53 protein-coding genes and 3 tRNA genes (1 of these 56 only partly in view) are annotated in these 53,523 nt (G+C 69.3%); 32 read left to right on the forward strand and 24 right to left on the reverse strand.

Going from position 1 to position 53,523, the window contains the following annotated elements; all coding sequences use genetic code 11:
• Positions 1–134: 134 nt before the first annotated feature.
• Positions 135–563, reverse strand: a complete 429-nt coding sequence (gene gloA2 / locus FEI13_RS14965) for an SMU1112c/YaeR family gloxylase I-like metalloprotein (RefSeq protein ID WP_138182326.1) — start codon at positions 561–563, stop codon at positions 135–137.
• 8 nt (positions 564–571) lie between these two features.
• On the reverse strand, positions 572–1,627 hold the full coding sequence (gene hisC, locus FEI13_RS14970) for a histidinol-phosphate transaminase (protein ID WP_138182327.1): 1,056 nt from the start codon (positions 1,625–1,627) through the stop codon (positions 572–574).
• A gap of 122 nt (positions 1,628–1,749) precedes the next feature.
• On the opposite strand from hisC, the gene FEI13_RS14975 reads away from it, so the two are divergent.
• The 5 genes from FEI13_RS14975 to mnmH all read left to right on the forward strand — a co-directional run bounded on the left by FEI13_RS14975 (position 1,750) and on the right by mnmH (position 6,955).
• A complete protein-coding gene (locus FEI13_RS14975; protein WP_138182328.1) occupies positions 1,750–2,643 on the forward strand; it encodes an AEC family transporter in 894 nt (297 codons plus the stop codon).
• 106 nt (positions 2,644–2,749) lie between these two features.
• A complete protein-coding gene (locus FEI13_RS14980) occupies positions 2,750–3,196 on the forward strand; it encodes a copper resistance protein NlpE N-terminal domain-containing protein (RefSeq protein ID WP_138182329.1) in 447 nt (148 codons plus the stop codon).
• A gap of 164 nt (positions 3,197–3,360) precedes the next feature.
• Positions 3,361–4,749, forward strand: coding sequence for a DNA repair protein RadA (gene radA, locus FEI13_RS14985; protein ID WP_138182330.1), 1,389 nt, complete (start codon positions 3,361–3,363; stop codon positions 4,747–4,749).
• A gap of 50 nt (positions 4,750–4,799) precedes the next feature.
• Positions 4,800–5,837 carry a selenide, water dikinase SelD gene (selD, locus tag FEI13_RS14990; protein ID WP_138182331.1) on the forward strand — a complete coding sequence of 346 codons (1,038 nt, stop codon included), beginning with the start codon at positions 4,800–4,802 and terminating at the stop codon, positions 5,835–5,837.
• Complete coding sequence (mnmH, locus tag FEI13_RS14995) at positions 5,834–6,955, forward strand: tRNA 2-selenouridine(34) synthase MnmH (protein WP_138182332.1); 1,122 nt, start codon at positions 5,834–5,836, stop codon at positions 6,953–6,955. Before selD ends, mnmH begins: the two co-directional genes overlap by 4 nt.
• A 3-nt stretch (positions 6,956–6,958) precedes the next feature.
• Here the strand turns inward: mnmH and FEI13_RS15000 are convergent, their stop codons facing one another.
• Positions 6,959–7,654 (reverse strand): type 1 glutamine amidotransferase, encoded by a 696-nt coding sequence (locus tag FEI13_RS15000; protein ID WP_138182333.1) that lies wholly within the window; start codon positions 7,652–7,654, stop codon positions 6,959–6,961.
• Positions 7,655–7,707: 53 nt separating this feature from the next.
• Here FEI13_RS15000 and FEI13_RS15005 point away from each other — a divergent pair, with 53 nt between their 5' ends.
• Together FEI13_RS15005 and FEI13_RS15010 are read left to right on the forward strand one after the other, a co-directional pair.
• Positions 7,708–8,001, forward strand: a complete 294-nt coding sequence (locus FEI13_RS15005; RefSeq protein ID WP_138182334.1) for an MGMT family protein — start codon at positions 7,708–7,710, stop codon at positions 7,999–8,001.
• 26 nt (positions 8,002–8,027) lie between these two features.
• A complete protein-coding gene (locus FEI13_RS15010; protein WP_138182335.1) occupies positions 8,028–8,612 on the forward strand; it encodes a YjaG family protein in 585 nt (194 codons plus the stop codon).
• A gap of 223 nt (positions 8,613–8,835) precedes the next feature.
• On the opposite strand, the gene hisF is transcribed toward FEI13_RS15010, so the two are convergent.
• The 4 genes from hisF to hisB form a co-directional block, all read right to left on the reverse strand.
• Positions 8,836–9,609 (reverse strand): imidazole glycerol phosphate synthase subunit HisF, encoded by a 774-nt coding sequence (hisF, locus tag FEI13_RS15015; protein WP_138182336.1) that lies wholly within the window; start codon positions 9,607–9,609, stop codon positions 8,836–8,838.
• Positions 9,610–9,611: 2 nt separating this feature from the next.
• Positions 9,612–10,358 carry a 1-(5-phosphoribosyl)-5-[(5-phosphoribosylamino)methylideneamino]imidazole-4-carboxamide isomerase gene (hisA, locus tag FEI13_RS15020; protein ID WP_138182337.1) on the reverse strand — a complete coding sequence of 249 codons (747 nt, stop codon included), beginning with the start codon at positions 10,356–10,358 and terminating at the stop codon, positions 9,612–9,614.
• A gap of 110 nt (positions 10,359–10,468) precedes the next feature.
• Positions 10,469–11,110: an imidazole glycerol phosphate synthase subunit HisH gene (gene hisH / locus FEI13_RS15025; protein WP_138182338.1), complete on the reverse strand. Its 642-nt coding sequence runs from the start codon at positions 11,108–11,110 to the stop codon at positions 10,469–10,471.
• Between the two features lie 31 nt (positions 11,111–11,141).
• Positions 11,142–11,735 (reverse strand): imidazoleglycerol-phosphate dehydratase HisB, encoded by a 594-nt coding sequence (gene hisB / locus FEI13_RS15030; protein WP_138182339.1) that lies wholly within the window; start codon positions 11,733–11,735, stop codon positions 11,142–11,144.
• A gap of 199 nt (positions 11,736–11,934) precedes the next feature.
• On the opposite strand from hisB, the gene FEI13_RS15035 reads away from it, so the two are divergent.
• The 8 genes from FEI13_RS15035 (at position 11,935) to FEI13_RS15070 (ending at position 17,403) form a co-directional block, all read left to right on the forward strand.
• A complete protein-coding gene (locus tag FEI13_RS15035) occupies positions 11,935–12,387 on the forward strand; it encodes an acetyl-CoA sensor PanZ family protein (RefSeq protein ID WP_138182340.1) in 453 nt (150 codons plus the stop codon).
• Positions 12,384–14,696 (forward strand): AsmA family protein, encoded by a 2,313-nt coding sequence (locus FEI13_RS15040; protein ID WP_138182341.1) that lies wholly within the window; start codon positions 12,384–12,386, stop codon positions 14,694–14,696. The genes FEI13_RS15035 and FEI13_RS15040 overlap by 4 nt, the downstream gene beginning before the upstream one ends.
• A gap of 85 nt (positions 14,697–14,781) precedes the next feature.
• Positions 14,782–15,873: an A/G-specific adenine glycosylase gene (mutY, locus tag FEI13_RS15045; RefSeq protein ID WP_138182342.1), complete on the forward strand. Its 1,092-nt coding sequence runs from the start codon at positions 14,782–14,784 to the stop codon at positions 15,871–15,873.
• 22 nt (positions 15,874–15,895) lie between these two features.
• Entirely contained in the window at positions 15,896–16,168 is a 273-nt protein-coding gene (locus FEI13_RS15050; protein WP_138182343.1) for an oxidative damage protection protein, read from the forward strand.
• 94 nt (positions 16,169–16,262) lie between these two features.
• Positions 16,263–16,338, forward strand: a tRNA-Phe gene (locus tag FEI13_RS15055).
• A gap of 6 nt (positions 16,339–16,344) precedes the next feature.
• Positions 16,345–16,419 (forward strand) — tRNA-Gln (locus FEI13_RS15060).
• A gap of 43 nt (positions 16,420–16,462) precedes the next feature.
• Positions 16,463–16,538: transfer RNA gene (locus FEI13_RS15065), tRNA-Thr, on the forward strand.
• Between the two features lie 199 nt (positions 16,539–16,737).
• Positions 16,738–17,403 (forward strand): fumarylacetoacetate hydrolase family protein, encoded by a 666-nt coding sequence (locus FEI13_RS15070; protein ID WP_138182344.1) that lies wholly within the window; start codon positions 16,738–16,740, stop codon positions 17,401–17,403.
• Between the two features lie 92 nt (positions 17,404–17,495).
• Here the strand turns inward: FEI13_RS15070 and speA are convergent, their stop codons facing one another.
• The 3 genes from speA to FEI13_RS15085 all read right to left on the reverse strand — a co-directional run bounded on the left by speA (position 17,496) and on the right by FEI13_RS15085 (position 20,787).
• Positions 17,496–19,415: a biosynthetic arginine decarboxylase gene (gene speA, locus FEI13_RS15075; protein WP_138182345.1), complete on the reverse strand. Its 1,920-nt coding sequence runs from the start codon at positions 19,413–19,415 to the stop codon at positions 17,496–17,498.
• Entirely contained in the window at positions 19,412–20,371 is a 960-nt protein-coding gene (locus FEI13_RS15080; RefSeq protein WP_138182346.1) for a homoserine kinase, read from the reverse strand. The genes speA and FEI13_RS15080 overlap by 4 nt, the downstream gene beginning before the upstream one ends.
• Before the next feature lie 116 nt (positions 20,372–20,487).
• Complete coding sequence (locus tag FEI13_RS15085) at positions 20,488–20,787, reverse strand: DUF2782 domain-containing protein (RefSeq protein WP_138182347.1); 300 nt, start codon at positions 20,785–20,787, stop codon at positions 20,488–20,490.
• A 184-nt stretch (positions 20,788–20,971) separates the two neighbouring features.
• On the opposite strand from FEI13_RS15085, the gene polA reads away from it, so the two are divergent.
• Entirely contained in the window at positions 20,972–23,740 is a 2,769-nt protein-coding gene (polA, locus tag FEI13_RS15090) for a DNA polymerase I (protein ID WP_138182348.1), read from the forward strand.
• Between the two features lie 164 nt (positions 23,741–23,904).
• On the opposite strand, the gene FEI13_RS15095 is transcribed toward polA, so the two are convergent.
• Positions 23,905–24,936, reverse strand: coding sequence for a Fe(3+) ABC transporter substrate-binding protein (locus FEI13_RS15095; RefSeq protein WP_138182349.1), 1,032 nt, complete (start codon positions 24,934–24,936; stop codon positions 23,905–23,907).
• 234 nt (positions 24,937–25,170) lie between these two features.
• Here FEI13_RS15095 and FEI13_RS15100 point away from each other — a divergent pair, with 234 nt between their 5' ends.
• Positions 25,171–26,352: an ABC transporter ATP-binding protein gene (locus FEI13_RS15100; protein WP_138182350.1), complete on the forward strand. Its 1,182-nt coding sequence runs from the start codon at positions 25,171–25,173 to the stop codon at positions 26,350–26,352.
• Here FEI13_RS15100 and FEI13_RS15105 read toward each other — a convergent pair.
• The 4 genes from FEI13_RS15105 to dctP all read right to left on the reverse strand — a co-directional run bounded on the left by FEI13_RS15105 (position 26,272) and on the right by dctP (position 31,147).
• Entirely contained in the window at positions 26,272–27,876 is a 1,605-nt protein-coding gene (locus tag FEI13_RS15105; RefSeq protein WP_193555746.1) for an ABC transporter permease, read from the reverse strand. The two genes, FEI13_RS15100 and FEI13_RS15105, sit on opposite strands and share 81 nt — an antisense overlap.
• Positions 27,877–28,114: 238 nt before the next feature.
• The gene (locus FEI13_RS15110; protein WP_138182352.1) at positions 28,115–29,443 is read right to left on the reverse strand and encodes a TRAP transporter large permease; all 1,329 of its coding nucleotides are present in this window, start codon (positions 29,441–29,443) and stop codon (positions 28,115–28,117) included.
• On the reverse strand, positions 29,440–29,943 hold the full coding sequence (locus FEI13_RS15115) for a TRAP transporter small permease subunit (protein ID WP_138182353.1): 504 nt from the start codon (positions 29,941–29,943) through the stop codon (positions 29,440–29,442). Before FEI13_RS15115 ends, FEI13_RS15110 begins: the two co-directional genes overlap by 4 nt.
• A gap of 94 nt (positions 29,944–30,037) precedes the next feature.
• The gene (dctP, locus tag FEI13_RS15120; RefSeq protein ID WP_138182383.1) at positions 30,038–31,147 is read right to left on the reverse strand and encodes a TRAP transporter substrate-binding protein DctP; all 1,110 of its coding nucleotides are present in this window, start codon (positions 31,145–31,147) and stop codon (positions 30,038–30,040) included.
• Between the two features lie 323 nt (positions 31,148–31,470).
• Here dctP and FEI13_RS15125 point away from each other — a divergent pair, with 323 nt between their 5' ends.
• The 3 genes from FEI13_RS15125 to FEI13_RS15135 are packed head-to-tail and all read left to right on the forward strand — an operon-like array spanning position 31,471 to position 36,718.
• Positions 31,471–33,714, forward strand: a complete 2,244-nt coding sequence (locus FEI13_RS15125; protein ID WP_138182354.1) for a tRNA(Met) cytidine acetyltransferase TmcA — start codon at positions 31,471–31,473, stop codon at positions 33,712–33,714.
• Positions 33,715–33,746: 32 nt separating this feature from the next.
• Entirely contained in the window at positions 33,747–35,249 is a 1,503-nt protein-coding gene (locus FEI13_RS15130) for an aminoacyl-histidine dipeptidase (protein ID WP_138182355.1), read from the forward strand.
• Positions 35,249–36,718, forward strand: coding sequence for a DNA recombination protein RmuC (locus FEI13_RS15135; RefSeq protein WP_138182356.1), 1,470 nt, complete (start codon positions 35,249–35,251; stop codon positions 36,716–36,718). Before FEI13_RS15130 ends, FEI13_RS15135 begins: the two co-directional genes overlap by 1 nt.
• 87 nt (positions 36,719–36,805) lie before the next feature.
• On the opposite strand, the gene FEI13_RS15140 is transcribed toward FEI13_RS15135, so the two are convergent.
• Positions 36,806–37,279 (reverse strand): Dps family protein, encoded by a 474-nt coding sequence (locus FEI13_RS15140; protein ID WP_138182357.1) that lies wholly within the window; start codon positions 37,277–37,279, stop codon positions 36,806–36,808.
• Positions 37,280–37,469: 190 nt separating this feature from the next.
• Between FEI13_RS15140 and FEI13_RS15145 the strand changes: the two genes are divergently transcribed.
• Together FEI13_RS15145 and FEI13_RS15150 are read left to right on the forward strand one after the other, a co-directional pair.
• The gene (locus FEI13_RS15145) at positions 37,470–38,006 is read left to right on the forward strand and encodes a hypothetical protein (protein ID WP_138182358.1); all 537 of its coding nucleotides are present in this window, start codon (positions 37,470–37,472) and stop codon (positions 38,004–38,006) included.
• Entirely contained in the window at positions 38,003–38,362 is a 360-nt protein-coding gene (locus FEI13_RS15150) for a hypothetical protein (protein WP_166462140.1), read from the forward strand. The genes FEI13_RS15145 and FEI13_RS15150 overlap by 4 nt, the downstream gene beginning before the upstream one ends.
• On the opposite strand, the gene FEI13_RS15155 is transcribed toward FEI13_RS15150, so the two are convergent.
• The gene (locus FEI13_RS15155; protein ID WP_138182359.1) at positions 38,351–38,812 is read right to left on the reverse strand and encodes an HIT domain-containing protein; all 462 of its coding nucleotides are present in this window, start codon (positions 38,810–38,812) and stop codon (positions 38,351–38,353) included. The genes FEI13_RS15150 and FEI13_RS15155 overlap by 12 nt on opposite strands.
• 134 nt (positions 38,813–38,946) lie before the next feature.
• Here FEI13_RS15155 and FEI13_RS15160 point away from each other — a divergent pair, with 134 nt between their 5' ends.
• The 3 genes from FEI13_RS15160 to FEI13_RS15170 all read left to right on the forward strand — a co-directional run bounded on the left by FEI13_RS15160 (position 38,947) and on the right by FEI13_RS15170 (position 40,308).
• Positions 38,947–39,693 carry a sulfite exporter TauE/SafE family protein gene (locus tag FEI13_RS15160; protein ID WP_138182360.1) on the forward strand — a complete coding sequence of 249 codons (747 nt, stop codon included), beginning with the start codon at positions 38,947–38,949 and terminating at the stop codon, positions 39,691–39,693.
• Positions 39,694–39,777: 84 nt separating this feature from the next.
• Positions 39,778–39,909 (forward strand): entericidin A/B family lipoprotein, encoded by a 132-nt coding sequence (locus tag FEI13_RS15165; RefSeq protein WP_138182361.1) that lies wholly within the window; start codon positions 39,778–39,780, stop codon positions 39,907–39,909.
• Positions 39,910–39,987: 78 nt separating this feature from the next.
• Entirely contained in the window at positions 39,988–40,308 is a 321-nt protein-coding gene (locus FEI13_RS15170; RefSeq protein ID WP_240036541.1) for an I78 family peptidase inhibitor, read from the forward strand.
• 17 nt (positions 40,309–40,325) lie between these two features.
• Here FEI13_RS15170 and FEI13_RS15175 read toward each other — a convergent pair whose 3' ends face one another.
• From FEI13_RS15175 to FEI13_RS15185, 3 genes are all read right to left on the reverse strand, one after another.
• The gene (locus tag FEI13_RS15175) at positions 40,326–40,829 is read right to left on the reverse strand and encodes an acyl-CoA thioesterase (RefSeq protein ID WP_138182363.1); all 504 of its coding nucleotides are present in this window, start codon (positions 40,827–40,829) and stop codon (positions 40,326–40,328) included.
• Positions 40,830–40,917: 88 nt separating this feature from the next.
• Positions 40,918–42,228: a short-chain fatty acid transporter gene (locus FEI13_RS15180; RefSeq protein WP_138182364.1), complete on the reverse strand. Its 1,311-nt coding sequence runs from the start codon at positions 42,226–42,228 to the stop codon at positions 40,918–40,920.
• A gap of 70 nt (positions 42,229–42,298) precedes the next feature.
• The gene (locus FEI13_RS15185) at positions 42,299–43,672 is read right to left on the reverse strand and encodes an MATE family efflux transporter (RefSeq protein ID WP_138182365.1); all 1,374 of its coding nucleotides are present in this window, start codon (positions 43,670–43,672) and stop codon (positions 42,299–42,301) included.
• Positions 43,673–43,825: 153 nt separating this feature from the next.
• Between FEI13_RS15185 and FEI13_RS15190 the strand changes: the two genes are divergently transcribed.
• Complete coding sequence (locus tag FEI13_RS15190; RefSeq protein ID WP_240036542.1) at positions 43,826–44,146, forward strand: hypothetical protein; 321 nt, start codon at positions 43,826–43,828, stop codon at positions 44,144–44,146.
• A gap of 50 nt (positions 44,147–44,196) precedes the next feature.
• Here the strand turns inward: FEI13_RS15190 and FEI13_RS15195 are convergent, their stop codons facing one another.
• From FEI13_RS15195 to FEI13_RS15205, 3 genes are all read right to left on the reverse strand, one after another.
• A complete protein-coding gene (locus FEI13_RS15195; RefSeq protein WP_138182366.1) occupies positions 44,197–44,445 on the reverse strand; it encodes a YfhL family 4Fe-4S dicluster ferredoxin in 249 nt (82 codons plus the stop codon).
• A 62-nt stretch (positions 44,446–44,507) separates the two neighbouring features.
• On the reverse strand, positions 44,508–44,987 hold the full coding sequence (coaD, locus tag FEI13_RS15200; protein ID WP_138182367.1) for a pantetheine-phosphate adenylyltransferase: 480 nt from the start codon (positions 44,985–44,987) through the stop codon (positions 44,508–44,510).
• A complete protein-coding gene (locus tag FEI13_RS15205) occupies positions 44,984–46,876 on the reverse strand; it encodes a beta-ketoacyl synthase (RefSeq protein ID WP_138182386.1) in 1,893 nt (630 codons plus the stop codon). Before FEI13_RS15205 ends, coaD begins: the two co-directional genes overlap by 4 nt.
• A gap of 203 nt (positions 46,877–47,079) precedes the next feature.
• Here FEI13_RS15205 and trmB point away from each other — a divergent pair, with 203 nt between their 5' ends.
• The gene (trmB, locus tag FEI13_RS15210; RefSeq protein WP_138182368.1) at positions 47,080–47,769 is read left to right on the forward strand and encodes a tRNA (guanine(46)-N(7))-methyltransferase TrmB; all 690 of its coding nucleotides are present in this window, start codon (positions 47,080–47,082) and stop codon (positions 47,767–47,769) included.
• A 5-nt stretch (positions 47,770–47,774) separates the two neighbouring features.
• Here trmB and FEI13_RS15215 read toward each other — a convergent pair whose 3' ends face one another.
• Positions 47,775–48,668, reverse strand: coding sequence for a LysR family transcriptional regulator (locus tag FEI13_RS15215; RefSeq protein ID WP_138182369.1), 894 nt, complete (start codon positions 48,666–48,668; stop codon positions 47,775–47,777).
• A gap of 116 nt (positions 48,669–48,784) precedes the next feature.
• On the opposite strand from FEI13_RS15215, the gene FEI13_RS15220 reads away from it, so the two are divergent.
• From FEI13_RS15220 to glnE, 5 genes are all read left to right on the forward strand, one after another.
• Complete coding sequence (locus tag FEI13_RS15220; protein WP_240036543.1) at positions 48,785–49,207, forward strand: PACE efflux transporter; 423 nt, start codon at positions 48,785–48,787, stop codon at positions 49,205–49,207.
• Positions 49,204–49,533 (forward strand): DMT family transporter, encoded by a 330-nt coding sequence (locus tag FEI13_RS15225; protein WP_138182370.1) that lies wholly within the window; start codon positions 49,204–49,206, stop codon positions 49,531–49,533. Before FEI13_RS15220 ends, FEI13_RS15225 begins: the two co-directional genes overlap by 4 nt.
• A gap of 31 nt (positions 49,534–49,564) precedes the next feature.
• The gene (gene dacB, locus FEI13_RS15230; RefSeq protein ID WP_138182371.1) at positions 49,565–50,998 is read left to right on the forward strand and encodes a D-alanyl-D-alanine carboxypeptidase/D-alanyl-D-alanine endopeptidase; all 1,434 of its coding nucleotides are present in this window, start codon (positions 49,565–49,567) and stop codon (positions 50,996–50,998) included.
• A gap of 19 nt (positions 50,999–51,017) precedes the next feature.
• On the forward strand, positions 51,018–51,389 hold the full coding sequence (locus FEI13_RS15235) for a diacylglycerol kinase (RefSeq protein WP_138182372.1): 372 nt from the start codon (positions 51,018–51,020) through the stop codon (positions 51,387–51,389).
• Between the two features lie 75 nt (positions 51,390–51,464).
• Positions 51,465–53,523: the 5' portion of a bifunctional [glutamate--ammonia ligase]-adenylyl-L-tyrosine phosphorylase/[glutamate--ammonia-ligase] adenylyltransferase gene (glnE, locus tag FEI13_RS15240; RefSeq protein ID WP_138182373.1), read on the forward strand. It continues 935 nt past the right edge of the window; 2,059 of the gene's 2,994 nt are visible here — the first part of the coding sequence; the start codon lies at positions 51,465–51,467; its stop codon lies beyond the right edge, outside the window.

Here is a 53,523-nt window from a genome sequence, read left to right on the forward strand (position 1 = left end):
CTCCCCATGGAGAGTCCCGGAGTGCCGGCCAAGTCATCGTCAGGCACCTATGCCGAGAAAACCCCGAGCTCAGCGAGTTCGGGGTTTTTTCATTCCAGGAACCCCGGCTTCTAACGAAGCTGGGGTTTCCTTGTTTATGGCTGCCCTTCCGGCGCTGGCACTTCGTACAGCTCGATCGGGGTGCCATCGGGGTCGGCCAGGAAGGTGAAGCGTGCGCCGGTCATCTCGTCGACCCGGATGGGTTCCGGTTGTGCACCCCGAGCCCTCAGCAGGTCGATACATGCCTCGAGGTCCGGGGTGGCCAGGGCGATATGCCGAAGGCCGCAGGCCTCGGGGTAGCTGGGACGTGGCGGCGGCGAGGGGAAAGAGAACAGCTCCAGCTGGATGCCCCCCGGCAGGCGCAGGTCCAGCTTGTGACTCTCCCGCTCGGTCCGCCAGGTCTCCTGGAGGATCTCGGCATCCATCACCTCGAGATAGAAGCGCCTGGCGCGGTCAAAGTCGGCGGTGATCAGTGCCACGTGGTGGACCCTGGAAAGGGGCAGTCGAGGACGTTCCTGGGTCATGGGTGACCTTAGCGACACAGGCTCTCGAGGGCCTCGATGAGGCTATCCATCTCATCATCGGTGCCGATGGAGATGCGCAGGTGGTCGCGTAGCGCGTCGGTGTTGAAGTGACGCACCAGCACGCCGCGTTCACGCAGGCCCACGAAGAGCTGGGCGGCGTCGAACGCGGGGTGGCTGACCAGCAGGAAGTTGGTCTGCGAGGGCAGCACCTGGAAGCCCAGGGTCTCGAGCCGCACCCGGGTGCGCTCGCGGGTGGTGATCACCGCCTCGCGACAGGCATCGAAGTGCTCGTGATCGCCAAGCGAGGCGATGCCCAGGGCGCTGGCCAGGCTGTCGACGGGGTAGGAGTTGAAGGAATCCTTGACTCGCTCCAGGCCCTCGATCAACTCCCGCGAGCCCACGGCATAACCCAGGCGCAGGCCGGCGAGGCTGCGCGACTTGGAGAAGGTGCCGGTGACCAGCAGGTTGGGGAAGCGCTCGACCAGGGGAGCCGCGCTCTCGCCACCGAAATCCACGTAGGCCTCGTCGACCAGCACCACCGAGTCGGTGATCCGCTCGAGCAGGCGGGCGATGGCCTCTCGCCCGTGGCCGTGGCCGGTGGGGGCGTTGGGGTTGGCGAAGATGACGCCGCCGGCCTCCTCGGGGAAGGCGTCGAGGTCGACGCGCCACTGGTCATCCAGCGGGTGAGTGCGGCGTTCGACGCCGTAGAGTCGGCAGTAGACCGGATAGAAGCTGTAGGAGATGGTCGGCATCGACAGCGGCCGCGGCTGGCGGAAGAAGGCTTGGAAGGCCAGGGCCAGCACCTCATCGGAGCCGTTGCCGACGAAGACCTGGGCGGTGTCCACCCCGAGCTCCTCGGCCAGGGCCTCACGCAGGGCGAAGGAGGTCGGGTCCGGATAGCGCCGCAGGTGGTCGGCGGAGAAATCGCGCAGGGCCGCCTCGACGGCCGGGGCCGGCGGGTAGGGGTTCTCGTTGGTGTTCAGCTTGATCAGCCGCTCGCGAGGCTGCTCTCCCGGCACATAGGGAGTCAGCTCGCGAACCTCAGGGCTCCAGAACTTGCTCATGATCACTCGCTCGAGGGGTGGGGACTGAACTCATGGTGACCCGAGCGACCCGACCGCGCAAGCCGTGCCCATGCTAGTCTCGGGGCGCGCCTTCTATCATTCGCCGCCTACGGATCCATGCAATGACCGCCCAGATCATCGCCACTCTGCTGCCCGTCTTCCTGATCGCGGGCTGCGGTACCCTCTACGGTCGCTTTCGCACGCCGGACATCCGCGGGCTGAACACCCTCAACATGGAGCTCTTCGTGCCCCTGCTGGTGTTCGCCGTGCTGGCCGACCGCCAGGCACCGCTGGCCGACTATGCCAAGCTGGCTCTGGCGGCGGCCGGGGTGGTGCTGGGTTCGGGGCTGGTGCTCTGGCCGGTGGCGAGGTGGCTGAAGCTCGAGGTGAAGACGTTCCTGCCGCCGATGATGTTCAACAACTCCGGCAACATGGGTCTTCCGCTGCTGGTGCTGGCCTTCGGTGAGCAGGCCCTGCCGGCGGCGGTGGTGCTGTTCATCGTCGAGATGCTGCTGCACTTTTCGGTCGGGCTCTACATGCTCAGCCCGCACACTCCGCTGTGGCGGCTACTGCGCATGCCTATCGCGCTGGCGAGCCTGGCCGGCCTCGCTGTCAACCTGGGCGGTGTGCCGCTGCCGGGCTGGGGGCTGGAGGCGATGCACATGCTGGGGGGCGTCTCGATCCCGCTGATGCTCTTCGCCCTGGGGGTGCGCATGCTGGATATCGACTTCGGTGACTGGCGGACGGGCCTGCTCGGGGCAGTGCTCTGCCCGCTCTCTGGGCTAGTGCTCGCCTGGCCGCTGATCGTGTGGCTAGAGCTGTCGGGGCTGCAGGCGGCGGCCCTGTGGGTGTTCGCGGCTCTGCCACCGGCGGTGTTGAATTACCTGGTGGCCGAGCAGTATCGTCAGGAACCCCACAAGGTGGCTTCCCTGGTGCTGATCGGCAACCTGGGCAGCCTGATGGTCATGCCCCTGGTGCTGATCCTGGTCTTTACCCACGTCTATCCGCCGGGGTGAGGAACGCGGCCCCGGGCGAGGCTGTCCGCTGAGCACACGAGAGGTTATGCTGTGAGGCAGGTTGCCGTGCTTCACGGCGTCATGCCCATTGGTTAGGAGGACATAAATGCAAATCAGGACCTTGCTGGTCGGCTCTGCCCTGGCCGCGCTGTTGGCCGGCTGTGCCACCGGCCCCACCGATCAGGCGGCCACCGAGATGGAAGCGACCACGGTGACCTACCAGGGCACCCTGCCGTGCCGCAACTGCGAGGGCATCGACCTCAACGTGACCCTCAACGGCGAGGAGCAGGGCGCGGCCGCGGAGCGGACCTTCGACCTGGGCGCCTCCTATCGGGCACACCCGCAGAACCCGCCGGACGAGAACTACGCCGGCAACTGGGAGGTCCTCCAGGGGACGGAGCAGGATCCTTCCGCCACCGTCTACGAACTGGTGCCCGACGGCGAGGGGCAGACCTACTACTTCCTGCGCGTCGACCCCCAGACGCTGGAGCTGATCGATCCCAACCTGCGCCGTTTCCAGAACAGCGAGATGCTGCAGCTCAAGCGTCTCTAATCCTGTGAACGAGCACCACCGGGGCGGCCTCAGGGCCGCCCCGCGTCGTTGCGGGCTCGGCGCCCGCGCGGGCGCCGCAGCCGAGGCACCCCGGCTGCTAGAATGGCCCGACGGATATCCGGGCCGTCGTCGAGAGGCCCCGTCATCGAGCGAGAGAGTGCCCCATGGCCAAAGTGAAGAGCGCCTTCGTCTGCACCGAGTGCGGTGCCGAATACCGCAAGTGGCAGGGGCAGTGCACCAGCTGTCAGGAGTGGAATACCCTGAGCGAGGTGCGCCTCGCCCCCGCGCGTCCCGGTGCCGGGCCGGGCAGCGGGGCGAGCGGTGGCGCCGGGCGCGGCGGCTATGCCGGCAGCCTGTCCCGCGAGGTAGTCGACCTCGGCAGCGTCGACCTGAGCGAGGTGCCCAGACTCTCCTCGACCTTCGAGGAGTTCGATCGTGTGTTGGGCGGCGGGCTGGTGCCCGGTTCCGCGGTGCTGCTCGGCGGCCACCCCGGCGCCGGCAAGTCGACCCTGCTGCTGCAGACCGCCTGCAAGCTCGCCCAGGAGCGCTCCTCGATCTACGTCACCGGCGAGGAGTCGCTCTCCCAGGTAGCGATGCGCGCCCACCGTCTGCAGCTACCCACCCAGGGGCTGAAGATGCTCGCCGAGACCAGCGTCGAGACGATCCTCGCCGTGGCCGAGCGCGAGCGTCCCGAGGTGCTGATCATCGACTCCATCCAGACCATGCACCTGGAGGACATCGCCTCGGCACCGGGGGGCGTGGCTCAGGTGCGCGAGTCCGCCGCCGCGCTGACTCGCTTTGCCAAGCAGTCCAATACCGTGCTGCTGCTGGTCGGCCACGTCACCAAGGACGGCAGCCTGGCCGGGCCCAAGGTGCTCGAGCACATGATCGACGCCTCGCTGCTGCTCGAGGGGGGCGCCGACTCACGCTTTCGTACCCTGCGCGGCCAGAAGAACCGCTTCGGTGCGGTCAACGAGCTGGGCGTCTTCGCCATGCTCGAGCATGGCATGAAAGAGGTGAAGAACCCCAGCGCCATCTTCCTCTCGCGCAACGAGGAGCAGAGCGCCGGCAGCCTGGTGATGGTGGTCTGGGAGGGCACCCGGCCGATCCTCGTCGAGGTGCAGGCGCTGCTCGACGAGTCGGCACTGGGCAACCCGCGGCGGGTCGCCGTGGGACTCGATCAGAATCGCCTGGCCATGCTGCTGGCGGTGCTGCACCGTCACGGCGGGCTCTTCACCGGCGACCAGGACGTCTTCCTCAACGTGGTCGGCGGGGTCAAGGTGCTGGAGACCAGTGCCGACCTGGCGGTGCTGGTCGCGGTGGTCTCCAGCCTGCAGAACCGGCCACTGCCCCGCGAGCTGGTGGTGTTCGGTGAGGTGGGCCTCTCCGGTGAGATCCGGCCGGTGCCCAGCGGCCAGGAGCGCATCGTCGAGGCGGCCAAGCATGGCTTCACCCGTGCCATCGTACCCCGGGGCAATGCCCCCAAGCGCAGCCCCGAGGGCATGGAGGTGATAGCCGTGGACAAGCTCGCCGAGGCCCTCGACGCCCTCTAAGCCCGATACACTTGAGGTAGAATGCGATGACACACGCCAAGGAGAATGAGATGAGCGCCATCCGCCTGACTCAGTACAGCCACGGCGCCGGCTGCGGATGCAAGATCGCCCCCGACGTGCTCGACGGGATTCTCGCCAAGGCGGGGCCCGGGGCCAGCCACTCGCGGCTGATCGTCGGCAACCAGGGTCGCGAGGACGCGGCCGTCTACGACCTGGGCGATGGGCGCGGCATGATCGCCACCACGGATTTCTTCATGCCCATCGTCGATGACCCCTTCGACTTCGGCCGCATCGCCGCCACTAACGCCATCAGCGACGTCTACGCCATGGGTGGCAAGCCGGTGATGGCGTTGAGCATCCTCGGCTGGCCGCTCGACAAGCTTGGCCCGGAGGTCGCCGGCGACGTGGTGGGCGGTGCCCAGGCGGTGTGTCGTGAGCAGGGGCTGGCGCTCGCCGGCGGGCACTCCATCGAGTCTCCCGAGCCGATCTTCGGCCTGTCGGTCAACGGGCTGGTCGATCTCGAGCACCTCAAGCTCAACAAGGGCGCCCAGCCCGGCGACCTGCTGTTCCTCACCAAGCCGCTGGGGGTGGGGCTGCTCACCACCGCCGAGAAGCGCGGCCTGCTGGAGGCCGGCCACCAGGAGCTGGCCCGCTCGACCATGCTTAGGTCCAACGCCATCGGCATGGCGCTGGCGAAGGTCAAGGGCGTGCACGCCATGACCGATGTCACCGGCTTCGGCCTGGCCGGCCATCTCGCCGAGATCTGCACGGCCAGTGGCGTCGCCGCCCGGGTCGACTTCCGGCGCCTGCCGCGGCTCGCCGAGGCCGAGGCCTACCGCCGCCAGGGCGCGGTGCCCGGTGGCACCCAGCGCAACCGCGAGGCGCTGGGTGCAAGCCTGCCCGCCATGGACGAGGCGCACTGGCAGTGGCTCTGTGACCCGCAGACCTCCGGCGGCCTGCTGCTCTCGGTGCATCCCTCCTGGGAGGATGACGTGCAGCGCATCGGCCGCGACCACGGCATCGAGCTCACACCCTTCGGCGAGGTGGTCAAGGCCAGCGGGCCGGCGCTGATCGAGGTGCGCGGATGAGTCTGCCGCTGGTCGAGCCGGAACTCGAGCTCCTCAGGCAAGGACGCGTGCTGATCGACGTGCGGGCGCCCGTGGAGTTTGCCCAGGGCGCGCTGCCCGGCGCCGTCAACCTGCCGCTGATGGACGACGAGGAGCGCCACCGCGTCGGCATCGAGTACAAGGAGCGCGGCCAGGACGCGGCCATTGCCCTGGGCGAGCGTCTGGTCCGCGGCGGCCTCAAGGCGGCGCGCGTCGCCGCCTGGCAGCGACTCGTCGAGGCCCATCCCGACGCCATCATCTACTGCTTCCGCGGTGGGTTGCGCTCGTGCACCGCCCAGCAGTGGCTGGCCGATGCCGGCATCACGCGTCCACGCATCCGCGGGGGCTGGAAAGCGATGCGCCAGGCGCTATGCGCGCGCATCGATGCCGCCGCCGAGCAGCCGCAGCTGGTGGTGGGCGGGCTCACCGGCTGCGCCAAGACGTCGCTGGTCCTGGCGCTGGAGGAGGGACTCGACCTCGAGGGGTGCGCCCGCCACAAAGGCTCGGCCTTCGGCCGCCATCCGCTGCCGGCGCCCAGCCAGATCGACTTCGAGCATGCCATGGGTCTGCGCCTGCTGGACCTGCCCGGGCCGCTGGTGCTGGAGGACGAGTCGCGGCGCATCGGCATGGCCAACATCCCGCTGACCTTCTGGGAGGGCATGGTCCAGGCGCCGCGCATCCGTATCGAGATGCCGCTGGACTGGCGTCTGGTGCAGATCCGCAAAGACTACATCGACGATCTCTGGGAGGTCCATCGTCGGCAGTTCGGCGACTGGCTGGGCTGGGCGCTGATGCGCAAGCAGCTCGCCGCGGCCCTCGGGCGGTTGAGAAAGCGCCTGGGCCAGGCGCGCCTGGCGAGGCTGCAGCGCCTCCAGGCGCTGGCCTTCCGCGAGCACGAGCGCGGCAATACCAGTGCCCACGAGGCCTGGCTGGCACCGCTGCTCACCGAATACTACGACCCGCTCTATCGTCACCAGCTGGAGAAACACCCCGAGCGCCACTTCCTCCATGTCGGCGACTGGGAGAGCTGCCTGGCGTTCGCCCGGGAATGGACGGCCGAGGCCCGCAAGGCGGAACGGCCCGCGCACCAGCCGGCCTGAGTCTCAGCGCGCGGCGTGACGCAGCCACTGCGACAGCAGCCGGTCGAGCAGCGGGGCGAGCCGGTCGAAGCGCTTCGGGTCGTCGAGCATCGCCCCGCGCTCCTGGGCGTGGGGGCTCATCTCGCTGCCCTCGGGCGGCGGCTGGTGATCGAGCAGTTCGGTGACGCTGGCGGCGGTCGCCTCCAGGTGGCAGAGCAGGGCCACCACCCGGCCGTCGTCCCAGGTGAAGCCCTGCAGCGGGCTCGCCGTGCTGCGGCCCAGCGCCAGGGCATAGTCGGGCAGGGCGAAGACCTCGCGGTGCCACATGAAGGCCTCGAAGGTCTCGGGCAGGTCGACGGGGCTCAGCGGGGCGAGGGTCACCCGGTGCCAGCCGGTCTCGGCCATCGTGCCCCGGGCCACGATCGCCCCCAGCGCCTCGGCGATCCGCTGGGCGCCGTAGCCGATCCCCAGCAGCGGCTTGCGGCCGTCCAGCGCCTGCGCGATGAGCTTGCGCTCCGCCCTGAGCCAGGGACGATCCCCCTCGTCGGCGCTGCCCTCGGGGCCGTCGAGCACGATCAGCGCGTCGCCGTCGGCGAGCCGCGGCGGCAGCTCGCCCGCGTCGAGATGGAAGACGGTGAAGCTGTGCCCCATGCTGGTGAGCCAGTCGGCGATCCGGGCCGGTCCCTGGTGGGGGCTGTGCTGGAGGAGATGAACATGCATGCGAGCCTCACCATATTAGCAATGCGCGGATGATAGACGGAGCGTCAGGGTACATGAAGCCCGAGCTGAGAGAACAGATCCTGACCATCCTGGCCGAGGTGCCCGCGGGACGAGTGACGACCTACGGGCGCATCGCCGCGATGACCGATGGGGCCACGCCGCGTCTGGTGGCGCGCGCCCTGCGCGAGCTGCCTGCCGGCCACGACTTGCCCTGGTTTCGGGTAATCACCGCTTCGCGACGGCTGGCCGATCACGGCGGTGCCGATGAACAGCGCCGACGCCTGGTGGCCGAAGGCGTGTTGTTCGATACCCGTGGGCGGGTGGCGGCCGACCGCCTCTGGCCCTGAGACAACGTAACCTCCAAGGAGACTCAATGAGCGGCTTCTTTCAGCGCCTCCAGCAGCTCGATCCGCGTCGCCAGCAGGCCTTCATGGCGGCGCTGTGCGAGCGCCTGCTGCCCAACTACGGCCTCTATGCCGCCACCACCAGCCAGGGCGACCCCCACGGCCTGCGGGTGATCCTGGATCTCGTCTGGGAACGGCTGGCGGTGAAGGAGGCGCGCATCGACTTCGACCGCCAGGCCGAGAAGCTGGCCGAGCTGGAGCCCCCCGCCGAGGACGATAGCTTCGGCGCGCGGCGGGCGCTGGAGGCGGTGGTCGCGCTCTCGGCGATCCTCGACACCCTGCGCGGCGAGGCCTCGGAGGCGGTGCTGGAGGTCAGCCGCGCCTCGCGCAGCGGGGTACGGGCCTACATCGAGCTCACCGAAGGCGAGGAGGATGCCGAGAGGCTCGCCGCCCTGGTGCGCGACCATCCCCTGATGGCGGACGAGAACGACTTCCAGGACGCGGTGCTCGAGGCCGTGGAGGCCGGGCCGCTGGATCGCGAGGCGCTCAAGGCGCTGCGCCGCCTGGGGCGCAACGACGGCGTCAGCAACCTGGGGCTCTCCGTCGAGGACTAGCCGCTGCCGTGATACGCCCCCAACGTTAAGGGCCCGCCGATTGGCGGGCCCTTGTCGTCTCGAATCGACCAGAAGCGAGAGATGATGAGCTTATCCGGCGTCAAGCCCCGGAGTGCCGGACCATCGCGAGGGCGCTGTGAACCCGTCCTTGGGCGCTACTTTTGACGCCCCTGGTCAAAAGACCCTCGCGCCGCCTCCCCCCGGCGCTCATCTTGAGCGACCGCTACAGCCGCATCTCGATCCCTCGCTCGGCCATATAGCGCTTGGCCTCGGGGATGGTGTACTCGCCGAAGTGGAAGATGCTAGCCGCCAGCACCGCGTCGGCACCGCCCTCGATGACGCCATCCACCAGGTGATCGAGGTTGCCCACACCGCCTGAGGCGATCACCGGCACGCTCACGGCATCGGCGATGGCGCGGGTCACGCCCAGATCGAAGCCGACCTTGGTGCCGTCGCGGTCCATGCTGGTCAGCAGCAGCTCACCGGCCCCGTATTCCACCATCTTCCTGGCCCACTCCACGGCGTCCAGGCCGGTGGGACGGCGCCCGCCGTGGGTGAAGATCTCCCAGCGCTCGGGCTCGCCCTCGGCGGAGACCTTCTTGGCGTCGATGGCCACCACGATGCACTGGCTACCGAAGCGCTCGGAGGCCTCGTACACGAAGTCCGGGTTGGTCACCGCGGCGGTGTTGATCGAGACCTTGTCGGCGCCGGCGTTGAGCATGGTGCGGATGTCGTCGCAGCTGCGGATACCGCCGCCCACCGTGAGCGGGATGAAGACCTCGCCGGCGATGCGCTCGACCATCTCCACCGTGGTATCGCGGTCCTCGTGGCTGGCCGTGATGTCGAGGAAGGTGATCTCGTCGGCACCCTGCTGATTGTAGCGCTGGGCGATCTCCACCGGGTCCCCGGCGTCGCGGATGCCGATGAAGTTGACGCCCTTGACCACGCGACCGGCGTCGACGTCCAGGCACGGGATGATGCGCTTGGCGAGTCCCATGATCAGCTCCCCTTGTGGCTGAGTGCGTCGCACAGCCGCTGGGCCTCGGCCACGTCGAGGCTGCCCTCGTAGATGGCCCGGCCGGTGATGGCGCCCAGAATGCCGTCGTCGGCGACCCTGGCCAGCGCGCGCAGGTCCTCGAGGTCGGTGACCCCGCCCGAGGCGATCACCGGCAGGCCGCCCTCGCGGGCGAGCTCGGCGGTGGCCTGCACGTTGACGCCCTGCATCATGCCGTCGCGGGCGATGTCGGTATAGACGATCGAGGAGACGCCGTCGTCGGCGAAGCGCTTGGCGAGCTCGGTGGCCTTGACCGTCGAGACCTCGGCCCAGCCGTCGGTGGCGACGAAGCCGTCCCGGGCGTCCAGGCCGACGATCACGTGGCCGGGGAAGGCGCGGCACATCTCGCCGACGAAGGTCGGCTCCTTGACCGCCTTGGTGCCGATGATCACGTAGGAGACCCCGGCCTCGAGGTAGTGCTCGATGGTCGCGGCGCTGCGGATGCCGCCGCCGATCTGGATCGGCAGATCGGGGTAGGCACGGGCGATGGCGGTGACCGCCTCGCCGTTGACCGGCGCGCCTTCGAAGGCGCCGTTGAGGTCGACCAGGTGCAGGCGGCGGGCGCCGGCCTCGACCCAGCGGGCGGCCATGGCCACCGGGTCATCGCCGTAGGTGGTGGCGTCGTCCATGCGCCCCTGCTTGAGGCGTACGCATTGGCCGTCCTTGAGGTCGATGGCGGGAATTACCAGCATGTCGGATCTCCATTCGGCGCGCTCTCGGGCGCCCTTGTTGTCATGAGTGCAGCGTCATGAGTGCGGCGGTGATGGGTGCGTCGTCGCCGCCCGGGGCATCGTAGCGCCGCTCAGGGCGTCCACTGCACGAAGTTTTCCAGCAGCTGGAGGCCGGCCCGGGAGCTCTTCTCCGGGTGGAACTGCACGGCGAAGGTAGCGTCGCGGCCGATGGCCACATGGGCAGTCACCCGGCCGTAGTCGGTGGTGCCGAACACCGTGGCATCGTCGGCGGCCTCGACGTAGTAGCTGTGCACGAAATAGAAGTGCTCGTCCTGGTCGATGCCTGCCCACAGCGGGTGATCGTGGTGCTGGTGCACCAGGTTCCAGCCCATGTGCGGGACCTTCAGGCGGTTGTCCCGCTCATCGCGCATGTCGGCGGGAAACTTCTTCACCTCGCCGTGCAGGAAGCCCAGGCAGCCGATGCCGCCGTTCTCCTCGCTGTGGTCGAGCAGCATCTGCTGGCCGACGCAGATGCCCAGCAGTGGCTTGTTCTGGGAGGCGAGCAGCTCCTCGACTAGGCCGCGCAGCTCGGTCTTCTCGAGCTCGCCCATGCAGTCGCGGATGGCGCCCTGGCCGGGCAGGATCAGGCGGGTGGCGCCGCGGATGCGGCGGGCATCCCGTGTCACGACCACGTTCTCGTGAGTGACGTGCTCCAGTGCCTTGGCGACGGAATGCAGGTTGCCCATTCCGTAGTCGATGACGGCAATGGTCATGGGGCGCTCCTCGTGTGATCGTGCGGCGGCCTCATAGGCTGCCCTTGGTGGACGGCATCTGACCCACCATGCGCGGGTCGGGCGCAACGGCCATGCGCAGCGCGCGACCGAAGGCCTTGAAGATGGTTTCCGCCTGATGGTGGGCGTTGAAGCCCCTCAGATTGTCAATGTGCAGGGTCACCCTGGCATGGTTGACGAAGCCCTGAAAGAACTCCCAGAACAGCTGGGTGTCCAGACGACCGATGCTGGCGCGGGTGAACTCCACGTCCATGCTGAGCCCCGGGCGGCCGGAGAAGTCTACCACCACGCGAGACAGCGCCTCGTCCAGGGGCACGTAGGCATGGCCGTAGCGGTAGATGCCACGCTTGTCGCCGATCGCCTGGTGAAAGGCCTGGCCCAGGGTAATGCCCAGGTCCTCGACGGTGTGGTGATCGTCGATGTGCAGGTCGCCCACCGCCTCGATGTCGAGGTCGATCAGGCCGTGGCGGGCCACCTGATCGAGCATGTGATCGAGGAAGGGCACGCCGGTCTCGCAGGCCAGGCGCCCCTCGCCGTCGAGGTTGATGGTCACCGTGATCTGGGTTTCCCGAGTGTTCCGGGTAACCGTGGCGATACGCTCTGACATGTCGGATCTCCAGCGCCTGGGCGCGCGTCGAGTCGAGAGGGGCCGGTGAGGCTCACCGGCCGGCAATACAAAGGGGCGTCGGGCGCTGTGCCTGACGCCGAGCGCCTGCCATTATAGTGAATCGCTCACCCCATCCGCTACAATGCGGCCCATGACAGTGGTGGCACGCCTGCCGCCCCGGCCTCAAGGAGATCCACGTATGCCGGTGACCCTGCAACAGGTTGACCAGGCCGCCTGGGAAGCGGATGCCCAGATACGCCTCGACCTCGTACGCATCTTCACGGACGCGCCCCCCGAGCGCCTGCCCCTACCCGTGGACGACTTCATCCGTGAGCATCTGGCGGGCGGCCACCTGTTCAGCTGCGCCCGCTTCAACGATCGGCTGCTGGGCGCCGTGGCGGTGAAGCTCGACCAGAACGCCTGGTGGCTGTCGGACCTCTGCGTGCGCAAGACCACGCGCCGCCGCGGCATCGGCTCGCGTCTGCTGGCACTGGTCAGTGAGGCCGCCTATGCCGAGGGAAGTCGCCTCTATGCCGCCTCCTCCCAGCTGCCCGTGGCCGACCAGCTGCTGCTCTCGCGGCTCGGCTATCGGCTCACCCAGGACGGCGACTACTTCGAGCTCAACCTCTTACCAGAGCGAGGTCATCAATGAAGCGCCTGTTGCGCACCCTGCTCGCCGCGATTGGCGTCCTCGGCCTGGTGATGGTCGGCGCCGTGGTGTACGTGACGACCTTCTTCGACCCCAACGATCTCAAGCCGCGGCTGATCGAGGTCGTGCGCGAGCACAGCGGGCTCGAGCTGACCCTGGATGGCCCGCTCTCCTGGTCCTTCTATCCCCGGCTGGGCGTAGGCGTGCAGCAAGCCGAGGCCCGCCTGCCCGATCAGGCCGACGACTCGCCACCCTTCGCCGCACTCTCCCACGCCGAGGTCAGCCTCGCCTTCACACCGCTGCTGCGCGGTGAGATCGCCATCGACGGCCTGACCCTCGACGACCTCTACCTCGACCTCGAGCGCGACGCGCAGGGCAAGGGCAACTGGGAGGTGCTGAGCGAGCGGCTGGGCGAGCGCGGCGAACAGGCCGAGGCCGCCCTGGCGCCGGCCAGTGCCGGCCCCGCCCCGGGCGTGAGCAATGGCCTCTCGGTGGCCCTCAACATCGCCAGCGTGCAGGTGCGCCGCGGTGAGGTGCACTTCCGCGATGCCCTCGCAGACCGCGAACTGCGTCTCGAGGAACTCGAGATCAGCGGCAGCAACGTCAACCCCGATAAGGCCTTTCCGCTCACCTCGTCCTTCCGCCTGCGGCTTCATGAGGGCCTCGACGGGCGGGACACGCCGAGCGAGCCGCGACTGCTCAGCGATATCTCCTTCGACACCCGAGTGGATCTGGGGCTGGCCGAGGGTCGGCACGTGCTGGAGGGGCTGAATCTCAAGACGGTCAACCGGCTTGCCGGGCTGGAGAACGAGCAGAAGCTCAACCTGCAGGGCGAGCGGCTGGTGGTGAACGTCGGCGAGGGCAGCCTGCAGCTGGATGCGGGAACCCTCGACGCCAGCCTCAACCATCCGCGCCTGGGCAATAAGACCCTGCCCCTCACGCTCACCTTCTCGCTGGATGCCGACCTCGACGAGCAGAGTGCCCGCCTGCGCGACATGGCGCTGACCGGCCCCGACGCCCTGAAGCTCAACGGCAACCTCAACCTCAGCGACATCGGCGAGGCGCCGGCCTATACCGGCCAGCTGCGCCTGGCGCCGCTGTCGCTGCGTCCCTGGCTGTCGCGCCTCGAGGCGATGCCGGCCATGGCCGATAGCCAGGCGCTCACCGACGTGGCGCTGACCAGCCCGGTCAGCGGCGACCTCTCGCGCTTCGAGCTCGCCGGCCTGACCCTGGTGCTGGATGACGCCACCTTCACCGGCCGCCTGGCGGGGCAGTATGACGGCGGGCAGCTCGCCGCCGACCTGCAGGGTGACCAACTTGACGTGGACGGCTACCTGCCGCCACCGGGGGTGGAGGGTGATCGCGCCTCGCTGTGGCGCCTGCCGGGCATCCGCCGGGCCCACGCCGAAGCGTCGGATGCGCTGGTCCCTGCGTCGTGGCTCTCCGAGCTCGAGCTCGATGCCCATCTCGCGCTGGGTCAGCTGCGCCTGGCGGGGCTGGACTTCCAGGATGTCGACCTGACCCTCGAGGGGCGCGATGGGCGCCATCGCCTGGTCGACTTCACCTCCCGCTTCTACGAGGGGAGCCTGTCCGCCGACGGCGCCCTCGACTTGCGCGAGAGCCCGATCCGCTGGCAGCTTGCGCCGAGGGCCGAACGAGTGCGCCTCGAGTCGCTGCTCGAGGCCCGCGGCGAGGAGCCTTCCCCCCTGAGTGGGCGCTTCAGCGGCGAGGGCGAGCTGACCAGTCGCGGCAACTCTCCGATGGAGCTCAGGCGCCACCTGAGCGGCCGTCTCGAGGCACGCATCGACGAGGGCGCCTTCAAGGAGCTCAATGTCGGCGAGGAGCTGTGCACCACGGCCGCCACCCTGCAGGGCGAGACGCTCGATCGCGAGTGGGCCGAGGAGACGCGCTTCGAGCGGGTCCGTGCCGGCCTGACGCTGGACGAGGGCGAGGTGACGAGCGACGACCTGTTGGCCACGCTACCCGGCATGCGGGTGGATGGCGAAGGCCGCATCGATCTCGTCAGCAAACAGTTCGACCTGCGGGCCGCGGTGCGCCTGGTGGAGGCCGACAATGCGCCCTGCGAGGTCAATCCCAGGCTGGCGCGAGTGCCACTGCCGGTGCGCTGCGATGGCACCCTCGGGGGCGAGAGTGCGGAGTGGTGCCGCTTCGACCGCGAGGCCTTTCAGGGCACCCTCGCCGAGTTGCTGCGTAACGAGGCCACCCAGCGGGCCGGTGAAAAGGTCGAGGAGCGCCTCGGCGAGAAGGCCGGCGGGGAACTTCGCGACGCCCTGGAAGGTCTCTTCAATTGAGCAACATGCATGACCAGTCCCTGCGCCGACTTCCCCAGTCGGCGCTTTTTTTCGCGCCGTGAAATTTTCGTGTCGAGATAGCCCCATGACGGAGACGCCACCCGCCATCCTGCCCCCCGAACGCTTCCAGCAGCGCCTGCTGGCATGGTTCGACGAGTACGGCCGCCACGACCTGCCTTGGCAGCAGGATCGCAGTCCCTACCGGGTGTGGGTCTCGGAGATCATGCTGCAGCAAACCCAGGTCACCACGGTGATCCCCTACTTCGAACGCTTCATGGCGCGCTTTCCCGACGTGGCCTCCCTGGCGGCGGCCGAGCAGGACGAGGTGCTGCACCTGTGGACCGGGCTTGGCTACTACGCCCGGGGCCGCAACCTGCACCAGGCCGCGCGGGTCGTCGTCGAGGAGCACGGCGGCACCTTCCCCGTGGAGAGCCTCGAGGCGATGGCGGCCCTGCCCGGCATCGGCCGCTCCACGGCCGGGGCGATCATCGCCCAGAGCACCGGGCAGCGGGCGGTGATCCTCGACGGCAACGTCAAGCGGGTGCTGACGCGCCTGCACGCCGTGGAGGGCTGGCCGGGGCGGCCGGCGGTGGAGCGCCGCCTCTGGGCCCTGGCCGAGCACTACACGCCCGAGGCGCGGGTGGTCGACTTCACCCAGGCGATGATGGACCTGGGGGCGACCCTCTGCCGTCGCGGGCAGCCGGCCTGCGAGCGCTGCCCCTTCGAGGCGGCTTGCGTGGCTCACGCCCGCGGCGAGGAGAAGCGCTTCCCCGAGTCGAAGCCGAAGAAGGCCGTGCCGACCCGCACCACCACCATGCTGCTGCTGCAGGACCGCGAGGGGCGCGTGCTGCTCGAGCAGCGCCCCACCAGCGGCCTGTGGGGCGGGCTCTGGAGCCTGCCCCAGTTCGACGATCGCGAGGCGCTGGCGGCGTGGCTGACCGTTCACGCGCCGAGCAGCGAACTCGAGCCGGCCTGGACGCCCTTCACCCACGTCTTCAGCCACTTCCGCCTCGAGATCACCCCGCAGCCGGCGCGCGTCGCCCGGCTGGATTCGGTGGGCGAGGCGCGCCGCTGGTACGATCCCGCCGCGCCCGCCAGCATCGGCCTGGCGGCGCCGGTTAAGGCGCTGCTGGAGTCGCTTGCCCCCTTTGCACTGACCACCACCGCCGGGCCATGAGCCCGCACGAGGAGAGACCCCGATGAGCCAGACCGTGTTCTGCCGCAAGTACCAGAAGGAGATGGAGGCCCTGCCGTTCCCGCCGCTGCCGGGCAAGAAGGGCCAGGAGATCCAGGCCAGCGTCTCGAAGCAGGCCTGGGAGGAGTGGCAGGCGCTGCAGACCCGCCTGATCAACGAGAAGCACCTGAACATGCTCGACGCCGCCTCCCGGGAGTATCTGATGGAGCAGATGGAGCGCTTCCTCGATAACCAGGAAACCGACCAGGCCGAGGGCTATGTGCCCCAGGGCGACTAGCCGCCTCGGGCGTCGATGAACCCACGCCATCTTTTTGAAACGGAAAGGGTTGACGCAAACGGCCCGCTAGGGTTTAATACGCACCGTTGGCGAGGGCCAGATAGCTCAGTCGGTAGAGCAGGGGATTGAAAATCCCCGTGTCGGCGGTTCGATTCCGTCTCTGGCCACCACAATGCTGGGGTATAGCCAAGCGGTAAGGCACCGGTTTTTGGTATCGGCATGCGCAGGTTCGAATCCTGCTACCCCAGCCACGTCAACCCTGTTTCCGATTCTGTGACTCGAGTCGGTTCCCGCGCCGGCATAGCTCAGTTGGTAGAGCAACTGACTTGTAATCAGTAGGTCCCGGGTTCGACTCCTGGTGCCGGCACCATCAAGAAAGTCGGGAAAATCAGAGAGTTGCAGCATATAAGAAGGCCGCCCATTGAGGCGGCTTTTTTGTGTCTGGGAGACAGCCGTCTTGCCACGACATTCTCTCTCGCCCGCGGGACGCTGGACCCCGAGGCCGGCTTCGGTAGACTGAAACGCCGGTCGCTCGACCGCCCCGGCACCCACGAGAAGGAGAAGACCCCATGCGCTTCGTGCCCCGTTTCACCGATGGTCGGCCGTTCGCCGAGCCGCTCGGCAAGATCGTCTGCGTCGGCCGCAACTACGCCGAGCACGCTCGGGAGCTGGACAACCCGGTGCCCAGCGAGCCGCTGCTGTTCATCAAGCCGGCGACCGCCGCCGTGGCGCTGGAACAGCCGGTCGAGGCGCCCTTCGCGCGGGGCGAGGTGCACTACGAGACGGAGCTGGCGCTGCTCATCGGCGATACGCTCTCCAACGCCACGCCCGAGCAGGCCGAACGCGGGATCGCCGGCATCGGGCTGGCGCTGGACCTGACCCTGCGCGATGTGCAGGCGCGCCTGAAGGCGAAGGGGCATCCCTGGGAAGTCGCCAAGGCCTTCGACGGCGCCTGCCCGCTCTCGGCCTTCCTGCCGCTGGTTGATGCGCCGGACTGGGCGACGCTCTCCTTCACCCTCGAGGTGGATGGCGAGGTCCGCCAGCACGGCCGGGGCTCGGACATGCTCTTCCCGGTGCCGGCGCTGCTGGCGGAGATGAGCCGCCACTTCACCCTGCAGCCCGGCGACGTGGTGCTCACCGGCACCCCGGCCGGTGTCGGCCCGCTGCCCCGCGGCGCCACGCTCGCCTTCTCTCTCTCGGGCGGCCTCGAGCTCACGACCCGCGTGACGGACTGAGCGCGCCCGGCGTCACTATCAACCACAGCGCCCCGCGGCCTTGGCCGCGGGGCGCTGTGGTTTCCAGGCGGTCGGCGCCGCGCCGAGCCTCGCTATTCCAGGTAGGTGTAGCCTTCGAGCCCGTCGGAGAGGTCGTCGAGGAAGGCCTGCTGCTGGGCGATGTCGAGGCCGCTGCGGGCGAGCTGCTCGGCGAGGTGCTCGCGCAGGGCCGAGACGTCGAAGTTGACGTAGCCCAGCACGTCGGCCACCCGGTCGCCCTGCTGGACCTGGCTGATCGACCAGTCGCCGTCGGCGGTCAGGGCGGCGTCCGCGGAGTCGGTGTCGCCGAACAGGTTGTGCAGGTCGCCGAGGATCTCCTGGTAGGCGCCCACCAGGAAGAAGCCCAGCAGCTTCTCCTCGCCCTCGCGCCACTCGGGCAGCGGCAGGGTGGTCTCGACCCCCTGGCCGTCGACGTAGCCGTCGATGCGGCCATCGGAGTCGCAGGTGATGTCCTGGATCACGCCGCGCCGCTCGGGACCGCGGTGCAGGCCCTCCAGCGGCAGCACCGGGAAGATCTGCTGGATACCCCAGACGTCGGGCACCGACTGGAACAGCGAGAAGTTGACGAACAGCTTGTCGGCCAGCTTCTCGGCCAACTCATCGGTGATCTCGCGGTGGGCCCGATTGCGGGTGTCGAGCAGGCCGCGCAGCCGCGCGCAGGCCGCGAAGTAGACGCTCTCGCCCTCGGCGCGGGCGTCGATGTCGGTCATGCCGATCACGAAGCGCTCGTGGAGCTCGCCCATGGCGTGCACCAGGTCGTGCCAGGCCTCCACCAGGCCGCGGGGCTCGGCGCGCTCGTGCAGCAGGTCATGGACCCGCCACAGTTCGTCGACCTGGGGGTCTTCCTTCACTCGGCGTTCGGGCGAGAGGTGGCTGACCCGCTCCTCGCCGATCACGTTGGAGATCAGCACCGCGTGGTGGGCGGTCAGGGCGCGGCCGGACTCGCTGATGATGTGCGGCTGGGGCAGCTCTTGCTCCGTGCAGGCCTGGGCGAAGGCCGCCACCACGTTGCGGGCGTATTCGAGCATCGAGTAGTTGGCCGAGCAGAAGCTGCGCGAGCGGGTGCCCTCGTAGTCGATGCCCAGGCCACCGCCGACGTCCACGGTGTCCACCGGGGCGCCCAGCGCCACCAGGCTCTGGTAGAAGCGGGCGCACTCGCGCAGGCCGCGCTGGATGTCGCGGATGTTGGCGATCTGTGAGCCGAGGTGGAAGTGCACCAGCTGCAGGCTCTCCAGGGCCTCGGCCTCGCGTAGCTGCTTCACCACGCTGAGGATCTGGCTGGCGGTGAGGCCGAACTTGGACTTCTCGCCGCCGGTGTCCTGCCAGCGGCCGCGGCCCACCGAGGAGAGCCGGGCGCGCAGGCCGATCCGCGGCGTGACGTCGAGGCGGCGCGCCTCCTCGAGGATCAACGGCAGCTCCGAGAGCTTCTCCACTACCAGGTAGACCCGGTGGCCGATCTTCTCCCCCATCAGCGCCAGGCGGATGTACTCGCGATCCTTGTAGCCGTTGCAGACGATCAGCGAGGAGCCGTCGGCCGAGAGCGCGAGCACCGCCAGCAGCTCCGGCTTGCTGCCGGCCTCGAGGCCCACGCGGCCGCGGCCACGCTCATAAGTGCCAAGGATCGACTCGACCACCCGGCGCTGCTGGTTGACCTTGATCGGGTAGACGGCGGTGTAGCCGCCCGAGAAGGCCTCCTCCCGCATGGCGGTGTCGAAGGCGGCGCAGAGCTGCTCGACCCGGTCATGCAGGATGTCGGTGAAGCGCACCAGCACCGGCAGACGCAGGCCGGCCTCGCGCAGCTTGTCGACCAGCGGCTGCAAGGGCAGGGCCGGGCCGTCGTCGTCGCTGCCCAGCGGACGCACCAGGGCCTGGCCGCTGTCGTTAACGTCGAAGTAGCCGCTGCCCCACTGATCGATGTTCCAGGTGCGGCGGGCCTGCTGGGCCGGTCCGGCCTCGCTCTTGGACTGACTCATTCATCTCCCTCGGGTAGCGGCAGGGCGCCGTGGGCAAGGCGCGCCTTGAGCACGGTGCGGAACTGATCGGGATCGTGGGGCGTGAGGTCGTGGGCCGGTGGATCGACATAGACCACCAGCAGCCGGGAGAGCCAGTAGCGCAGGGCCGTTAGGCGCAGCATCATCGGCCAGGCATCGCGCTCGGCGGCGGTAAGCGGCCGACGCGTCTGGTAGGCGCTGATCAGGGCGTCGTGGCGCGCCGCATCCAGGCGGCCGTCGGGTTCGGTGGCCCAGTCGTTGATGACGATGGCCAGGTCGAACAGCAGGTCGCCGGTGCAGCCGTTGTAGAAGTCGATCAGCCCGCCGAGACGATCGCCGTCGAACAGGGTGTTGTCGCGAAACAGGTCGCCGTGCAGCGCGCCCTGGGGCAGGTCCGGCGCGTCGCCGAAGAAGCCCTGGTAGGTCTCTACCTCGTCCTTCATCAGCGCCTGATCTTCCGGCGACAGATAGACCAGCACCTTGTGGTGCATGGGCAGCAGCCAGTGCAGGTCCCGGGGGTTGGGCCGGTGGCCGGGAAAGTGTCGGGAGACCGCGTGCATGCGCCCCAGGGCGTCGCCCAGCTCGCGGCACTGGGCGAGGTTCGGCGCCTTCGGGTGCTTGCCGGGCAGCCGGGGAAACAGCAGGGCCGGCTTTTCGGCCAGGGTGTGTAGGGCCACGCCGTCGCGATCGTGGAGGGGGCCGGGGACCGGCAGGCGGTGTTCGTCCAGGTAGTCGAGCAGGTCGACGAAGAACGGCAGCTCCTCGTGCTCGCCCTGCTCAAACAGCGTCAGCACCAGCTCGCGTCGGTCGGTGGTGACGAAGAAGGTGCTGTTCTCGGTGCCGGCGGGCACGCCCTCGACGGAGACCAGCGAGCCGGCGTCGAAGCGGCTGAGGAACTCGGCGACCTGAGGATCGGTAAGCGGTGTAAATACGGCCATGTGTCTCTCGCCCGGGAAATGCCAAGCCGCCTATTGTAGCGACTTGGCCCTCCGATGCACGCGCCCCGGCCGCGGCACTGGCGAGGCCATGAGGCAGCGGCGGGACGGCCGGTGGATCAGAACGTCTTCAGCACCCACTGGGGCACGGCGATGCGATCGCCCTCGCGGCGCTCGAAGTCGCCGTCGCCGTCGTGGTCGACCAGATAGTAGGAGGGGCCGGCGAAGGGGCGGATCTCGATAGCGTAGAGCTCGCCGTTGACCCGGTACTCGCGGATGGTGCGATCCTCCTCCTCGCGGATGGTGATATCCGGTTCGAGGTTGTCGGACGACTGGGCGAGCGCGCTGGCGCTGACCGAGAGGGCCAGGACGAGGGCGAGCCCCAGGGCGGGCGCGTCGCTGCGCAGGATCTTCTTCATGATGGCCTCCAGTGCCGCAGGGACGGGGCAGCCTGCATGACGAACCCTCCTCGGCTGCCCCGGTGGTACCTCCAGTGTAAGGGCTCGTTGCCGCCCGGCCTACCATCCGCGGCAAAACGCGGCGGCAATGCGTATCATGGATGACCAGCAACTCATCACGCCACGCCTCAATGGATGCCGATACATGGCCGACACGCCCATCGTTCTCGTCGACGGTTCTTCCTATCTCTACCGCGCCTTCCACGCCCTGCCGCCGCTGACCACCTCCGAGGGACAGCCCACCGGGGCGATCAAGGGGGTGCTCAACATGCTCAAGCGGCTGATCAAGGACTATCCCGACAGCCCCATGGCGGTGGTCTTCGATGCTTCCGGCAAGACCTTCCGCGACGCGCTGTTCGAGGAGTACAAGGCCCATCGCCCGCCGATGCCCGACGACCTGCGCTCCCAGGTGCAGCCTCTGCACGACTGCGTGCGTGCGCTGGGCCTACCGCTGCTGTGCATCGAGGGCGTGGAGGCCGACGACGTCATCGGCACCCTGGCTCGCCAGGCCACCGAGGCTGGCCGCGACGCGGTGATCTCCACCGGCGACAAGGACATGGCCCAGCTGGTCAATGCCCATATTACGCTGGTCAACACCATGAAGGATGAGACCCTGGACGTCGCCGGCGTGGAGGAGAAGTTCGGCCTGCCCCCGGAGCGGATCATCGACTTTCTGGCGCTGATGGGCGACAAGGTCGACAACATCCCCGGCGTGCCGGGTGTCGGCGAGAAGACCGCGCTGGGCCTCTTGCAGGGCATGCAGGGCGGGCTCGAGACCCTCTATGCGGATCCCGAGAAGATCAAGACGCTGGGCTTTCGCGGCGCCAAGACGCTGCCCAAGAAGCTCGAGGAGTATCGCGATCAGGCCTTCCTCTCCTATCAGCTGGCGACCATCAAGACCGACTGCGAGCTGCCGGTGGGCCTCGAGGACCTGGACATCGCGCATCCCGACCGCGAGGCGCTGGTCGAGCTCTATCGCCGCCTGGAGTTCCAGGCCTGGCTCTCCGAGCTCCTGGAGGGCAAGCACGAGGGCGTCGATGATGTCGCCGGCGGCACGCCGGTGCCGGCCGGGGACGATGACGGCGGCGCGGCGGGCGAGGGCGCCCAGCGCGAGGATCACGTCATCCTCGAGCAGGCCGAGCTCGACCCCTGGCTCGAGCGCCTCGCGGCCAGTGAGGCCTTCTGCTTCGATCTGGAGACCACCAGCCTCAACTACATGGAGGCCCAAGTGGTCGGCGTGGGGCTCGCGCTCGAGCCGGGCGAGGCGGCCTACATCCCGCTGGCCCACGACTACCTCGATGCCCCGGCGCAGCTCGACCGCGACGCTGTGCTCGAGGCCCTGCGCCCGCTCTGGGAAGACGAGCGCCGTGCCAAGATCGGCCAGAACCTCAAGTACGACATCTCGGTACTGGCCAATGTCGGCATCACCGTGGCCGGGCCGCTGGAGGACACCATGCTGGCCTCCTACGTGCTCGACTCCACGGCCACCCGCCACGACATGGACTCGCTGGCGCTCAAGTACCTGGGCGAGAAGACGATCTCCTTCGAGGAGATCGCTGGCAAGGGGGCCAAGCAGCTCACCTTCAACCAGATCGCCCTGGAACAGGCCGCGCCCTATGCCTGCGAGGACGTCGACATCACGCTGCGCCTGCACCGGCTGCTGCGGCCGCGAGTCGAGGCCGAGGGTCGCCTGGCCGAGGTCCTCGACACCCTCGAGCGGCCGCTGATCCCGGTGCTCTCGCGCATGGAACGCACCGGCGTGGCGCTCGACCCCGAGCGGCTGCACGCCCAGAGCCAGGAGCTCGAGACCCGGATCCGTGAGCTGGAGAGCCGCGCCCATGAGCTCGCCGGTCGCGAGTTCAACCTCGGCTCGCCTAAGCAGCTCGGCCAGATACTGTTCGAGGAGCAGAAGATCCCGGTGATCAAGAAGACCCCCAAGGGGGCGCCCTCCACCGCCGAGGCGGTGCTCGAGGAGCTGGCGCTGGACTACCCGCTGCCCAAGGTGATCATCGAGCACCGCGGGCTCGCCAAGCTGAAGTCCACCTACACCGACAAGCTGCCGCGGCTGGTCAACAAGGCCACCGGGCGCCTGCATACCAGCTACCACCAGGCGGTCACGGCCACCGGCCGGCTCTCCTCGTCGGACCCCAACCTGCAGAACATCCCCATCCGTACCGAGGAGGGGCGGCGCATCCGCCAGGCCTTCGTGGCCCGCCCGGGCTATCGCATCGTCGCCGCCGACTACTCCCAGATCGAGCTGCGCATCATGGCGCATCTCTCCGGCGACAAGGGGCTGCTCGAGGCCTTCGCCGAGGGGCGCGACATCCACGCCGCCACCGCCGCCGAGGTGTTCGGCGTGGCGCTCTCCAGGGTCTCCGGCGATCAGCGGCGCAGCGCCAAGGCGATCAACTTCGGGCTGATCTACGGCATGAGCGCCTGGGGACTCGGCCGCCAGCTCAACATCGAGCAGAGCCAGGCCAAGACCTACATCGACCGCTACTTCGACCGCTACCCCGGCGTGGCCCGCTACATGGAGCGCATCCGCGCCCAGGCCGCCGAGGACGGCTTCGTCGAGACGGTGTTCGGCCGGCGCCTCTACCTGCCGGAGATCCACTCCCAGAACCGTGCGCGCCGCCAGGGCGCCGAGCGCACCGCCATCAACGCGCCCATGCAGGGCACCGCGGCGGACATCATCAAGCGCGCCATGATCGACGTGGACGCCTGGCTCGCGGGCGAGGCCTTCGATGCGGTGATGGTGATGCAGGTCCACGATGAACTGGTCTTCGAGGTGGCGGAGGCGCAGGTCGACGACTTCATCGCGGAGGTGAAGGCGCGCATGCAGGGCGCCGCCGAGCTCGACGTGGCGCTGACCGTCGAGGCCGAGAGCGGCATCAACTGGGACGAGGCGCACTAAGCCGATCCAGTCTGAGCCCCGGCAACGTCTGATCCCGGTGGTTTCCGGCAAGGTGTAATGAACCATAAAAAGGCCCGCGGCAGCGCCGCGGGCCTTTTGTCTTTCAGTGCTCGTCTTTCGGCGCTGGTCTTGCCACTTTCATCGCACCGTGACGGGGGCGAGGCTCAGCGCCAGCCGGCCCGGTCGAAGATGCGCACCGCTTCCGGGTTGTTCTCGCCCAGCACGCTGACGTTCAGGTCGTCCTTCTTGAAGTCGCCCCAGGAGGCGATGACGCCGTCGATCTCCACGCTCTCGACGGCGGGGAATTCGTAGTTGCCGGAGGCGAACAGGGCCTGGGCCTCGTCGGAGGCGAGGAACTCGAGGAAGCGCACGGCGTTCTCCTCGTTGGGTGCGCCCTTCACCACGCCGGCACCGCCCACGTTGATGTGCGCGCCGCGATCGTCCTGGTTGGGGAAGACGATCTGAACCTTCTCGGCGACCTCGCGGTCGGCCTCGTTGTCGGAGTTGGCCAGACGCACGTAGTAGTAGTGGTTGGCCACGGCGATGTTGCACTGGCCGCTGGCGACGCCGCGGATCTGGTCGGTGTCGCCGCCCTCGGGATCGCGCGCGAAGTTCTCGACCACGCCCTCGGCCCACGCCTCGGCGTCTTCCTCGCCGTGATGGGCGATCATCGAGGCCAGCAGCGACTGGTTGTAGATGTTGTTGGAGGAGCGGATGCAGACCTCGCCCGCAAAGGCCGGATCGGCCAGATCCTCGTAGCGGCTGATGGCCTCGGCATCCACCTCGGTGGGATCGATGAAGATCGCCCGCACGCGCTGGCTGAAGCCGAACCACTTGCCCTCGGGATGGCGCATGTGGGCCGGGAGGCGCTCGTTGAGCACGTCGGACTCGATACTTTGGAAGACGTCCTCCTGCTCGCCGCGCCACAGGCGGCCGGCGTCCACGGTGATCAGCACGTCGGCGGGGCCCGCCTCGCCTTCTAGAGTGAGGCGCTGGATCAGCTGGTCGGAGTCACCCTCGAGGATGTTGACCTCGATGCCGGTCTCTTCGGTGAAGGCGGCATAGAGCGCCGCGTCGGAGTCATAGTGGCGGGCCGAATAGACGTTGAGCTCCTCGGCGGCAGAGGCCTGGGAGGCCAGGGCGGTGCCGGCGATCAGGGCGGCGAGGGGCAGGGCGAAGCGACGATGCTGCGGCATGGGGAGACCTCGTGGGGCGTTTGATAGAAAATGATAATGCTTAACATTAAACTTTCGCTATTGAAGCCCCTCGCGTCTCCCCCGTCAAGTCCGGGGCGCGGCAGAACTGATCCAGATCAGGTGGCGGCGAGGCCTCGGGGGCCGCCGCTGGAATGCGAGCGATAGTACAACGCATTCGGGAGGCTTTCGCGTTACCATGTTGTCCAGACACTCTCAACCGGCCGTCGAGACCCCATGACCAGCCAACCGACCCTGACGCCAGACGCGCCGGCGACTTCCGCGCCGGTACTCGCCATGCACCAGATCCGACACGCCTACCAGCAGCACCCGGCCGTCGAGGACGTCTCCCTCGACGTCAAGCCCGGGGAGATCGTCTGCCTGCTGGGGCCCTCGGGCTGTGGCAAGTCCACCCTGCTGCGCATCGCCGCTGGACTCGAGCGGGTGCAGCAGGGGCGTGTGGCGCTGGGCGGCGAATCGATGGGCAAGGGGCGCAGTCACGTGCCGCCGGAGAAGCGCAATGTCGGCCTGGCCTTCCAGGACTCGGCGCTGTTCCCCCATCTCTCGGTGCTCGACAACGTGGCCTTCGGCCTCGAGTCGCTGCCCGCCCAGCAGCGCCGGCGGCGGGCCTACGAGCTGCTCGAGCTGCTCGGCATGGAGCGCTATGCGCGGGTCTTCCCGCACATGCTGTCGGGGGGGCAGCAGCAGCGCATTGCCTTGGCCCGGGCCCTGGCGCCCGCGCCGCAGCTGATGCTGCTCGACGAGCCGTTCTCGAGCCTCGATGCCCGCCTGCGCGATCGCATCCGCGACGACACCCTGCACGTGCTGAAGAAGGTGGGCACGGGCGTGCTGCTGGTCACCCATGACCCCGAGGAGGCCATGTTCATGGCCGACCGCATCGTGCTGATGCGCGAGGGGCGAGTGGTACAGGCCGGCACCCCGCTGGAGCTCTACTGCACCCCGGCCGACCCCTTCGTGGTCACCTTCTTCGGCGAGGTCAACGAGCTCGAGGGGCGGGTGCAGGATGGTCAGGTGGCGACCCCGGTGGGCGAGGTCTCCGCCGGCGGGCTGCCCGAGGGCAGCCGGGTGCGGGTGATGATCCGTCCCGAGGCGCTGAGGGTCGTGCCGCTCAACGAGCCGCCCGAGTACCACCACAGCCATATCATCATGGCCAAGCTGCTGGGCCGCACCAGCCTGCTGCACATCTGTGCCCACATGCCCGACGGTGAGGAGTCCCACCTGCACGCCCGTGCCCCGGGGGTCTTCCTGCCCCGGGAGGGCCAGCCGATCATGATCGGCCTGGACGACTCCCAAGTCTTCGTCTTCCCCCTCGAGCCCTCAGCTGCCGGGGCGGGAGCGGCGCATGGCGACGCTGAGCAGGATCACCGGGAGGATGCCTACTGCCACGATGGCCAGTGATGAGGTCGAGGCCTCGGCCAGGCGTTCGTCGGCGGCCAGGCTGTGGGCGCGGATGGCCAGGGTGTCGAAGTTGAAGGGACGCAGGATCACCGTGGCCGGCAGCTCCTTCATGACGTCGACGAAGACCAGGATGCCGGCGGCGATCAGGCTGCCGCGCATGAGCGGCGTATGCACCTTGCGCAGGGTGCCGCCCGCCGTCTGACCCAGGGTCCGCGAGGCCGCATCCATGCTCGGCGTCACCTTGCCGAGGCTCGCCTCGATGGCGTTGAAGGAGACCGCCAGGAAGCGCACCAGGTAGGCGTAGATCAGGATGAACGCCGAGCCGCTGAGCAGCAGCCCCACCACGACGCCGAACTGTCCCTTGATGAGGTCGTTGATCTGGTGATCCAGCCACACGAAGGGGATCAAAATGCCCACCGCGACCACCGAACCCGGCACCGCATAGCCCATGGCCGCCACCCGCGTGGCGACCCGGGTGATGCGGCCGGGATTGAGCCTTGCCCCGTAGCTGAGCAGCAGCGCCAGGCTCACGGCCACCCCTGAGGCGATCGTCGCCAGCAGCAGGCTGTTGCCGGCGAACTCCAGGAAGGCGGCGCCGAACAGCGCGTCGCCCCCCTGGAACGAGAGGTAGCCCAGCAGGCCGCTGGGAATCAAAAAGCCGAGCAGCACCGGCGTGAGGCAGGCCAGGGTCGCGGCCCAGGCCCGCCCGCCGTGGAGCGCGAACTCGGGCATTTGCTGGTAGCGGCCGGTGGTATGGAAGTAGCGCCGCTTGCCCCGAGACCAGCGCTCGAGCAGCACCAGGGCGATGACGAAGGCCAGCAGGCAGGCGGCGAGCTGGGCCGCGGCCACCTGCTCTCCCATGCCGAACCAGGTGCGATAGATGCCGGTGGTGAAGGTGTCGACGCCGAAGTACTGCACCGCCCCGAACTCGTTGAGGGTCTCCATCAGCGCCAGCGACACCCCGCCGACGATCGCCGGACGCGCGAGCGGCAGGGCCACGCTGGTGAACAGCCGCCAGGGCCCGCGGCCCAGGGTGCGCCCCACGTCCAGCACGCACACCGACTGCTCCAGGAAGGCCGCCCGCGCCAGCATGTAGACGTAGGGGTAGAGCACCAGGGTGATCAGCGTCGCGGCCCCCCACAGCGAGCGGATGTCCGGGAAGAAATAGTCGCCCGCCGACCAACCGAAGGTCTCGCGCAGCCAAGTCTGGATGGGGCCAGCGTACTGCAGGAAGTCGGTATAGGCGTAGGCGATCACATAGGTCGGCACCGCCAGCGGCAGCAGCAGCCCCCACTCGAAGAGCCGACGCCCCGGGAAGCGGCACATCACCACCAGCCAGGCGGTGCCGGTGCCGATGACGAAGGTGCCGAGCCCCACGGTCACCACCAGGAAGAGCGTATTGCCCAGGTAGCGGGGCAGCACGGTGCTGCCCAGATGCTGCCAGATGCCGTCGGTGGGCATGAACAGGTGCGTCAGCACCACGAGGACCGGCAGCGCCACGATCAGGGCGATGCCGATGGTCAGCGCGTTCCAGACATTGAGGGGCAGCGACAGGCGGGAAGGCGTGCGGGCGCGGGAACTGGCCGGACTGGTCAACGGAGTCTCCTTCCGTGCCGGGATGGCTACAGGGATGCGAGCAACTTGCGGCTGAGAATTGTATCAGTCGGTCGGGACGACTGCAGCCATGGTCGCCGTGACGCCGATCAAGCAAGACGCCCGCCGCTCGAGGAGCGGCGGGCGTCGATGGTCGAGCTCGGTGGGCTCAGTAGCCGATCAGCAGCGACGGCAGACCGGTCACCAGGGCGGGGAAGAAGGCCATCAGCAGGCAGGCCAGCACGATCAGCGTCACGAAGGGGAGGACCGCCTTGTAGAGGTCGAGGGTTTCGACGCCGGGCGGCGCTACCCCCTTGAGGTAGAAGAGCGCATAGCCGAAGGGCGGCGTGAGGAAGGAGGTCTGCAGTACCACCGCGACCATCACCACGAACCACAGCACGTCGATGCCCATGTTCTCGACGATCGGCAGCATGATCGGGAAGCTCAGCAGCACGATGCCGGTCCAGTCCAGGAACATGCCCAGGATGAAGACCAGGAAGAGCATCAGGATCAACGCCCCGGTGGTACCGCCGGGCATCGCCATCACCACCTCGTGGATCACCTCCATGCCGCCGCCGATGGAGAACACCCCGGTGAAGGCGGTGGCGCCCACCAGTACCAGCATCACCATGGTGGTGGTCTTGCTGGCCTCGATCAGGGTGCGGTAGCAGGTGGCGGCCTTGCGGTCGCCGAAGATCAGGAACAACAGGAAGGCGATGGTGACGCCGATGGCCGAGGCCTCGGTGGCGGTGGCGATGCCGGTGAACAGCGAGCCCAGCACGCCGAGGATCAGCGCCATCGGCGGCAGCACGTACTTGCCCAGCATCTTCAGAAGCTCGCCGGTGGAGACCTCGGCGCGCTCCTCGGCCGGTACCAGGGGGCCATACTCCGGCTTGAGGTGGCAGATCACCAGCACGTAGAGGGCGTACATCGCGCCGAGCAGCAGGCCCGGCACCAGGGCGCCGGCGAACAGCGCGCCCACCGAGACCGGCGAGTAGCTGGCCATCAGGATCAGCATGATGCTGGGCGGGATGAGGATGCCCAGGCAGCCGCTGGCCATGATCACGCCGGTGCTGAGCTGCTTGTTATAGCCATAGTTCAGCATCGGCACCAGCGCGATCATGCCCATCACCGCGATGGAGGCGCCGACGATGCCGGTGGTGGCGGCCAGCAGCACCGAGACCACGACGACCGTCAGGGCCAGGCCGCCGCGCAGGTTGGCCAGCAGCAGGCGCATCGACTCGAACATCTTCTCGGTGACGCCGGAGTCGTTGAGGAAACGCGCCATCAGGATGAACAGCGGGATGGCCACCAGGACGTAGTTGTCCATGGCGTTGCCGTAGATGTTGTTGATCAGGATGCCCAGCGTATTGGCGCCGGGCCCGAGCCAGGCGCCGAGCACGGCGACGCCGCCGAGCACGAAGGCCAGCGGATGACCCATGAACAGGCCGACCAGCAGGCCGCCGAACATGAACAGGGTAAGCATCTCGGCGCTCATGCGGGGGTCTCCTTGCCCAGCGCCTGCACGGCGCGGATGACGATGGCGATGGCCTGCAGCAGCAACAGCCCGGCGGCGACCACGATCACGCCCTTCACCGGATAGACCGGGATGGCCATCATGCCGTAGGTGGTCTCGCCGCGACTGACGGAGCGTTCGAAGAACGCCCAGCCGAAGGTCAGCAGCATCCAGATGAAGGGAACGAAGAAGATCAGGTAGCCGAGGAGTTCGAGGGCCGCCTGCTTGCGGCGAGAGAGCAGGCGCTTGAGCACGTCGACCTCGACGTGGGCGTGATGGCGCAGCCCGTAGGCGGCCATGAGCATGAAATGGGCGCCGAAGAGCATCTTCGTCACGTCGAAGGCCCAGTCGCTGGGGCGTCCGATGAAGAAGCGCATGGCGATGTCATAGATCACGATCAGCGTGATCACGGCGAGCAGCGGAGCGATGAGGCGTCCGAATCCCTCGTTGAGGGCGTCGATGGCCCTGGCAATGGCATTCATGGTGGGAGCTCTCGGCATCGGGCGAAGCGTTCGGGAGGAAGGAGGCGAAACCGTCGGTATCGAGGCCGGCCCCGGCGGGGCCGGCTCGGACCGCTTACTGGTTCATGCAGGCCTCGATCTCCTCGAGGGACGGCAGGTCGTCGGTGACGCGGCTCATGTTGTAGGGCACCGAGACGTCACGCCAGTTGGCGTAGTGCTGCAGGTAGCTGATCATGGAGTGGTAGACCTTGGCGTGCATCGGGTCCTCGCAGGCCCCCTGGACGATCACCTCGTTGGTGATGCGCTGGATCTCGGCGAGATCCTCCTCGGAGAGCTGATTGATCTCGGTGCCGTCCTCGATGAACTTCACCGTGCCCTCGGTGGATTCGCGCTCGGACCAGGCCAGCGACCAGGCCATGGTCGCCTGGGCGGCGATCTTCAGCTTCTCCTGGGTCTCCTCGGAGAGGGCGTCCCAGGCGTCCTGATTGATCATCACGCCGAACACGCTGGCGGACTGGTGCCAGCCCGGCACGGACCAGTAGTCGGCCACCTCGGAGAAGCCGGCCTTGTAGTCCACCCCCGGGGTGGAGAATTCGGCGCCGTCGACCACGCCGCGCTCGATGGCCTGGTAGATCTCGCCGCCGGCCAGGGTGACCTGGGAGCCGCCGAGCTGTTCGAGCACCCGGCCCTGGTCGCGACCGGAGAGGCGCAGTCGCTTGCCCTCCAGGTCGGCGATGCTCTCGATGGGCGTGCCGCCGCGGAAGCCCGACTCGTTGTTGGTGATGCCGTAGGGCAGGTAGACCATGTTGTAGTCGCCGTAGACCTCCTGGTAGAGCTCGAAGCCGCCCCACTGGTTGATCCAGTTCAGGTAGTCAACGCCGTTGAACAGGCTGGTGGTGGTGGCCAGCGGCGAGAAGGCCGGGCTCAGGCCGGCCCAGTAGCCGGGCCAGTCGCCGGCGGCCTGGATGGCGCCGGTCTGGGTGGCGTCGAACACCTCGGTGCCGGGCATCAGGGTGCCGCCGGCGCGGAAGTTGATGGTCAGCTCGTCACCGGCCAGGGTGTTGACCAGCTCCGCCCAGTGGCGGTCGATCTGGATCAGGTCCAGGTTGTCCGGCCAGGTGGTGGTCATGGTCCAGGTTTCCTGAGCCTGGGCGGTCGTGCTCAGGGCGGCGAGGGCGACGCCGGCCGCGAGCCCGGTGAGGGCGAATCGTGTCTTCTGCTGCATCATGTGGGAGCTTCCTTCGCGGTTGTTATGGTTGTGCGGTGAATCGGGTCGCTGGAAACAGCCGTCGGGCCCGGGAGCGCGCGGCCGGACATCCGATAACACTCAACAAGCTAGCATGGAGGCATGGAGATGTTCGACCGCGCCCGCGGGCGCCACGGTGCTTTCGTCGAGCGACGCTGCACCCTTGCGTTCTCGGCTATAATGTCTTGTCGATCAACAGGTTGAAACGGTCGTATGAGAGGCGTACTGCAACGCCGAACGGGCCGCCATCGTTGAAAGGCCGGTCTTCCTTAGACCAAAGTTGACTCCCCATGGAGCCCCGCATGATGCAAAGCCGCCTCGCCTCCCTCATGGACGCCCGCCAGCGACTCGCTCGACGCCGCTGGCGCCGCCTGGTGTGGCTGACCGGCGAGGCCGAGGCCTGTCGGCGCGAGGCGCTGGGCTTGTGGCGGGAGAGTGACTGGTGCGCGCCCCTGTGGATCGCCGCCGCACTCCCCGAGGGCGTTGCGGCGGCGGCCTGGCTGCCGTCGGCCAAGGCTCGCACGCGGCTGGGCGGCGAGCAGGACCTGGTGGTGATCGATGCCGTCTCGGCCGAGTGCGGCTTCGACCCCGAGGCCTTCGGCGCGCTGGCCGGCACCCTCACGGCCGGCGGCCTGCTGGTGCTGATGACGCCGTCCGATTGGGGGCGGCGTCCCGACGCCGACTACGTCCGCCTGGCCGAGCACCCTTGGCGGGCGGAGCAGCTCACCGCCCGCTATCTGGCGCGCCTCGCCCGCCTGCTGGCCATTGATACGCGGGTGATCCGCTGGACGGCGGGGGAGGCGCCGCGCATGGCGGACCTGCCCAAGGCCACGACCGGGGTGAAGGGCGAAGCGCCGGGAGAGCACTCGCCGCTGCCGGCCGGCGACGCCGCCTGCCTGACCCGCGACCAGGCCGAGGCGGTGGCCCGGCTGACCCGGCTGCGTCGCCGTCGCCCCCTGGTGTTGACCGCCGACCGCGGCCGCGGCAAGACGGCGGCGCTGGGCATCGCCTGCGCGCGGCTGCTGGCGGAAGGCACGGGGGCTCGAGCGACCGAGACCGAGATCCTGGTCACCGCGCCGCGTCCGGCGGCGGTGGCCGGGCTCTTCGAGCGCCTGGCCGCGCTCTGCCCCGAGGGGCGTCGTCACGGCAATGCCTTCGAGGCGCCCGGCGGGCGGGTGCGCTTCCTGGCCCCCGACGAGCTGGCTCACCTGGCCGACCAGGGCGAGGTCGGCGGCCCCGGTCGGCTGTTGCTGGTGGATGAGGCGGCGGCGATTCCCGCCCCCCTGCTGGGGCGCTGGCTCGAGGCCTTCCCGCGGCTCGCCTTCGCCACCACCGTGCACGGCTACGAGGGCTCGGGCCGCGGCTTCGCGCTGCGTTTTCGTGAGCGGCTCGAGCGCCAGGCGCCCGGCTTTCGCGAGTGCCACCTGGCCGAGCCGATCCGCTGGGCACCGGGCGACCCCCTGGAGGCACTCACCTCACGCCTGCTGCTGCTGGACGCCGAGCCGGACGCGGCTTCGCCCGGTGACGAGCCGCTCATCTCGCATCGACTGGACCGCGGCGTCCTGGCCGGCGACGAGGCGCGGCTGCGGGCGCTGTTCGGCCTGCTGGTGCAGGCCCACTATCGCACCACGCCCGCCGACCTGCGCCGGCTGCTGGACGGCCCGGGCGTGGCCATCACGACCCTCGAGGCGGGCTCGGCCCTGCAGGGCGTGGCGGTATGTGGCGACGAGGGCGGCTTTCCGGCCGATCTCGCCGAGCGGGTGGCGCGGGGCGAGCGGCGCCCGCGCGGCCACCTGCTGGCCCAGTCGCTGGCCGCCCATGCCGGGGAGCGCGAGGCGCTGACCGCGCGACTGCGACGGGTGCTGCGCATCGCCGTGCCCGCCGGCCGGCGCCGCCGTGGAGGCGGCCGGCGCCTGCTCGATGACGAGCTCGCGCGGGCCCGCGACGAAGGCATCGACCTGCTGGGGGCGAGCTTCGGCGCCGAGCCGGGGCTTCTGGCCTTCTGGCATTCGACGGGCTTTCGCGCCGTGCGCCTGGGGCTCACCCGCGAGACCGCCACCGGCGAGCACGCGCTGATGGTGGTGCGACCCACCAGCGTGACCGGCGAGACGCTGGCCGCGAGGCTCGAGGCGCGCTTTCATCGCCAGCTGCCGGGCCTGCTGGCCTTCGAACTGGCCGAGCTCGAGCCCGCGGTGGCACTGGTCCTGCTCGCCGAGGGCCCGGCGGTAGCCCTCGACGCCGCCGATCGCCGCGACCTCGATGACGTGGCCTTCGGCCATCGCGAGCCGGCCCTGGCGCGCCCGGCGATCCAGGCGCTGGTGAGGCGCTGTGCCCGGGCCCAGACCTGCAAAGAGGGGCCCGACGCAGGGCGCGACGAGGCGCTGGCGCCGCTCGCGGCCTGGGCCTTCCAGGGCCGCGAGGCGAGCTGGCTGGCGCAGCGCTTGGGCGTCGCCGGCAAGAAGGGTGTCCAGGCCTGGCTGCGCGAGGCCGTGGCCCGCCTTCACGATCGCGACGGCGGACTTTCCCCCGATGAGGCCGGGCGGTAGAGTGCCCGCATTCACCGTCGGACAGAGGCCCCATGAACGCACATCTCGAGCAGCTCTCCCCCCGGCCCCTGTGGCGCCACTTTCGCACCCTGTGCAACACGCCGCGCCCCTCCGGCCACGAGGCCGCCCTGATCGCGCTCCTCGAGCGCTGGGCCGACGGCCTGGGCCTGGCCCACGACCGCGACGCCTTCGGCAACCTGCGCATCCGCAAGCCCGCCACCCCCGGCCACGAGCAGGCCCCCGGCGTGATCCTGCAGGGGCATCTGGACATGGTGGCCCAGGCCAACGCCGACCACCCCCACGACTTCACCCGCGACCCCCTCGACACCCAGGTAGTCAACGGCTGGCTGCACGCCCGCCACACCACCCTCGGCGCCGATAACGGCCTCGGCGTGGCCGCGGCGCTGGCGATCCTCGAGGATGACGCCCTGATCCACGGCCCGCTGGAGGCGCTCTTCACCCTGGAGGAGGAGTCCTCCATGGGCGGCGCCCTCAACCTGGCCGAGGGCTGGCTCGAGGGAAGCCTGCTGCTCAACCTGGACTCCGAGGATCGCGGCCAGGTCTATATCGGCTGTGCCGGCGGGGCCGACGTCATCGTCGATGCCCAGCTGCCCACCGCCCCACCGGCCGCCGACGAGACGGCGCTCTCGCTCTCGCTCACCGGGTTGTCCGGCGGCCACTCCGGCATCGATATCCATAAGGGGCGCGGCAATGCCAACCGGCTGCTGGTCAGGGCACTGCGCGCCCTGGAGCCACTCGGGGCACGGCTGGTCGACTACCGCGGTGGCACCCTGCGCAACGCCCTGCCGCGGGAGGCCTTCGCCACCCTGATGCTGCCGGAGGAGGAGCTCGCCCATGCCCAGGCGCGCGTGGCGGCGCTGGAGGCCGAGCTGCGCGCCGAGCTGGCCGGGGTCGACGAGGGGCTCTCGCTCTCTCTGGCGTCCGGGGCGGCGTCGGCAGCGGAGGCCCTGACGGCCGAGGCCAGCCGGCTGCTGGTGCGCGCCCTTCACGTGGCGCCCTGCGGCGTCGAGCGGATGAGCGTCGAGCTGCCCGGGGTGGTGGAGACCTCCAACAACCTCGGGGTGGTGAGCCTTGCGGCCGGGCGCTTCCACCTCTGTGCCCTGGTACGCTCGCTGCGCGACAGCGCCACGGCAGACCTCGCCGATCGCTTCCGGGCGCTGTTCGAGCTGATCGGTGCCCGCACCCGGGTCGAGAACGCCTACCCGGGTTGGACACCCGACCCGGAAAGCCCGCTGCTGGTGTGCTTCCGCCGGCTTCACCGCGAGCGACTGGGTAATGATCCCGAGGTCAAGGTGATCCATGCTGGCCTGGAGTGCGGCATCCTCGGCGGCAAGTACCCGGCGCTGGATATGATCTCCTTCGGCCCGCTGATCCGCGGCGCCCACTCCCCGGACGAGCGGGTGGAGCTTGCCTCGGTGGAGGAGTTCTGGACGCTGCTGCGCGCCCTGGTGGAGGACCTGGCGACCGTGGGCGCGGAAGACGCTGGCCGCTCCTCCGGCGCGCCGAACTCGTGATGAACGAATGGCTGCAAGCGGCCGGTCCGGCCGACTGGGTCGCGGTGGCGCTGGCGGGGCTGCTGGCGGTGACCGCCGCGCTTGCCCTTGGCTGGCGGCGCCGCCTGTCGGCCGCCGCGGCGGCGCTCGCCGACCGCGAGCAGTCGTACTTGGAGCGTGAGGCCGGTGTGCGGCGCCTCGAGCAGGAGCTGACCCAGAGCGACGCTCAGCTGGATGCCAGCCGCGAGCGTTTGGCGGCCCTCGAGGCCGAGCTCACCGACACTCGGGACCGGCTGTCCGAGCGGCGCGAGCGGGCCACCCGGCTGGAGACCGAGCGCGAGCAGATGGCACTGCGTCACCGCGAGCAGTTGGCCCTGCTCGAGGAGGCCCGCGAACGGCTCAAGGAGGAGTTTCGCCAGCTGGCCGGGCGCATCTTCGAGGAGCGCCAGCAGGCCTTCTCGGCCCAGAGTCGCGACGGCCTCGAGGCGACGCTCAAGCCTTTCCGCGAGCAGGTCGACCAGTTCCGCCGCCGGGTCGAGGAGCTCCACGGCCAGCAGAGTCGCGACAGCGGCTCCCTCAAGGCGCAGCTCGAACAGCTCGCCGGGCTCAACGCCCGCCTCGGCGAGGAGGCTGCGGGGCTCGCCCGGGCGCTCAAGGGCGACCAGAAGGCCCAGGGCCACTGGGGCGAGCTGATGCTCGAGACCGTGCTCGAGCGCAGCGGCTTGCGCCGCGACATCGAGTACCGCCGCGAGGTCTCGCTGCAGGGCGAACAGGGGCGCCAGCGCCCCGACGCGGTGATCTACCTGCCTGACGACCGCCACCTGATCGTCGATGCCAAGGTGTCGTTGGTCGCCTGGACCCGGGTGGTCAACGCCGAGGAGGAGGCCGAGCGCGAGGCGGCCATGAAGGCACACCTGCAGTCGCTGCGCAGTCACATGGCGGGCCTTTCGGGCAAGGACTACCCGTCCCTGCCGGGGCTCCACTCGCCGGACTTCGTATTCCTCTTCGTGCCGGTGGAGCCGGCCTTCGCCGCGGCCTTCGAGCGCGACCCCTCACTCTTCCAGGAGGCCTTCGACCGCCAGGTGGTGGTGGTCACCCCGACCACCCTGCTGGCGAGCCTGCGCACCGTGGCGGGCCTGTGGAGCCTGGAGCGCCAGAACGAGAACGCACGCCTGATCGGCGAGCGGGCCGAGAAGCTGCTGGCCAAGTTCTCCGGCTTCGTCGAGAGCCTCGAGGAGGTGGGGCGTCACCTGGAGCGGGCGAGCGACAGCCAGCGCCGGGCCATGGGCCGGCTCTCCAGCGGCCAGGGCAGCCTGGTGGCCCAGGCCACCGAGCTCGAGCGCTTGGGCGTGCGCATGAAGAAGCCGCTGCCCGCCGAGCTGGTGCGCGCCGCCGCCAGCGACCATGGCATGAAAGGCGAGAGAGACGAGGCAGAAAGGGAAAGCGAGAGAGACGGAGAAGGCGCGGACGAGACGCCCAATCGCGCCTGAGTCGAAGCGCTCGGCCGCCAGACGCCAAGACGCCGCCCGAAGGCGGCGTCTTGCGTTCATCCTGGGGATGGTTCCCGCACGGCACGATCAGCCGAGGTAGGCGCCCAGCATCCACACGGTCTTCTCCTGCTCGCGGATGTAGTCGCCGGCCTGGGCGGCGGTGCCCTCGTCATCGGCGTCGGAGGCCAGCGAGAGCAGCTCGCGCTGCAGCTCGATCAGCGTCTGGTACCCTTGGAGCACGCCGCGCACGCAGGCCTCGCCGTCGTGGACGTCCTTGTCCTCCTGGATCCGGGCGATCTTCACGTAGTCGCTGTAGGCATGGACCGGGGTGTGGCCAAGGGTCAGGATGCGCTCCGCGACCTCGTCGACCTTGACCAGCAGATCGGTGTAGAACTCCTCGAACTTCTCGTGGAGCTGGAAGAACTGCCGCCCCTTCACGTTCCAGTGGTAGCCGCGCACGTTCATGTAGAAGATCTGGTAGTTCGCCAGCAGTTCGTTGAGCTTCTCGGCGAGCTGGCTGGCGCTGGATTCGTGCAGGCCGATGGTGTTGGTCTCGCTCATGCAATGCCTCCTTGATCGCTTTGCGGATAGGGTACGGTGGTTCGGTGGTCGCGAGTAAGTCGATTCTCTGCATGGCCACCATAGCCGATGTCGATGACCTGCGGGCGGCGGTGGCGAGATTCAAGGCCGGGCGTGTCGTCGCCGCGGCGTCCGGCCTAGACTGAAGGCCACCGTTTCTGGAGACGATCCCATGCGCATATGGCTGCTGTGGCTACTGCCGGGCGTGCTCGCCGGGTGTCAGATGACGCCGACGACCCTGCCGGTGGCCGAGCCCGCCCCTTCCGTCGAGTGTCGCTGGCCCGCGAGACCCGGCGATGACCTGGCCCGAGTGATCACGGCCCTGGAGGCGGAGGGCTTCGTGGTGCGCCACACCGATGCCTCGCTGGGGCTGGTCAGTGCCGATCGGGCCCGCACCACCCTCTATCACGACAACGGCGTCGAACGCCTGCCGCGCATCGGCGGCTTCGTGCGCGGGGGCAGCGGTGGCCACGTGGGCACGGGCGTGGTGCTTGGTTTCGGCGGCGGCTTCGGACCGGGCATCGACGAGGCGACCCGCGCCGAGCGGGTCTCGGTGGTGGTCGATGAGCGAGCGCTGCGCGTGACCCGCGACATTCGCCTGATCGACTGGCGGGGCGACCTGCGCGAATCGCGCAGCGCCAGCGATGCCGACTTCTGCCGAGACCTGCGCCGCGCCATCCAGGCCGCCCCGGCCGGGGAGGCGTCATGATGCGTGCACTGCTCATCCTGCTGCTGACGGCGTGGCTCGCCGGCTGTGCCTCGCCGCCTTCCGAGGCGCCGCGCGAGCTGCGGCTTGCAGCAGCGCCCGAAACGACCCTGCGCGAGGCCATGGAGCTACTGATGGCGCGCGGCTATGTGATTCGCCATGCCGACGATGAATTGGGACGACTGGACGCCGTGTTGGCCCGCATGCCGGGCTATGGCGTCTCGCTGCGCATCTCGCCGGGCGCCGAGGGCAGCAGCCGCGTCGAGGCCATCGCCACCCGGGGCGGTCGGGCGCTGCCGCCCGGCCTCGTGGATCCTTTTCTCACCGACCTCGAGGCACGGCTGGGACTACTCCCCTGAGTCCTGGTCGCCTGAGTCCAGGGGCTCGCATTCCAGGGGCAGCCGTTCCAGCTCGGCCAGGATACGGGCGCGCATGTCGGCGAGGGCGTCCAGGTCGTAGGGCTCGGCCCGGCCGTGGCCCCATACCGGCGCCGGCCAGGCGGCGTCCTCGCGGCGCCGCACCACCGCATGCACGTGCAGTTGGGCGACCACGTTGCCGAGGCTGGCGATATTGAGCTTGTCACCCTCGAGGGCCTGGAGCAGGGCCCGGCCGACCGCCGTGGCCTCCCGCCACAGCTGCCGCTGGGCCCGTTCGTCGAGTTCGAACACCTCGCTGACCTCGTGGCGGCGCGGCACCAGCACTAGCCAGGGGAAGCGCGCGTCATCCATCAGCCGCAGCTGGCACAGCGGCAGTTCGGTGATCGGGTAGGTATCCGCCACCAGGCGGGCATCGGGCTCGAAATCCGGCATCGCTCGTCTCCTTTCGCTAGGCCGTCCCTATCAGGGCCCATGATGGCACAGCGGGGCGCGAGCGGGCAGATTCCCCCGGCCGGGCGGGATCGGTATGCTGGGCGGCCTTCGACTCGCTACGCACGGACGCCACCATGACGCTGCTCGAGGCCCTCGCCCTGCTGACCATCGGCACCCTGGCCGGTTTCATCAACGTGCTCGCCGCCGGGGGCTCGATGCTGACGCTGCCGCTGCTGATGTTCCTGGGGTTGCCGCCCCAGGCCGCCAACGGCACCAACCGGGTCTCCGTGGCCCTGCAGAGCGTCTCGGCGGTGGCCAGTTTCCTGCGCGCGGGTGCCTCGCACCTGGGGCTCTCCCTGCGGCTGTCGGTACCGGCGGTGATCGGCTCGCTGGCCGGTGCCTGGCTGGCTCTGCAGACCGACGATGCCCTGTTCGAAGCGATCCTGATCGCGGTGATGGCGGGCTCGGCGGTGCTGATGCTGCTGCCCCAGCCGCGGGTGGAGACCCGCCCGCTTACCGCTGAGCGCCTCACGCCCGCCGTCTACCTGGCGATGTTCGCCATCGGCCTCTACGGGGGGTTCATCCAGATCGGGGTGGGCATCCTCTTTATCGTGGTGCTCTACCGCATGCTGAAGATCGACCTGGCTCAGGTGAACGTCTTCAAGGTGCTGATCGTGCTGGTCTATACCCTGCCGGCCCTGGCGATCTTCCTGATCAACGATCAGGTGCGCTGGGGCTACGGCCTGATGCTGGCGGCGGGCAGCATGCTGGGCGCCTGGCTGGCGGTGAAGGTCAACATGAGCCCGCGCGGGGCCCTCGTCGTCAAGTGGCTGACCCTCGCGGTCATCGCGGCGATCATCCTGCGGCTGCTGCTGGGATAGCTCCTCGGTGGCGACGGCGGTCGCGTGCTAGATTGAAGGAGCGTCAATCCCCTACTGCATATCGGAAAGGTCGAGGAGGCAAGCATGAAACGGACACTCGCACTGGTACTTGTCGCGCTGTTCACCGCGTCGCTGCTCGGTGGTTGCAACACCATCCGCGGCGCCGGGCAGGATATCGAGGAGGGCGGCGAGGCCATCCAGGAATCCAGCTACTGAGTCAGCGTATGGGGCCGCTACCCGCCGGAACGGCGACTGACCGTTCCGGAGCCCGCCATCATGGAAGAGGAGAAGGCCATGCCTGCGAAGGCACTCGCGCCGATCGCCGCCGCCCTGCTGCTGGCCGGCTGCGTCGGCGGATCGCCCCCGCCTGCCGAGGCGCCCGCACCGCCCCCGCCCAGCGTGGCCGCCGGTGAGTCCTGCGACGCCACATCGCTGCAGGGCCGCGTCGGGGAGCGCTTCACCGCCACGCTCGGCGAGACGCTGCAGGCCGAGAGCGGCGCGACCACCCTGAGGGTGCTGCGCCCCGGCACGGCCGCCACCCTCGACTACCGCCAGGACCGCCTCAACGTGCGGTTGGACGAGCGCGACCTCATCACCGCCATCGACTGCGGCTAAGCGCCGCCTCCGCCGTTTTAGATGTCGCCGTGCTCGGCCTGGGTGCGGCGCTCCTCCTCCTCGGCCTGCTTGCGCAGCTTCTTGCGCAGGGCCGCTTTCTCGAAGCGCAGCTTCTGCAGACGGGTGTCCAGTCGTAGCGGCGGCACCCGCGCCGGTTTGCCGTGAGCGTCTACGGCGACCATGGTCAGGTAGCAGCTATTGGTGTGGCGGATCATCTTGTGGCGGATGTCTTCGGCCACCACCTTGATGCCGATCTCCATGGAGGAGCTGCCGACGTGGTTGACGCAGGCCAGAAAGGTGACCAGCTCGCCGACGTGGATCGGCTGCTTGAACAGCACCTGATCGACGGACAGCGTCACCACGTAGTGGCCGGCGTAGCGGCTGGCGCAGGCATAGGCCACCTCGTCGAGCTTCTTGAGGATGGCGCCGCCGTGCACCTTGCCGCTGAAGTTGGCCATGTCCGGTGTCATCAGCACGGTCATCGAGAGCTCGTGCTGGCCGGGGAGGGTTTGATCGTCCATCGCAGGGTTCCCGTCAAGGTTTCATGAAGCATAACGCCTCGCCCCCTGAAGGGGGAGCGAGGCGTCGTCGTGGCGCGTGCGGCTCGGTTCAGAACCAGGTCAGGCCCACGGCGATGATGATACCGGTGATGAACAGCTGGATGAGGCAGAAGCCCATGATGTCCTTGGCCTTGAGGCCGGCGATCCCCAGCACCGGCAGAGCCCAGAAGGGCTGCAGCAGGTTGGTCCAGGCGTCGCCCCAGGCCACGGCCATGGCCACCCGGGGAATGTCCACACCCAGGGCCTGGGCGGCCGGCAGCATCACCGGGGCCTGCACGGCCCACTGGCCACCGCCGGAGGGCACGAAGATGTTGACGATACCGGCACTGATGAAGGACCAGAAGGGCAGGGTGGTCTCGGTGGCGAAGGAGATCAGCGCACCGGACAGGGTCTCGGCGAGCCCGGACTGCACCATGATCGCCATGATCCCGGCGTAGAAGGGGAACTGGATCACGATCCCGGCGCCGCCCTTGATCGCCTCGTGCAGGCTGTTTAGCAGGCTCTGGGGCGTGCGGTGGAGCACGATGGCCAGGAACAGGAACAGGAAGTTCACCACATTCAGGTTGAGGCCGCCACCTTGCAGCACGAAGTGATCGAACAGGAACAGCAGGCCGGGGATGCCGACCAGCCAGGCGAGCGTAGTGCTGTTCTCGAGGCGCTCCGCCGGACGCGTGATGCGCGGCCGCTTCGTCTCGGTCTCACCCAGCAGCGCGGGGTCGATGTAGACGCTGTCCTTCTCGTCCGGGAGCATCAGCCGGTTGACCAGCGGCACCGCCACGAACAGGCAGAGCACGATGGCGATGTTGAACAGCGAGAAGATGGTCTCGCCGGTGCCGATCACGCCGATCTGCTCGACGGCGAAGTGCCCTTCGGTGGCGACCACCAGCGGCACGGAGCCGGCGAGCCCGCCGTGCCAGACGACGAAGCCGGAGTAGGCACTGGCCACCAGCAGCCGATAGTCCACCCTGATCTGGCGAGCCAGTTCCTTGGCGAACAGCGCGCCGACCACCAGACCGAAGCCCCAGTTGATCCAGCTGGCGGCCAGCGAGACCAGGGTCACCAGCAGGATGGCGGCGCCGGCGTTGTTGGCCAGGCCGGCCAGTTTCTGCAGCAGGCGGCTGACGGGGGGGGAGCTGGCCAGCATGAAGCCGGTGACCAGCACCAGCAGCATCTGCATCGAGAAGGTCAGCAGGTTCCAGAAGCCGTCGCCCCAGAAGCGCAGCACCGCCAGCGGCGTCTGGCGCTCCACGGCGATGGCCGCGGCAGCGGCGATGATCGTCAGCAGCAGCACGAAGATGTAGGGGTCGGGCAAGTACCTTTCGACCAGCTTGACGGCCGGTCGTGATAGAGCCTTGAGCATGAGGGTTCCCTTGTTCTGTTGTCTTGTATGGCGTACCCGACAGAAAGTAGCGCAATCTCAGAGGCTTGTGCTACCCGGGGCGAATCGCGTCATCAACGCGGGCGGCCGTCACGTCAGGGCGCCAGCGGGTGCGGCGATGGTGCCGGTAGTAGGCCGCGAGCACCCCCGAGCGCACCGTGGCGAAGGCCAGGAAAGAGAGCCATAGCCCGTGGTTGCCCAGCCCCTGGGTGAGCCACCAGAGCGGTAGGTAGACGGCGAGGCCGGCGAAGATGCTGTTACGCATCTCGCGGATCGCGGTCGCCCCGATGAAGACGCCGTCCAGCAGGTAGCTCCACACCGCCACCAGCGGCATGGCGACCATCCAGGGCAGATAGGCGCCGGCCGTCTCCCGCACCTCCGGCAGGCCGGTGAGCAGCGCGATCAGCCCTTCGCCGCCCAGGGCGAAGGCCAGCGCGGCCGCGCCGGCCGTGAGCAGCGAGAAGCGTGCGGCGCTCTTGACCACCTCGCCGAACTCGTCGAAGCGCCGGCGCCCCACGGCGCGCCCGGCCAGCGCCTCGGCGGCATGGGCGAAGCCGTCCAGGGCGTAGCTGGTCAGCATGATGAACTGCAGCAACACGGCATTGGCGGCCAGCACGGTGTCACCCTGGGCGGCGCCGCGGGAGGTGAAGAAGGCCATGGCGAACAGCAGGCCGAGGGTGCGCACGAAGAGGTTGGCATTGACCCGAAAGAGCTCGCCGTAGGCGGCCAGGCGCAGGATCTGGTGGCGCAGGAAGCGCCCCGAGAGCCACTTGAGCTGGCGCGAGACCAGCCACAGGCCGAAGGCCAGCGCCGTGTAGTCGGCGATCACCGTGGCCCAGGCCACGCCGTCGCTGGTCATGCCCAGCCCCACCACGAACAGCAGATCCAGCGCGATGTTGACGCCGTTGGTCAGCACCAGGATCGCCAGCGTGACCCGCGAGTTCTGCTGGCCGAGGAACCAGCCGAGGATGGCGTAGTTGGCCAGCACCGCCGGCGCCGAGAGCAGGCGGATGCGGGCATACTCCGCGGCGAGTTCGGTGGCCGCCGCGCTGCCGTCGAGCAGCCACAGCCCCAGCGTCACCAAGGGGCCACCGGCCACTATCAGCCCCAGGCCGATCACCAGGGCGAGCAGCAGCGACTGGCCGAGCAGGTTGCGCACCTCGCCATCCGCCTCGCGTCCCACCGCCTGGGAGGTGAGGCCGGTGGTGCCCATACGCAGGAAACCGAAGCCCCAGTAGAGGAAGCTGAACAGCGTGGCGCCGAGGGTCACCCCGGCCAGATAGCGCGAGTCGGGCAGGTGGCCGACCACCGCGGTATCGACCAGCCCGAGCAGCGGCACGGTGATGTTGGAGAGGATGATCGGCCAGGCCAGCGCCCAGATGCGCTGAGGAGCGGGCGTGGTGGCGGCATTAGAAGCAGAGGTCACGATGGCTCCGGTCGAGACGCGAAGGCGGCAGGATGGGCGGAGTCGCGAGAAGGTGCAACCGCTTGATCGCCCAGAAATCCAGCTACCCTTGAACGAGGTGACGAGGGCGTCGAGCGCGCCTCGAGTGGAACCCGTGCGAGAGGGAGCGACACGATGAAGCGAATGAGCGGTGTGGGGATGGGGCTTGCCCTGGTGCTGGCCATGTCGGTGGCGGGGCAGCCGGCCATGGCCATCGGCAACGATGATAGGATCCAGCCGAGCGGCGGGGCGATGATCCTCGATGCGGTCGTCGCCCGTCCGCTGCTGGCGGCCGCCACGCTTGGCGGTACGGCGATCTTCCTGGTGTCGCTGCCGTTCTCGGCTCTGGGCGGCAACGTCGATACGGCCGCCGAGACCCTGATCAAGACCCCGGCCGAGGCGACCTTTCGTCGCTGTCTCGGCTGTGAGGTGAGCCGGCGCGCCGACGAGCGGTAGGGCATGGTGGACTGGCGGGGCTCACCGATGCGAGGTGCCCCGCCGGCGCCTCAGGCGGCGGTGATGCGGTGGTACTTCTCCATCAGCTCGTCGCGGCTCTCCGCGCGCTCCGGGTCGAGGGGGATGCAGTCCACCGGGCAGACCTGCTGACACTGCGGCTCGTCGTAGTGCCCGACGCATTCGGTGCACAGGTTCGGGTCGATGATGTAGATCTCTTCCCCCGGCGAGATGGCGCCGTTGGGGCATTCGGGTTCGCAGACGTCGCAGTTGATGCACTCGTCGGTGATCATCAGGGCCATGGGGTACCTCATGGAAGTCGCTGGCCGGCAAGCGAGCTCGGGGATAATCCCGAGTGCCAGAGTCAGGTATTGTAATGGCTGTTCAGCGTCTCGGCGACCCTGGGATGAACGTGCTTCGAGACATCGCCGCCGAGGCGGGCGATCTCGCGGACCAGCGTGGAGGAGATGTAGGAGTTCTCGACCTCTGGTGTCAGGAACACCGTCTCGAGCTCCGGCATCTGGGCACGGTTCATGTTGGCCAGCTGCAGCTCGTACTCGAAGTCGGAGACCGCGCGCAGGCCACGCAGCAGCACGCGGGCCTGCTGCTGCTTCATGAACTCCGTCATCAGTCCCGAGAAGCCGACCACCTCGACGTTGCCGAGCCCGGCGACGACCTCTCGGGCCAGACCGATGCGGGTATCGAGGTCCAGCGCCGGCCCCTTGCCGGGGCTGGTGGCGATGGCCACCACCACCTTATCGAACAGTCGCGAGGCGCGCTCGATCAGGTCGAAGTGGCCGTTGGTGATGGGGTCGAAGGTCCCCGGGTAGACGGCGGTAGTCATGAGTCGCCCTCGTCCTCCAGGCGTCCAAAGGGGTTGTCGACGGCCAGCGAGACCGGCTGGGCATAGCCGGGGATGTGGATCCGGTCACGGCCGACCTCGAGCTCCGGGCCCTCCAGTACGCCCTCGCCGAAGCGGTAGCGGGCCTGGAAGTGGCCGCGGTCGGCGCTCTGATGATAGGTCGCGGCGACCTCGCGGGTGGCCTCGCGGCGTGCCCGCCAGTCGCTCATTGCGGCCTCACCGTGGCGCTTGGTCAGCAGCCGTTCGGTGACCGCGGGGGAGAGCACTACGCCGGTGGCGTTGTTGCCGCCGAAGCCCTTGGCATTGATGAAGGCGGCGTCCGCGGTGAAGGGCAGCGGGTCGCGGAACAGCCGCAGGTGCTCAGCGTGCACGTCGTCGGCCACGGCGTCGAGGGTGAAGATGCCGGGCAGCAGGCCGTGGGCGAAGCTGCCCAGGGCGCTGGTCAGCTGGTCGCCGGCGGCGCTGCCCTGTGAGTGGCCGACGAAGGCCTTCACCGCCACCACCGGCCAGTCGGTGATGCCGTGGGCGCGGGCCACCCGATCGAAGACGTGGGACTCGGTGGTGCGGTTCTTGGGAGTGCTGGTGCCGTGGGCATGCAGGAAGGTGCGCTCGCGCAGGGCGGTCTCGCCGAGCATGTCGCGCACCAGCGCGGCCGATTTGGCCAGCGAGATGTAATTGCCGATGCCCGGTGCCGAGATCGAGCGCTTCCAGCCATCGGCATTGACGAACACCGCCGGCACGCTGCCGAGGATGTCGGCGCCAGTCTCGAGTGCCAGGGCGTCGTCCATCAGCATCACGAACTGGCTGGACTCGCCCATGGTGAAGCCGCAGTTACGGGCGAAGGGGCGGCAGGCGCGCTGATAGTCCGTATCGGTCAGCAGCTCGAGGGCGTCCAGGGCCCTGAGGCCGTCATCGTCGGCCAGTGCGCCCATGCTGCGAAAGCCCTCGATGATCTCTGGGGTGATCGGGGCGTCGGCGGTGCCGACCATCACTACCTGCCGGCGCCCGGCCCGGATGTCGTCCACGCCCAGGCGCAGGTTGTAGAGGAAGCTGGCGCAGGCGCCCAGCGCCGCCCCGGTGCCGCCCACGCTGCCGAGCACATAGGCGTTGAGGAAGTCGGCGGGCATCTGGCCGTAGCCCAGCGGCATCTGCTTGGAGGTGGCACGCTTGCCAGAGCTGAAACTCTTGAGCAGTCCGCCCCAGCCCTCGTCGTCGAGCTGGCCGATGGAGTTGCCGGCGTAGACGGCGACCTTGTCGGGGTCCAGGCGGTCGCGCAGGCTGTCCCACTCCAGGCCGCTGTCGCCCAGGCAGTCGCTGGCGGCGAAGATCGTCATCGCCAGGCCGCGGGGGTGGTGCACGCTGCGATAGAGGCGGCTGGGTTCGAAACCGGTCGGCAGTTGGCCGGCGGTGCGCACCTGGGCCGGGCGGGTCTCGGGCAGCATCACGTCCATGCTGCCGGCGGGCACGGTGACTTCCAGGTTCTGGCGGTCGAGTTCGCGCACCTGCCAGGTGGCCGGCAGGTCGTCGGGCAGCTGGCGGCGGCGGATGCGGAAGGTCAACGGCGCGTCGAGGGCGAGGCTCGCCTTGCGGTTGGCCGGGAGGCCCTCCTCGTTGAAGCGAGCATCCTCGATGCGCCGGATCAGGGTATGGTCGAGCACCTGCTGGCGGGTCTGCTCGACGATCCCGGCGGCATCCAGGGCATGGCCCTGGGCGTCATGCCAGGCGCCATCGGCCTGGCTGTCGGCCAGGCGCATCATGGCCGCGAGGCCGAGCAGGGTGCGGGCCTGAACGTCGTCGGGCAGGGCATCGAGCACGGTACGGCGAAATGCCTGGTGGCCCGAGGTTCGGCCGGCGGGATTCACGCCGCCCATGCCGACGATCACCGGTAAGTGTGGCAAGCCGGGTTCCTCGTTGTGCGGTTGATGTCGTGGCTGCAATGTTAGGCCATCGATGATAGCACCCGGCCCGCGGTGGCGTCATGCTGGAGCCCCTGAGTGCAGGGCGGTCGCGCATGGATCTATCACACGCGGCTGGTAGAATACGCCGCCCTTTTCTCGCTCCCGAGCCCGCTGCCATGACTGCCCGTTCGCGATCCATCGTCAGCCGCCAGACCGGCCCCCATGAGGACCTGCCCCGCCGCGTGGCCCGTGCCCTGGCGCATCCCCTGCGCAAGCCGTTCGCCGCGCATACCCGCGAGGCCTTCGCCGAGGCGCAGGCGTGGCTCGGGCGTCGCGGCGAGGCGCCCCTGATCCTCGATGCGGGCTGCGGGGTGGGGCTCTCGACCCGGCGGCTGGCCGAGCGCCTTCCCGGCTGCTCGGTGATCGGCGTGGATCGCAGCGCCGATCGTCTCTCCCGGGATCATGGACGGCTGCCGGACAACGCCCTGCTGGTGCGCGCCGACCTGGTGGATTTCTGGCGCCTGGCCCTGGAGGCCGGCTGGCGCCCGCAGTGCCACTTCCTGCTCTACCCCAACCCCTACCCCAAGGCCGCGCACCTCAAGATGCGCTGGCAGGGGCACCCGGTGCTGCCGGCGCTCCTGGCACTGGGCGGTCGGCTGGAGCTGCGCTCCAACTGGCGCACCTACGTCGAGGAGTTCGCCCTGGCGGTGACCCAGGCCACCGGCGTGGCGGCCGCGGCCGAGCCTTTCGCGCCGGCGTCCGAGTGCCTGACGCCCTTCGAGCAGAAGTACCACGCCAGCGGCCAGGCGCTGTGGCGGCTGGTGGTCGAGCTGCCTCACGCCCCGGAGCTCGTGCCCGCCGGCTGATGGCGTCAGCGGCCCCGGCGATCGCGGAAGCGCTCGCCGAGGGTGTGGCGCAGCCAGCGGGCGATGGGGCCCCGGTCGGCGTCGCGCCGCGAGACCGTCTCCACCTCGATGACTGGCGCCATGCCGAGCCCTTCGCCCTTGAGCTCCACCAGATCCTCGCGAAAGGGCGGGTAGAGAGCGATATGGCGCGGCACCAGCGCCCAGCCGAGCCCCCGGGTGGCGAGCTCGGCCATGGAGTAGAAGCTGTTGAGCCGCCAGAACTGCGCCGCTATCGGCGCCTGGCTGTCGCCCTCGCCGCGGGAGGCGATCAGCAGCTGGCGATGGGCGGCGAGGTCGCCGACGGTCGGCGAGGGGAGCGCGGCCAGCGGGTGGTGGCGGGCCACCACCAGCGCCTGCTGCAGATGCGCGATGCGGATGCCCTCCAGCACCGGGCCCTGGCCCTGCTGGCGCAGCAGGATGCCGAGATCGGCGGTGCGATCCTCCACCCAGCCGGCGATGTCGCCCTGGGCGCCGTAGAGCAGAGTCAGCTGCAGGGCGGGGTAGTGACGCGCCAGCGCCTCCAGGGTCTCGTCCACCGGCGGCATCTCCACCAGGGCCTCGTCGATGGCCAGCACCAGCCGGGCCTCCTCGCCCTGGGCGATGGCTCGGGCGCGGGCGTCCAGCCGCTGGCACTGGCGGATCACCGCCCGGGCCTCGTGGAGCAGGGCCTCGCCGGCGCGGGTCAGGCGGGGCAGCCGGGCGCTGCGGTCGAACAGCGGACAGTCGAGGTCGGCCTCGAGGTGGGCGATGGCGGTGCTGACCGCCGACTGGGCGCGACCCAGGTGGCGCGCGGCCGAGGAGAAGGAGCCCCGCTCGGCGCAGGCGATGAGGATCTCCAACTGATCGAGGCTCCAGCGCATGGTCGTGACCTATCTGTTTTTCCGATGGTTTCCAACTCGTATCCATCGTCATCATGGCTAGAATGCGGGCCATCGTCGAGGCCTCGCGCCTCGGCCGTTCACGGGTGAGGAGGTGCATGATGCGTTCCTGGAAAGAGCGCGTGACCCACATGGTGCTGTTCGAGGTGCTCGGCCTGGCCATCGTGATTCCGCTGAGCAGCGTGCTCAGCGGCCACGACACCGGGGCCATCGGCGTCATGGCGGTGGGGCTCGCCAGCGCCGCGATGCTCTGGAACCTGGTCTGGAACCGGCTGTTCGACATCTGGGTGCCGACCCGGCGGCGCAGCCTGGCTCAGCGCATCGCCCAGGCGCTGGGGTTCGAGCTGGGCCTGCTCATCGCTACCCTGCCGGTGGTGGCCTGGTGGCTCGAGATCGGCCTGGTCGAGGCCTTCTGGCTGGACCTCGGTTTCATGCTGTTCTTCCTGGCCTACGCCCTGGTCTTCAACACGGCGTTCGATCGCGTGATGCGCCGCCGGCTGGCGCGACAGGAGGCTGCATGACCTATCTCTATCTGGCGCTGGCCATCATCGCCGAGGTGGTCGCCACCAGCGCGCTGAAGTCCTCGGCGGGCTTCACGCGCCTGTGGCCCAGCGTGCTGGTGCTGGTTGGCTACGGGCTCGCCTTCTACCTGCTCGCCCTGGTGCTGAAATCCCTGCCGGTGGGCATCGCCTACGCCTTCTGGGCGGGGCTCGGCATCGTGCTGGTGACCCTGGTGGGCATCCTGGTCTACGGCGAGAAGCCGGACCTGCCGGCGCTGCTGGGCCTGGCGATGATCGTTGGCGGCGTGGTGGTGATTCAGGTGTTCTCTTCGGTCGCGTCCCATTAAGCTTGGGCCCCTCGTGATGCCTGGAGGCCCCATGTTCCGTCGACCGCTTTACTGCGCGCTGCTGGCGCTTTTGCCCCTGCTCGCCGAGGCGAGCGGTTTCTCGCGCCTCGCCGAGCTCACCGACCAGGGCTTCCTGGTCGGCGCCGAAGCGCGGCTGCTCGGCAGCGGCGAGCGCCTGGGGGCCATCGAGCCCGAGCGCCAGCTCTCGCCGGCCTCGGTCTCCAAGGTCTACGTGGCGGCGGCGGCGCTGGAGCGCTGGGGCCCCCAGCACCGCTTCACCAGCCGGCTAGTAAGCACTGCCGAGCCCGACGCCGATGGCGTGCTGGCCGGTGACCTGATCTTCGACGGCGGCGGCGATCCCGCCCTGACCAGCGAGGACCTTTGGCGCCTGGTGCAGCGCCTCCATCAGGCCGGCGTGCGGCGCGTCGAGGGCCGGCTGGTGATCAGTCAGTGGCGCTACGGGCCGGTCGAGTGCCTGACCACCGATCGCTGCCAGGCGCACTCCCGGGTGGCCAACGCCTACAGTGCGCTGCTCTCCTCGGCGGGGGTCAACTTCGGCAGCTGGTGCGTTGCCGTGGCGCCCGCCGCCGCGGCCGGCCAGCCGGCGCGCATCAACAGCTGCGACAGCCGTTCGCCGATCGTCGAGATCGACAATCGCGTCGAGACCCGGCCGGACGACAGCGGTACCGAGCTCAATGCCGAGCGGGTACTGCGCGACAGCGGCGACGTCATGGTGCTGCGCGGGCAGATCTCCACCAATGCCCGGCCGCGCCTGGTCTACCGGGCGAGCTCCGACCCGGCGCGCCAAACCGCCCACACCCTGCGGTCGATGCTCGAGCAGGCCGGCATCACGCTCGGCGACGGCGTCTCGGTAGTGGCCAGCGAACCGCCGGCCGAGGCCCGCCGGTTGGCCGCCGTGGAGGGAAAGCCGCTGCAGGAGCTGCTGCTGAGGACCCTCAACTACTCCAACAACTTCATGGCCGATGTGCTGGCCCTGAACCTGGTCGAGACGCCGCGGGCCAGCCTGGAGCAGGGCGGGACGGCGCTCGCGGCCTTCGCGGCCGAGACCCCTGGCCACGGCCCCATCACGCTGCGCAGCGGCAGCGGCCTGACCCCCGAGAACCGCACCTCGGCGGCCGGGGTGAATGCCCTGCTGGAGCGCATGTACCATCGCCCGGCGCTGTTCCCCAGCTTCGTCGCTGCTCTGCAGTCGCCGGGCAACGGCGTGATGCGCTTCCTTCGGCGCGGCTCGCCCACCTTCCAGCACCACGTCATGCTCAAGACCGGCACCCTCAACCAGCCGGTGGCGGTGCGCGCCGTGGGCGGCTACTTCCGCACCCGCTCCGGGCAGTGGGGGGTGTTCAGCGCCCTGGTCAACGGCACCGCCACCACGCCGTGGCTCAACTGGCGCCAGGTGCTCGACCCGCTGGCCGCCGACCTGGAGACGATGATCGATGCCCACTGAGCCCACCGGAGCGACCGATATGAAACCTGGATACACCGGCTGGCGCCACCTGATTCACTCGACCCGCTACTCGCTCAAGGGGCTCCGCGCGGCCTTCCGCCACGAGGCGGCGTTTCGTCAGGAGGTGGTGGCCTGCCTGCTGCTGATGCCGCTGGCGGTGTGGATCGGCGAGGGCCCGGTGGAGTGGATCCTGCTGGCGGGCAGCTGCCTGCTGGTGCTGATCGTCGAACTGCTCAACAGCGCCGTGGAGTGCGCGGTGGATCGCATCGGCCCCGAGCGTCATGAGCTCGCCGGCCGGGCCAAGGACATCGGCTCGGCGGCGGTGATGCTGGCGCTCGGCCTCGCCGGGCTGACCTGGGGCCTGCTGGCCTGGCAGAAATTCCTCGCCTGAGGCGCCCGGCCGGGTTATGGGGCGGGGCCGGCTTCGCTATGCTGGAGGCATTCGAGAACCGGATGCGAGACGCCCATGGCCCTGCCCGACGACTTCCTGCCGCTGGATGACATTCCCGAGCCGCTGAAGGCTCCCCTGGCGCACACCCGCGACCGACTGGCGAGCTCGCTCGAGCAGGCCGAGAACCTGGCCGAGATGACCGGCAACGACTCCCCGCTGGAGGACTGGCTGTCGCTGTCGGAGGCGCGACGCCGGCAGCTCGCCCGGGTGCTCGCCATCTCCTCCTTCGGCGCCGAGACCCTGGTGCGCGATCCCGAGTGGCTGCTGCATCTGGACGCCAGCGGCGAGCTCGACGAGCCTCCCTCGGGGGAGGCGCTGCGCCAGTGGCTCGACGAGCGGCTCGAGGCCGCCGAGGACGAGGCGGCCCTGCATGCCGCCATCCGCCGCTTTCGCCGCGCGCGCATGCTGGGCATCGTCTGGCGCGACCTGACCCGCCCGCCGGGCATCGACATGTGGGGCACCGCGGCCACCGTGTCGCGGCTCGCCGAGACCTGCCTGGAGGGCGCGCTCGCCTGGCTGGAGGCGCACGTCGCGCCGCGCTGGGGGCGTCCCGCCCCGCGTCGCGACGGCAGCGAGCAGCGCCTGGTGGTGCTGGGCATGGGCAAGCTCGGCGCCGGCGAGCTCAACCTCTCCTCCGACATCGACCTGATCTTCGCCTTCCCCGAGAAGGGGGAGACCGAGGGCGGGCGCAAGTCCCTTGAGCACCAGGAGTACTTCACCAAGCTTGGCCAGCGGCTGATCACCGCCCTGGACGCCGTGACCGCCGACGGCTTCGCCTTCCGCGTCGACATGCGCCTGCGCCCGCTGGGCGACGGCGGCCCGCTGGTGGGCGGCTTCGCCTCGCTTTCCGGCTACTACCAGGATCAGGGCCGCGAATGGGAGCGCTACGCCATGCTCAAGGCGCGCCCGGTGGCCGGCGACCTGGAGGCCGGCGCCGAGCTCCTGGCGAGTCTGCGTCCCTTCGTCTACCGCAAGTACCTCGACTTCGGCGCCATCGAGTCGCTGCGCGAGCTCAAGGCGATGATCAACCGCGAGGTGCGCCGCCGCGGCATGCAGGGCAACATCAAGCTCGGCCCCGGCGGCATCCGCGAGGTGGAGTTCGTGGTCCAGGCCTTCCAGCTGATCCGCGGCGGTCGCGACACCGAGCTGCAGGTCACCTCGCTCAAGACCGCCCTGGAGCGCCTGCCCGAGCTCGGCCTGCTGCCCCGCGAGGTGGTCGACGAGCTGACCCCCGACTACGTCTTCCTGCGTGACCTGGAGCACGCGCTCCAAGCCCTGGAGGATCGCCAGACCCAGACCCTGCCCGACGACGATATCGATCGCGAGCGGGTGGCCCTGGCGCTGGACATGGAGGACTGGCCGGCGCTGATGGCGCGGCTCGACGAGGTGCGCGAGCGGGTGCGGCGCCACTTCGATGCCGTCATCGCCGAGCCCGAGGAGGAGGTCGAGGAGGCCGACGAGCCCGAGGCCACGGACGTCGCCAGCCTGGAAGAGTGGCGCGCGCTGTGGCGCAGCGAGCTGGAGGACGACGAGGCGCAGTCGCTGCTTGAGGAGGCCGGGCTGGCCGAGCCCGAGGTCGCCATGCGCCGGCTGCGCACGCTGCGCCACGCCCGCCCGGTGAAGGCCATGCAGCGCATCGGCTTCGAGCGGCTCGACGCCCTGATGCCGCTGCTGCTCGACGCCGTGGCCGCCAGCGATACCCCCGACATCGCCCTGGAGCGGGTGCTGCCGCTGATCGAGGCGGTGCTACGCCGCACCGCCTATCTGGCGCTGCTGCGCGAGAACCCGGAGGCCCTGGGACATCTGATGAAACTGTGCAGCGCCAGCCCCTGGATCGCCACCCAGCTCGCGCGCCACCCCATCCTGCTCGACGAGCTGCTGACCCCGGAGACCCTCTACACCCCCGCCGACAAGGCGCGCCTGGCCGACGAACTGCGCCAGGCCCTGGGGCGCATCCCCGAGGACGACGAGGAGGCTCAGCTCGAGGCGCTCCGGGTCTTCAAGCACGCCCAGGTGCTTCACGTGGCGGCTTCCGACATCGCCGGCACCCGCCACCTGATGAAGGTCAGCGACT

Origin of the sequence: Halomonas urmiana, from assembly GCF_005780185.1 — a bacterium.
Classification (GTDB): Bacteria; Pseudomonadota; Gammaproteobacteria; order Pseudomonadales; family Halomonadaceae; genus Halomonas; species Halomonas urmiana.

What these genes read in the sequence shown, in the direction of transcription:
- FEI13_RS15000 (WP_138182333.1), bottom strand. Translation starts at nt 7,654, where the DNA reads ATGCATGTTCATCTCCTCCAGCACAGCCCCCACCAGGGACCGGCCCGG.
- FEI13_RS15115 (WP_138182353.1), bottom strand. Translation starts at nt 29,943, where the DNA reads ATGAATGCCATTGCCAGGGCCATCGACGCCCTCAACGAGGGATTCGGA.
- FEI13_RS15175 (WP_138182363.1), bottom strand. Translation starts at nt 40,829, where the DNA reads ATGGACGATCAAACCCTCCCCGGCCAGCACGAGCTCTCGATGACCGTG.
- FEI13_RS15140 (WP_138182357.1), bottom strand. Translation starts at nt 37,279, where the DNA reads ATGAGCGAGACCAACACCATCGGCCTGCACGAATCCAGCGCCAGCCAG.
- FEI13_RS15155 (WP_138182359.1), bottom strand. Translation starts at nt 38,812, where the DNA reads ATGCCGGATTTCGAGCCCGATGCCCGCCTGGTGGCGGATACCTACCCG.
- FEI13_RS15005 (WP_138182334.1), top strand. Translation starts at nt 7,708, where the DNA reads ATGAAGCCCGAGCTGAGAGAACAGATCCTGACCATCCTGGCCGAGGTG.
- hisC (WP_138182327.1), bottom strand. Translation starts at nt 1,627, where the DNA reads ATGAGCAAGTTCTGGAGCCCTGAGGTTCGCGAGCTGACTCCCTATGTG.
- coaD (WP_138182367.1), bottom strand. Translation starts at nt 44,987, where the DNA reads ATGACTACCGCCGTCTACCCGGGGACCTTCGACCCCATCACCAACGGC.
- FEI13_RS15160 (WP_138182360.1), top strand. Translation starts at nt 38,947, where the DNA reads ATGACGCTGCTCGAGGCCCTCGCCCTGCTGACCATCGGCACCCTGGCC.
- FEI13_RS14975 (WP_138182328.1), top strand. Translation starts at nt 1,750, where the DNA reads ATGACCGCCCAGATCATCGCCACTCTGCTGCCCGTCTTCCTGATCGCG.
- FEI13_RS15195 (WP_138182366.1), bottom strand. Translation starts at nt 44,445, where the DNA reads ATGGCCCTGATGATCACCGACGAGTGCATCAACTGCGACGTCTGCGAA.
- FEI13_RS15135 (WP_138182356.1), top strand. Translation starts at nt 35,249, where the DNA reads ATGAACGAATGGCTGCAAGCGGCCGGTCCGGCCGACTGGGTCGCGGTG.
- trmB (WP_138182368.1), top strand. Translation starts at nt 47,080, where the DNA reads ATGACTGCCCGTTCGCGATCCATCGTCAGCCGCCAGACCGGCCCCCAT.
- FEI13_RS15145 (WP_138182358.1), top strand. Translation starts at nt 37,470, where the DNA reads ATGCGCATATGGCTGCTGTGGCTACTGCCGGGCGTGCTCGCCGGGTGT.
- FEI13_RS15010 (WP_138182335.1), top strand. Translation starts at nt 8,028, where the DNA reads ATGAGCGGCTTCTTTCAGCGCCTCCAGCAGCTCGATCCGCGTCGCCAG.
- FEI13_RS15150 (WP_166462140.1), top strand. Translation starts at nt 38,003, where the DNA reads ATGATGCGTGCACTGCTCATCCTGCTGCTGACGGCGTGGCTCGCCGGC.
- FEI13_RS15165 (WP_138182361.1), top strand. Translation starts at nt 39,778, where the DNA reads ATGAAACGGACACTCGCACTGGTACTTGTCGCGCTGTTCACCGCGTCG.
- FEI13_RS15085 (WP_138182347.1), bottom strand. Translation starts at nt 20,787, where the DNA reads ATGAAGAAGATCCTGCGCAGCGACGCGCCCGCCCTGGGGCTCGCCCTC.
- FEI13_RS15035 (WP_138182340.1), top strand. Translation starts at nt 11,935, where the DNA reads ATGCCGGTGACCCTGCAACAGGTTGACCAGGCCGCCTGGGAAGCGGAT.
- dacB (WP_138182371.1), top strand. Translation starts at nt 49,565, where the DNA reads ATGTTCCGTCGACCGCTTTACTGCGCGCTGCTGGCGCTTTTGCCCCTG.
- gloA2 (WP_138182326.1), bottom strand. Translation starts at nt 563, where the DNA reads ATGACCCAGGAACGTCCTCGACTGCCCCTTTCCAGGGTCCACCACGTG.
- FEI13_RS15180 (WP_138182364.1), bottom strand. Translation starts at nt 42,228, where the DNA reads ATGCTCAAGGCTCTATCACGACCGGCCGTCAAGCTGGTCGAAAGGTAC.
- mutY (WP_138182342.1), top strand. Translation starts at nt 14,782, where the DNA reads ATGACGGAGACGCCACCCGCCATCCTGCCCCCCGAACGCTTCCAGCAG.
- radA (WP_138182330.1), top strand. Translation starts at nt 3,361, where the DNA reads ATGGCCAAAGTGAAGAGCGCCTTCGTCTGCACCGAGTGCGGTGCCGAA.
- FEI13_RS15235 (WP_138182372.1), top strand. Translation starts at nt 51,018, where the DNA reads ATGAAACCTGGATACACCGGCTGGCGCCACCTGATTCACTCGACCCGC.
- FEI13_RS15095 (WP_138182349.1), bottom strand. Translation starts at nt 24,936, where the DNA reads ATGCCGCAGCATCGTCGCTTCGCCCTGCCCCTCGCCGCCCTGATCGCC.
- FEI13_RS15215 (WP_138182369.1), bottom strand. Translation starts at nt 48,668, where the DNA reads ATGCGCTGGAGCCTCGATCAGTTGGAGATCCTCATCGCCTGCGCCGAG.
- FEI13_RS15070 (WP_138182344.1), top strand. Translation starts at nt 16,738, where the DNA reads ATGCGCTTCGTGCCCCGTTTCACCGATGGTCGGCCGTTCGCCGAGCCG.
- hisF (WP_138182336.1), bottom strand. Translation starts at nt 9,609, where the DNA reads ATGGGACTCGCCAAGCGCATCATCCCGTGCCTGGACGTCGACGCCGGT.
- hisH (WP_138182338.1), bottom strand. Translation starts at nt 11,110, where the DNA reads ATGACCATTGCCGTCATCGACTACGGAATGGGCAACCTGCATTCCGTC.
- hisB (WP_138182339.1), bottom strand. Translation starts at nt 11,735, where the DNA reads ATGTCAGAGCGTATCGCCACGGTTACCCGGAACACTCGGGAAACCCAG.
- polA (WP_138182348.1), top strand. Translation starts at nt 20,972, where the DNA reads ATGGCCGACACGCCCATCGTTCTCGTCGACGGTTCTTCCTATCTCTAC.
- FEI13_RS15225 (WP_138182370.1), top strand. Translation starts at nt 49,204, where the DNA reads ATGACCTATCTCTATCTGGCGCTGGCCATCATCGCCGAGGTGGTCGCC.
- FEI13_RS15080 (WP_138182346.1), bottom strand. Translation starts at nt 20,371, where the DNA reads ATGGCCGTATTTACACCGCTTACCGATCCTCAGGTCGCCGAGTTCCTC.
- FEI13_RS15125 (WP_138182354.1), top strand. Translation starts at nt 31,471, where the DNA reads ATGATGCAAAGCCGCCTCGCCTCCCTCATGGACGCCCGCCAGCGACTC.
- FEI13_RS15040 (WP_138182341.1), top strand. Translation starts at nt 12,384, where the DNA reads ATGAAGCGCCTGTTGCGCACCCTGCTCGCCGCGATTGGCGTCCTCGGC.
- FEI13_RS15190 (WP_240036542.1), top strand. Translation starts at nt 43,826, where the DNA reads ATGAAGCGAATGAGCGGTGTGGGGATGGGGCTTGCCCTGGTGCTGGCC.
- FEI13_RS14980 (WP_138182329.1), top strand. Translation starts at nt 2,750, where the DNA reads ATGCAAATCAGGACCTTGCTGGTCGGCTCTGCCCTGGCCGCGCTGTTG.
- mnmH (WP_138182332.1), top strand. Translation starts at nt 5,834, where the DNA reads ATGAGTCTGCCGCTGGTCGAGCCGGAACTCGAGCTCCTCAGGCAAGGA.
- FEI13_RS15220 (WP_240036543.1), top strand. Translation starts at nt 48,785, where the DNA reads ATGATGCGTTCCTGGAAAGAGCGCGTGACCCACATGGTGCTGTTCGAG.
- selD (WP_138182331.1), top strand. Translation starts at nt 4,800, where the DNA reads ATGAGCGCCATCCGCCTGACTCAGTACAGCCACGGCGCCGGCTGCGGA.
- FEI13_RS15050 (WP_138182343.1), top strand. Translation starts at nt 15,896, where the DNA reads ATGAGCCAGACCGTGTTCTGCCGCAAGTACCAGAAGGAGATGGAGGCC.
- FEI13_RS15170 (WP_240036541.1), top strand. Translation starts at nt 39,988, where the DNA reads ATGCCTGCGAAGGCACTCGCGCCGATCGCCGCCGCCCTGCTGCTGGCC.
- FEI13_RS15100 (WP_138182350.1), top strand. Translation starts at nt 25,171, where the DNA reads ATGACCAGCCAACCGACCCTGACGCCAGACGCGCCGGCGACTTCCGCG.
- FEI13_RS15205 (WP_138182386.1), bottom strand. Translation starts at nt 46,876, where the DNA reads ATGGGCGGCGTGAATCCCGCCGGCCGAACCTCGGGCCACCAGGCATTT.
- hisA (WP_138182337.1), bottom strand. Translation starts at nt 10,358, where the DNA reads ATGCTGGTAATTCCCGCCATCGACCTCAAGGACGGCCAATGCGTACGC.
- FEI13_RS15110 (WP_138182352.1), bottom strand. Translation starts at nt 29,443, where the DNA reads ATGAGCGCCGAGATGCTTACCCTGTTCATGTTCGGCGGCCTGCTGGTC.
- dctP (WP_138182383.1), bottom strand. Translation starts at nt 31,147, where the DNA reads ATGCAGCAGAAGACACGATTCGCCCTCACCGGGCTCGCGGCCGGCGTC.
- FEI13_RS15130 (WP_138182355.1), top strand. Translation starts at nt 33,747, where the DNA reads ATGAACGCACATCTCGAGCAGCTCTCCCCCCGGCCCCTGTGGCGCCAC.
- speA (WP_138182345.1), bottom strand. Translation starts at nt 19,415, where the DNA reads ATGAGTCAGTCCAAGAGCGAGGCCGGACCGGCCCAGCAGGCCCGCCGC.